The sequence below is a fragment of the Rhodococcus sp. A14 genome, from assembly GCF_011603105.1.
Classification (GTDB): domain Bacteria; phylum Actinomycetota; class Actinomycetes; order Mycobacteriales; family Mycobacteriaceae; genus Rhodococcus_F; species Rhodococcus_F opacus.
Genome location: NZ_JAAOQS010000006.1, coordinates 1 through 56095 on the forward strand (window position 1 = coordinate 1; position 56095 = coordinate 56095).

The following is a 56095-nucleotide window of genomic DNA, read 5'->3' on the forward strand; positions in this document are numbered from 1 at the left end:
GCCCTCGACGTCGCCCCCACCCCGGAGGCGTGCGATCACCACCATTCCCACCACGAGGACTCCGATGACTGATTTCGAACGGCTCCGCGCCACCCTGCCCACCGGTCTGTGGATCGACGGCGCCCAGACCGACCCGATCGACGGTGGCACGTTCCCGGTCTACGACCCGGCCACCGGAACCCTCATCGCCGACGTCGCCGATGCCGGCGGCAAGGACGCGATGCGCGCACTGGACTCCGCCGCGGCGGTCCAGGAGGAATGGGCGGCGACCGCGCCGCGGCAGCGGTCGATCATCCTGCGCTCGGCGTGGGAGAAGGTCATCGAGCGCACCGACGACCTCGCGCTGCTGATGACGATGGAGATGGGCAAGGCCCTGCCGGAAAGCCGCGGCGAGGTGAACTACGGCGCCGAGTTCCTGCGCTGGTTCAGCGAGGAAGCCGTTCGCATCCAGGGCCGCTACACCACGTCCCCGTCGGGCAGCGGACGGATCATGGTCACCAAGGTTCCGGTCGGACCCACCCTGGCCGTCACACCGTGGAACTTCCCGCTCGCGATGGGCACCCGCAAGATCGGCCCCGCGCTCGCCGCCGGCTGCACGATCATCGTCAAGCCCGCCGAGGACACCCCGCTCACCATGCTGCTGCTCGCCGAGATCTTCGCCGAGGCAGGCCTGCCCGCCGGTGTGCTGTCGGTGCTGCCCGCGTCGAACGCCGCCGCCGTCACCGAACCGCTGCTCGCGGATCCGCGGCTGCGGAAGGTGACGTTCACCGGATCCACCCGGGTCGGCAAGATCCTCATCGAGCAGTCCGCCCAGCAGGTGCTGCGCACCTCGATGGAACTCGGCGGCAACGCCCCGTTCGTGGTCTTCGACGACGCCGACATCGACGCCGCGGTCGAGGGCGCGATGGCCGCGAAGATGCGCAACGGCGGCGAGGCCTGCACCGCCGCCAACCGCCTGATCGTCGCGAACTCGGTGCGCGAGGAATTCACCACCAAGCTCACCGACCGGATCGCCGCACTCACCGTCGGACCGGGCAGCGACGACGGCACCAACGTCGGCCCCCTCGTCAACGAGAAGCAGCGCCGCAACGTGGCGTCCCTCGTCGACGACGCCGTCGCCGCGGGCGCCCGGGTCCGCACCGGCGGCAAGTCCGTCGACGGTCCCGGCTACTTCTTCCAACCCACCGTCCTCGACGAGGTGCCCGCGAACGCGCGCATCGTCCGCGAGGAGATCTTCGGACCCGTCGCCGCGATCACCGGCTTCGACACCGAAGCCGAGGGCGTCGCCGCCGCCAACGACACCGAATACGGTCTCGCCGCATACATCTACACCCAGAACGTCGACCGGGCATTCCGCGTCGCCGACAAGCTCGAGAGCGGCATGGTCGGCGTCAACCGCGGCGTCATCTCCGACGTCGCCGCACCGTTCGGTGGAGTCAAGCAGTCCGGACTCGGCAGCGAAGGCGGCACCGAAGGCATCGAGGAGTACCTCGAGACCAAATACATCGGCTTCGCGTCTGGTCAATAGTCGCCCGACCGAGGATCGTCGACCGGTCATCCAGGCCTGGCTATAGTCGTCGAGCGCGGAGATCTATAGAGCGGAGAGCAATTTCGCTGAGCCGACTTCATACTGAGATACGACTCGGGCCGAGACAGTGTCAGATCCCCTTTTTGAGCGCCACGGCGCAGGATCGTCAGGATGGCGGCCACGGCCATCGACAGGTCGATGTGCCGGTACCAGGTCGGGTACCCGCGGATCTGGTAGTGGTCGAGGCAGGTCTCGTTCTTGGTGGTCTGGGAGCACTCCCCTATCGCCCAGCGGCTGCCGGCCACCCGCACCGGCTCGGCAGGTTCGGTGTCGGCGGGACCGGGCAGATGTAGTAGGCAACGACATTGGGCGCGATCAGATGTCCCGCCTGATGGCGATCACCGGCATCACCGGAGCCGTCCGCGGCAAACACCACACGATCACCACCCAGCCCGACGATCGGGCGCCGCGGCACCCCGATCTGATCGAGCGGAACTGGGACGCACCGCAGCGCCCGGACCAGTGGTGGGTCGCCGACTTCACCTACGGTTGGACGTTGGCCGGGTTCGTCTACACCACGTTCTGGGTCGACGTCTTGTCGGGACCGTGATCCCGAACGAAGGCGGCAGAGGCCGCCAGGCGCATCCGCTGATCAGCACGAACACGACCGCGGTGAACACCGCTCGGTCGTCGACCGGTGCGCTGCCGCCGCCCTGTGGTCGGGTGGCGAACGGCGGAATCAACGGTTCGGCTGTCTCCCCCAACGCATCCGGCAAGACGTGCCGATCAACGTTCGCTACTCGCGCCGGCGCAATCCGTCGAGGACGATGCTGAGCAGGTGCCGGGCTCGAGTGTCCCATTCGGTCTCGTCGAGCCGGGACAGGTAGCCGATGAGGAGGATGACGTCACGGGCGTCGACATCGGCGCGGATCGTTCCGTCGGCTTTGCCGGCGGCAAGGAGCATTGTCACCGCATCACCGATCGGACCGAGGCTGTGCGCGGAGAGGTCCCGCCATACCGCCGTCTCGACTGCGGCGAACACTCCACGCTTGATTCGTGCATAGTCCGCCACCCGGTTGAACCAGCAAGCCAGCGCCTTGAGCGGCTCATGCTCGGCGAGGAACGCCGGCGCGGCCGCAACGAGCTGTTCGACATCGTTGCGATAGACCTCGGCCAGCAGGTCATCTCGAGTCGGAAAGTGGCGGTACAGGGTGCCCTGGCCGACCCCTGCCTGCTTGGCGATCGCGTTGAGCCTCAGCTCGTCTGAGTTCGCGATGACCGTTCGTGCGGTCTCGATAATCCGAGCGCGATTCTCGGCAGCGTCGGAGCGGCGGCGGGGTGCGTTCATCTGTCCTCTGCATGACGACTTGAGTAAGCGGACACGTGTCCGCTAACCTGAAACGTAAGCGGACACATGTCCACTTTAAGTGAAGGGATTCCACATGTCAGCCATCAACGGCAAGGTTGTCGCCATCACCGGCGCGAGCAGTGGCATCGGTGAGGCAACCGCCCGCCTGCTCGCCGAGCGCGGCGCGGCGGTCGTCCTCGGTGCGCGTCGGACCGAGCGTCTCGACGAGCTCGCCCAGGGCATCCGTGAACGTGGTGGACGTACTGCCACCTGCACTACTGATGTCACCCGCCCCGAGGACCTCGAGCGGCTCGTCGGCCGCGCCGTAGAGGAGTTCGGCAGACTCGATGTACTGGTGAACAATGCCGGAATTAGCAAGATCGGGAACATGGCAGACCTTGACGTCGACGGCTGGTCGGCGATGATCGACGTCAACCTCCGTGGGGTGCTCCACGGCATCGCCGCGGCACTTCCGATATTCCGTCGACAGGGCGAGGGGCATCTCGTGACCACCGTGTCGACGTCCGGCCTGAAGATCGTCCCCACCCAGGCGGTCTACGCCGGAACCAAGAACGCCGTCCGCACCCTGTTGGAAGGACTGCGGCAAGAATCGACCGACGGCGTACTGCGGACAACGTCGGTGTCGCCCGGCGTGGTCCGGACCGATCTCGCCGATTCCATCGACGATGCCCAGGTCCGCGCGCAGATCCAGCGGAACATGAACGAATTCGCCATCCCGCCGGAAGCCGTCGCCCGCGCCATCGCGTTTGCCATCGAACAACCCCACGACGTCGAAATCGGCGATATCACCATCCGCCCAACCGTCCAAGGCTAGGTGCCGTTGCCCGATCTCAAGGCATTCGCCCATAGGCGATCGCCTTGCGGCCACCCGGTGATGTTGCGCCTGTCTCTTCGTGCAACGAGTCAGGCGGTCCCATCGCACGTCCCGCCTGGCAATCGAGCTGAGATGGTGCTCGTGCCATTCAGGGACGGACCGCCGGGATCATTTGCGGACGCGGAATCGGAGCATGGTGACGGGGCCCGACTGCGTGTTGCTGAACGGTTCCAGGTCGATCCTGCCGAGGCCTGGGGTCGAGAAGCGGATACCGTCGCCGAGAAGCACCGGCAGGACATACACCAGGATCTCGTCGACGAGCCCTCGCTGCAGGCACTGGCTGGCCACGTCGGCACCGAGGATCTCCAGGTTTTTGCCGCCCGCAGCGTTGAGCGCCGTGGCGACGGCTTCCGCGATGTCGCAGGTGAGGAACGTGACCCCTGGGTCCGGCTCGTCCGGCGGCTCGTGGGTGAGGACGAACTCGGGCCCCCCGTCGTAGGTGGTGTCCTCGTCGGCCATCTGCTTGGCGACCTCGTAGGTGCCCCGGCCAATGAGCATGGCGCCCGTGGCCGCCATGACCTCCGGGAACGCGGCCGCGCTCATGAGGTCGAGGATCCAGTCCATCGCGTGGTCGGGACCGGCGATGAAGCCGTCGAGCGACATCGCCCTGTTCACGACCACTTTGCCGGTGCCGGTGCTCGTGTCGCTCACGCGCTTCCTCGCAGGACTCCGGCGGGCTGGCGGGACAGACAGCGAGTCGTCTCCGCCCCAGCGGCGTCGGGAAGCGACACGTGAACGCCAGCGCCGCGCCAGACGACGTAGTAGCCGGGACTACCCCCGAGCTTGGTGTGGTGGTGCGCCGTGACGCATCTCCAAAGGGTGTCGAGGCCGATGTCGAACACCTCGCTGTACCACGCACTCAGCGATGTCGAAGTTGCCCGACGCATTCGGCTACTCTATCCGAGATTTTGCGTGTGACGCCCGGCTCCGGGCGCCACAGGGATGCTCGGCAGAGTGGGTGGACCCCGCCTCGTGAGGGACCCAGAGTACCTGCGGATGGGCTCACTTCGACGGGAATAGCACAGCGCCCACTCGTCCCGCACGCCGAACCTGCACCGGGACGGGATCGGCGCCCAGCGCGCACTCGCAAGGGTCAGCGCTCGTCCCGAGAGCGGATGGGTAACCAGGACTGTTTGGTGGGCGCTGCCCCCCGCGCAGGCGCTCGGTTGCTGTTGCAGCACAAGCGCCCCGCGGAATTCGGTCAGTCGATGAGGGCGGTCGCCTCGACTTCGACGAGCACATCCGGCTCGAACAGGTAGTCCACGCCGATGAGCGATGTCGGCGGCAGCGGCAGCGTGAGCCCGATCTCCTCGGCGACCTGCTCGACACCGGCCATGAACTCACCGATCTTCTCGGGCTTCCAGTCCGTGACGTAAAAGGTCAGCCGGAGGACGTCGTCGAAGGTCGCGCCCACCCCGGTCAGCCCTGTCGCGGTGTTGCGGAGCGCTTGGGCGACCTGCCCCGCGAGATCACCTTGGGCAACCGGGGTTCCATCGGCGAGCCGTGCGATCTGATGCGATGAAAGGGGCGGGGCCTCCCGCTCCTCGTGGTTCCCGGCGAATGCTGGGGGTGTCATATCCACACGTGTCGGAGGAGGCCCCTATGAGTGAGTATGACGGAAAACAGTTTGTCGGGATCGATCTGCACCGGCAACGCTCGGTGATCGTCCGCCAAACCGATTCCGGTGAGCAACTCGCGGTGACGCGAATCGTCAACGACCCCGCCTCACTGGCCCTGCAGCTCGAGAAGGCCGGAGAGCATCCGGAGGTGGTACTGGAAGCAACCTATGGCTGGTACTGGGCGGTCGACACCCTGCAGGGAGCCGGTGCCACGGTGCATCTTGCACATCCTCTGGGTGTCAAGGGTTTCCGGTACAGGCGGGTGAAGAACGACGTTCGTGACGCCAGGGATCTGGCGGATCTGTTGCGGATGAACCGGTTGCCCGAGGCATGGATCGCCCCGCCGCCGACGCGGGAACTGCGGGAACTGGTTCGCTACAGAGCCAAGCTCGTCGCGATGCGGTCGAGCCTCAAGGCCCAGGTGCACTCGGTGCTCGCCAAAGCCGGGGTGTTGATCCCGGTATCGGACCTGTTCGGCGTCGAGGGACGTGAGCGTCTGACGCGGGTCCCGCTCGGCGTCGCGTACGCGCAGCGGGTGATTTCGCTGCTCGAGCTGATCGACGTCCTCGACGCGCACGAGAGACGATTCTTCGACCAGATTGCCACCGAGTTGCGTGACCATCCTGGTTATCGGGCGATTCAGCAGCTGCCCGGGGTCGGTCCCACCTTCGGTGCCGTGTTCGTCGCGGAGATCGGGGACGTGCACCGCTTCGCCGACCCCAGTCACCTGTGTTCGTGGGCCGGCCTGACGCCCAAGCACCGCGAGTCCGACACCGTCGTCCACCGCGGGCACATCACGAAACAGGGTTCCAAGCTGGTGCGCTGGGCGGCGGTGGAGGCCATCCAGCGGCAACCGGCCGGCGCGAAGATCTCGGTCGACCGCAAACGCATCGAGGCCCGCCGCGGCAGGAACATTGCCAAGGTCGCCGCGGCCCGCAAACTGCTCACCCTCGTCTACTACGGGCTGCGCGACGGAGAGATCCGCGCGTTGACCCGCCACAAGGCGGCGGCGTGAGCACCCCGGACGCAACACGCGCGCGGCCGTTGTCAGGTCTGACCCCCGTGTCATCGGCGTGGTCGCGGATCTGATTGACCCCGCGTATTGCCAGCGCACCGCTCCATGCCCGCACCCCCGGGCGAAGGGATGACCGACAGCCGAGGAAACCCGGCCTGCCCCAACCACCCGCATTACATTGGAGACCGTTTACTCCCACAACCGAATTCATCGCTTCCGGGGCCGATGACCAGTCTGCGCCGGGCCGGGCCACGGTCAAGACCGTTCGTCCTCACTGCGCTGCGGGCGCTCCGTCCTGACCGACGGGGCCCTCACCCAGCGCTGCCCGCTTGGAGGCCGAAAACGAGCAAAACAGCAGGTCGAGCAGGGGTTGACAGGACCCCGCACTTTCAGGGATGACCTGCGACGTGGACGTGTCGGGTTCCGGAACCGACAGCGACGTGGTGATACGGAGTGGGCTGCGTCATTCCATCGGGGGTGAAGTACTGAACGGTCATGAAGGTTCTCCTCGAATATCGACCTGATAGGTATACCTTTAATACCTGGTATACAGAAGTCACTTCAATGAGACTAGGTAGCATGCGAGATACTCCCCAGGCCGTTCGCGACGAACTCACGATCACCCCGCCTCATCGAGAGCTGCTTGATCAGATTCTCGACAAGTGGTCATTGGCGGTGCTCAACGAACTGTGCGAGCGCCCAAGCCGCTTCAACGATCTGCGCCGCGCGATCCCTTCAGTGACACAGAAATCTTTGACCGCCACCCTGCGTCGACTCGAACGCAACGGCATCATCGAGCGCGAACTTCTCAGCTCTCGCCCGGTCGCCGTCGAGTACCGGGTCACCCCGCTCGGCAAGACCCTTCGCCATCCGGTCGATGTCCTCCTCGGCTGGGCCGAAACCCACATGCCCGAGATCGAAAACGCACGCACACGCTTCGATGCCGAGTCGGAACTCGCCTGATGCACCGCACGGCATTCGGACGCAGGGGCCGGCCCCACAAGTGATCCCTGACAGCACCGGGCGCTCTGCTTGTCGATCATCATGCGCATCCTCTCAGGGATCGGTTTGCGGTACTGGCGCCTCTATCCCCTGCTCAGCATCGCCGCCGCAGTGAGCGTGGGGCTGCCGGCCTTCCTGCTGGCGCGGCGACTCCAACTCGCTGCGAGCCGATCCAGCTCGTTCCCGGCGCCGCGCGGCGGTGCCAGACTTTGCGCAGATGACTGACATCGACACGCTGCCGTCCGACCTTTCCAGGTTCATCGGCTGTGCCCGTGAACTCCGAGAGATCGCCGTCCTCGTGGCCCCGGGGAGGCTCGTCACGTTGCTCGGTCCGGGTTGGGTGCGGCAAGACACGTCTCGCAGCGCCCGCGGTGATCGAACGCTGGCGCGCGGGCCGGAAGATAGATCCTGACATGCCACGCGGTTTCGCCGATCTCAAACACGAGGTCTTCGCTCGCCACTCCAACCCGTGGAGTGCCTGGACTCGCTGGCTGAGCACCCCTCTTGTGCTCGTTCCTCTGTCGACACGGCAGTGGAGCCATGCCGCGATCGTCGGTGCCTGGATGGCCGCCAACCCCGTGATCTTCCCGAACCGGCGGACGAGCACGCTTGGTCCACCCGGGCGGTGCTCGGCGAAGAACTCTGGATCACCGAGCGGCCACGCGACACCGCGATGGCGGTAAACGCGGCGGCCACGCTGGCCGGCATCACCGCACTGATCGCCGCCCGGCGACGCCGCGCCGCACCGGCAGCCGGTGCCACCGCGGTCATGATGGCGCTGCTGCTGGTCTACTGGCGGCTGATGGCCGGCTACTACAGCCGACACCGGGGCGCCAACACCGGCTGAGCCCCGAATACGAGTCGGCTTCCGGTCGTCGTATCCGACGTGGACGATCCGGACGAGGGCAGGTGCTGATGTAGTGCGGGCCGACGAATCCGCCGCCCGCTGGCACCTCTACACCCGAGGTTGCCGCCGCGACGGCATCATCTCCCGTGCCGACGGCACCACCGCGTACGGGCCGATCTGGGACTGGACCACCACCGACGTCTGGGCGCACATCGCCCGCCACCGGCTCCCGGTGAATCCCGTCTACGCCAAACTCCGTGAGCTGGGCGTCCCCGCGCAGCAACACCGCCTCTCCCACCTCATCGACGGTGGCCACCTCGACCGCGGCCGTCTCACCTGGCTACGCCGCGGGTGGCCCGCCCCCTTCGAGCAACTCGTCGATGTACTCCCCCGCATCCGACAACTGAGCTAGGAAATGTCGCCGTGCGATGTCGAGAACCCGCGCGCGGCGCCGTCCCCGGAGTGAAACGGCCAGAATGGGCCGTACCGCACCAAGGAGAACATGATGGCCAAGTACCTACTGCTCAAGCACTACCGCGGCGCGCCCGCATCGCTCAACGACGTGCCCATGGACCAGTGGACCCCGGAGGAAATCTCCGCCCACGTGCAGTACATGAACGACTTCGCCGCCAGGCTGGAGGGCACCGGCGAGTTCGTCGACAGTCAGGCACTTTCCGCGGAGGGCATGTTCGTCCGGTACGACGGCGAGGGCCGGCCGCCGGTCACCGACGGCCCGTTCGCGGAGACCAAGGACGTGATCGCCGGCTGGATGGTGATCGACGTCGAGACCCACGAGCGGGCGCTCGAGCTGGCCGGCGAGTTGTCCGCGGCCCCGGGTGCGGGTGGCAAGCCGATCCACGAATGGCTCGAAGTGCGCCCCTTCCTGACCGCCGCACCGAACACTACGGAATGTGGTTTTCACCAGGGGTGATGACATGTCCCCCGGATCGTCTGATCGCCGGTGCCGGGGGCCGCTCGAACAAGGGCGTGCTGTCTAGTGCGTGGGCAAGATTGGGCTAGAGTTTGGTTACTGCGGATGCACAGGATGAGCCGGAGGTGTTTACCCCTTCTCAGGGTTGGTGCCTTCGGTTTTCTGTTTCGCGAGCCGCTCGTCGGTCATTCGCTTCTTCAGCTCCCGGCGGGCGCGTTGCTTCGGGGTCTCCTCCTCGGCTTCACTCACGGATTGCTCATCAGCGGGGCGGTAATGGGCTCCTTGCAGCAGAATCGCGGGATTCGCGACCAGCTCCGGCCGGCCCTTGTCGTCGGTGAACAGTCCCATCACATCCCTCATTCCTCGGTGACATCTCGCAGCTGCACGATCATCCGCCGGCCGATGCTCCCGTCCGGGCGACGGTATCGCCCCTCACCGGCAGAGACCACCTCAAAGCGCATCCCCCGCGGCAGCAGGTGCGTGGTGTCATCGACGGTGTCTGACCGGCCCAAGTACATCCCGCGGTCGGTCTCGATCTCGAACACCACCTCTCGCTCCCCGAGCGCCTCGTCGAGTTGATGAACCGTGTGCGCGGCCATCGTGTGCCGGTCGAAATCCAACCGCGCACCCGGCTGCAGGGTCACGGGCAGATTGACCGCTTCCTGCGGCACCGTGTGCGGGAGCGTGACCGCGCAGTAGAGGATGTGGCCTCGGTCGCCCCACCGTTCCGCGGTCTGAATCGCCCGGTCCACCCGCTGGACCTGGGACCGCATCTTCTCCTCCAGTTGCTGCGCGTCACCGCGTGCCTTAGACAACGCCTCGCCGACCGTCTTCCACCGGTCCAGGTCGTCGATCAGGGTCTTCACCGCGGTGTAACCGACGGCCGGCAACCGCGACTGCGCCTTGTGCTTGTTCACCGAGCGCACCTTGCGCTGGCGTGAACTCGGCGGGTGGCGAATCGAATCCGGGATCGGCAGCTCGCGGCGTTTGCGTTCGGAGACCTCGGGCACTGTCGCTCGCGGGAAGGCCCGCTCCAGGTCTTTCCGAGCACGGGTGAATTCGGCGTCCTCGACCATCCGGTCGAGCTCCCGCGCCGAGTCACGCTCCTGTGCGCGGTCTTTGTACGTGTCGGCGGAACGATAGCCTGCGGGCTTCGACGCGGGAGTGGTGCTGGTGCCGGCCTCCGGGTCCAGGCGGGTCGGTGGCGCGTCCGGGCTCACGTTGTACGCCACCAGATCCCCTCCCGCTGCGTCGAACACACCCGCAGATATGACGAAGCGTGGCAGGCATTAGTGTCCCAATTGACGGCCTGCCACGCTCGGACCCAACCCGCAAGTCGGGTCTACCGAGGGTAGAAGCATTCCGGTGACCAAACCAGTAACTCGCTCCCACGCGTGTTGCCGGCCTCTCGACCGAACGCAACTCAGACTACCGAAACCTACTGGCCCAGTTCGACCCACATCGGTCAGGACTCGGAAGACCGGAGACCTCGACCTCAGTGATTTCGGCCATCCTAGTTTCCGTACCATCGCGGCACGGGCCAAGGCGGTGCCGTGTGCAGGTCGACCCACCGCGTACGAGGAGCCGCATCGGTAAGGAGTTCTTTCAAGGCTGATTGGGGACTGAGGCGTGCGACTGTCTCGTCATCGAGTTCCTGCCGCTCGGGCCATGGGGGAACCTCGATCTTGACCGCGATCTCGTCTCCGGGCCGCTCGAACGTCGTCTTGGTGGCGGCTGCGACGACCTCGGTATTGATGCTGTCCGTTTCGGTGTGGTCGAGCCGGTACGGGCCACGATGGTGCAGTCCAGGCTTCAACATCACCAACACCTGATATGGATTCAGCGGGTAGAGGGCGACCGCACTGTTCCCAGCCACACCCGCGCGGTCCCTGGTGTTCGGAGGCCCCGCGAGGAAAATGACCGGGGCATCGCAAGTGACGAGAGGCGCGTCCGTGCGGTACACGGCCCATTCTCGGAGATGAAGTCCGAGCGCCGTGACGTTCTGGACGTCCTTGATCATCAGGTCGAGGGCCTCGTGCTTCGGGTCGTCCTGCCGCTTGGACATCGATTCCTCGATCGCTTCCGGGCCGAGACCTGATTGCTTCAGGAACTCCCACTTGGCCGCATCCGGGCCGTTGACGAGGACCAGGGTGCGCTCACGGTTACTGACCGTCCGCGTGATCTGCATGCCGAGGAATACGGCGAGGTCCTTCTTCAGGGCATCGTCCGAAACCACTCCAGCGCCCCACTTCTCAAGCGAATCCAGCCGGTGCGCGCAGGTGTCCTCAATGCGGGACAGATGCTTCTCGATCCACTTGAGCGGGGTGTCCATGGTGCTGTCGGTTGCCGGGAGGCTGTAGAAGTTCTTCTCGTGTGCCACATCTTTCGGTGGCTGGGGAGGATGCACGTCGCCGGTGTCGACCTGGACGGGTTGTACCAACTTGTTGACGGCCCATCGGCGCAAGTACATCTGCGGTACGTAGTGGTGTTTTTTCGCCGTCTCGTTTTCGGCCTGACGCTTCGATTCGGCCACGAACTCGTCGGACAGCCATTCGTGCTCGAAACGCATGGTCATGATGGCGTCCATCAACCCGGGGTACATGCGGCCGAGCCTATGCGGGTGTTCTGACAATTCCATTCTTCCTTCGCCGCATACGCCGGAAGGCTGGCCGGGGCTCGAGGCCGACAAGCCTGCGAAGGTTGTCGACAGCGGGTGAGAGACTGCTTCGCGTGCATGCGTTCATCGACGAATCCAAACGGGGCGAGTACGCCCTGTGCGCCGTGACCGTCGCCCCCGGCGACCTCACGAGCATCCGCAAGCAGATGAACGCGCTCCGGCCGCCCGGGCATTCGCGGATCCACATGACCGGTGTCGGAAAGAAGCTGGCCCCGAAGATCGTCTCCGAAGTGGCCCGGCTCGAAGCGACCAGCCGGATCTACCTGATGACCTCGAAGAAGGTGAATGAGCGGCAGGCCCGCGATGTCACCCCGGCCGCTGCCGTCCGCGACCTGGCACAAATGTCGGTGACCAACGTGGTCATCGAGTCCTGCGATCAGGACCGCGAAGACAACCGCATCATCCGCGACGAACTCGGTGGCAATCCCCCGTTCGTGTACACCCACGACCGTACTGGTGGAGATCCGTTATTCGTTGTGCGCGATATTCCCGGAGCTCTCCGTCCGGTTCTCGGCGCGTAGCGCGGTGTAGCCGGCCCAGTCTTGTGAAGCCAGAGCAGCCCAGTTGACAGCGGTGCCCGGTTTGATGCCGAGGAGGTCAGCGAGGATAGGTGCGGGAACTTCTGCTGCGAGCTGGAGGAGTGCGGCGTTTCGCGCCGGACGGACGGTGACCCCGGCCTGTGCGAGTTGGTTGCGGAGCACGTCTGCGCTGCGATGTCGGCCGGGGTGTCCACCTGGAAACAACCAGCGGTTGGGTTTGCTTGCGTAAGAGGCTCTTCCACGACGGTGTAGTAATGCGCGGGTGAGTTCGTCGAGCGGTGTGGGAAGAAGGATGGGATCGTCGCCGAATCGGACGGTGACCTCGGGGCCTATAGTGGCGATCTGGTCGGGTGTCATGCGGCAGATTCGTGTGACGGGTTGTCCGAAGAGTAGGACAAACAGGCCCGCGACACGGGTATCGAGGGGCAGGGTCTCGTCGTGGAGAAGTTCCTCGACGATCGTCCAGCGATGATCGTCGGCGAGCGTGACATCGGGCTCGCTGCGCTGCTGACGGGGTGCGCGGCGGTCGGCGATGAGGCGTCGGTCGTGTGCCCAGGTGAGGAATCCGTCGAGGAACCGGACGCGGCCGGGGTGTCCGACGAGGTACTCGTCCAGGTGGGATTGCCGTGCCGTCGTCAGCGTTGTGCCGTGCTCGGTGAGCCAGCCGAGGAAGTGGCCAGCGGTGCGGATCAGTGCCCGACGTTGCGGGCGCCGGCGGCGGTGAGTCGTCCACGGTCGGCCTTTGCTCGGGTGCGACGGAGCACGTGCCATTCGGCGTAGGGGTGCACCACTCGGGCATCGGCAACGGGCAGGTCGGCGAGGATGGTGCGCAGCCAGGGGGTGAGGCGTTCGAGCTCGACGTGCTGCGGCGGCAGGACGCCCAGGGCGGCGAGGAAGTCCCTGAGGTAGTCCAGTGCGCGCGTGCGTGGCAAGGCGTCCAGAGCGTCGTGGCTGATTTCGATATCGCCGATGGCCATGCGCCGCAACAGGTCGGCCCCGTGGCTTTGCTGGAGCCAGAACAGGGTCGATTTGGGCCGGTCGACAGCAAGGAGGGCAGAAAGGACGGGCTCGAGGGCACGATTGACGGTGCCGTCGACGGTGTTGAGCAGAGCAGTGGCTCGTTCGGTGAGCACGCAGACCGCGCATCTTCGTCCGTATTGGTGGTCCTCGCGTCCGCAGTCGGCGCACGCGAACGGAGAACGTTCACCAGCGCATGTCGCGCAGATTCGGCGTTCGTCGTCGGAGAGGTAGGCGAGGATCTTGATCTGCGCGCATGCGGGGCAGGTGCCAGGATTGCGGCGCAGCTGTTCGTAGCAGAGCCGGCATATGGGTGCTCCGAGCAGGATCGTTCGTGGATTGCGGTCGTGCCCGCATTGGCCGCATCGCTCGAGTTTGCGTGGCGCGCAGGTAGTGCAGAGCGATCCGGACTCGATTCGGACGACAGCGTAGGTGTTACGTCCGCAGCGCGAACATGTCTTGTGTGAGATCGGGTCGTGCCGGTAGCAGCGTAGGCAGAGCTGCTCGGTGCTGGTCCGCCGCGTGATGACCCGCATGTTTCCGCACCGGGAGCACGGTTTGGGGTCGGCCTCCCGTCCGCAATGCGCGCAGGCCTTCCGGCCATCGGCGAGACGTCGGCACAGGATCTTCTCACCGCCGCAGACCGCGCAGCGCGGCCTGACGATTCTCACCGCGCCAGCGGCGGCCAACCGTTCGAGTAACCGTTGAACGATGGGAGGGATGAGCGGATCACCCGAGGTCAACAGATTCGGAAAACGGTCGAAGTGCTGCAGGAGGATTGTTCGTTTCTCGGGTCGCGGGACCAGGACTTCCAGGATGCCGCGGACGGTCATTTCGGCCAGTTCCGGCTCGACCGTCGCGATCTCGGCGACCAGCGCGTCAAGCGTCTGCGCGGCAGTGAGCGTGCTGCACCGCACCATCAGACCGACGGCCCCGGACGATCCTGACCGGGTCGACGGACACGGGCGCGGACGGGCCGGAGCTCGCCGATGCCCGACGGCCCGGCCTCCTCGGTACCGGTCTTGCTCTCGTGCCGTGGTTGCGCGATTGGTTCGATCAGGTCGCTGGGGCCGACATTGAGGATGTCGCACAGTGCGGCCAGGATCTCCATGTTCAGTCGCTGCGGTGTCTTGGTGACCAGCCGGAAGACTTGCTCGCGTGACAAATGGATGTCGCGCTCAGCGAGATCACGCCCTGCTTGTTGCATCTGCTACGACAATGCGCGGTTGCCCACCAACCCGCTGCTGTGGATCCCCGACGTGCACGCGTGGGCCTGGGGGCGAAGTGGCAGCATGCGAGCGAAGATCGCGCACCACGTCACCGTGGTGAGGCTCTGAAGAGACGAAGAAGGCCCCTCCGGATCGGAGAGGCCCCTCGTGTGAGGTGGGCGCGCAAGGCTGGAAACCGCTTGGTGGGGCTGCCTACAGGGGTACTTACGCCCCGGAGACCTCCTACACGAACCACTTCCCTCGGCTACTGCCTCGGGCACTCACAATATGTCGGTCAATGTTGCGTCGACGCAACCGCAGCACGGTTGACCTGGGCGTACGCCGCGGAGATGGTTTGTGGTCTCTAGCTTCGGCCGGGCGCTGGTTGTGCCTCGCCGGAGACAATCCCCGCCCGGATCCCGATCGCGCTGGCTTCGCCCCGGTTGGCGACGTCGAGTTTCTTGAGCACGCTCGCGACGTGGAATTTGATGGTGCTTTGGCTGATTCCGAGTTCTTCGGCGATGGCGCGGTTGCGTTTTCCCATTGCGAGGTGGGCGAGGACTTCGAGTTCGCGGGGGTTCAGGGTGGACAGCAGGTGCTCGTCCGGTCGGACGGCCGGTGGATCGAGGGGGATGGTCAGGGTGACCCGGCTTCCCCATCCGGCGATGGATTCGATGTCGATCCGGCCACGAAGGGTCTGCAGCCGGCCGGCCAGCTGGCGTGTGAGGGCTGTTCGGTCGATCTCGCCGGGTCCCTGGTCGCGGACCTCGATGAGGACGTTGTCGCCGTCGCAGTCCCACGCGATCCGCAGCCGGGGCAGCACCGGTTGGGCGGTGAAGGCCAGGACGATGGCGCGGACCATCGCCCGCGCCGCGTGCGCCACCTCACCTGGGAGGGGGCGGCCGTCGGCCGGCGGGTCGACGTAGTCGACGTCGACGTCGCGGTGACGTAGCAGGGGGCGTAGTTCGCCTTGCAGTCTGGCGAATGCGGTGGTGACCGCCTCCTCGGAGTGGGCGCGGTCGGCGGCACCCGCGGACCGCAGGGCGATCAGTGCGGCCGATGCCGTCTCGCTCGCGGTGATGCGGGATCGCCGGTCGTCGAGGTCGTTCGAGCGGAGGGTTCCGAGGATCGACGACAGGGTCGCCTCGTGCACCTCCGTCAGTTCGGCGATGGTGCGGGCGCGTTCACTCGACGCCGCCCGTGACTCGGCGAGATAGTCGGGGCTGGCCTGTGCCACCTGGTGCTGGATGGAGGTCGCGACGATCCCGAACAGTGCCGCAACCTCGTCGGCGCCAGGGACTGGGACGGATGAGCCGGTGTGGGATGGTCGCGGTACCAGGACGAGCAAGGTGTCGCCGGAGTCGCGGACCGCCCAGACTCGGCGGCGTCCACCTCCCAGCGAACGGATTCCGGCAAAGAGACCACCGGGTTCGATGGATTGTTTGATCTCGTCGAGTTCGTCGATGGTCACCCGGTCGACGATCTCGCGGTTTCCGGCGACTTTGCGGGGACGTCCGGTGCATTCACGGGTGAAGATCACCAGGGCGTCGTGCGGCCACCATCGGCCAAGGAACCGGGAGAAGCGGGCCGCGATGTCAGGCAGCGGTCCCGAAATCACCGTCCGCATCTCCACCCAGGGGTCAACCTGCAACCGAACCGAGTCCTCCACGCTTACCACCCGTCCACAGTATGGCCGGTAGCCGCGAGAAGGCACTGGCCAACCGGCCAGCCCGAACCGGCCGGCCGGCCGGGTGCCCGATCGCCTCGGGGTCGGCAGCCTTGTTCTCACACCCAGAACGGCTATACCGAGGAGGACCATGACCGTCACCGTCGAGCAGACACGCACACGGTTCAGTGACGGGCGCCGCATTGTGCTCGACGAGAACGTGCGCCTGCTCAATTCCGTTGCCGCAGAACAGTGGGACCGCGCCGGTTCGCTCATCACGTCCGCGCGCGCGGTGTTCGTGATCGGCAACGGGCGCAGCGGCCTGGCCGTCCAGATGGCCGCGATGCGGCTGATGCACCTTGGCCTGCGCGTCCACGTGGCCGGGGAGGTCACCGCCCCCGCCGTCGGCGGCGGCGATGTGCTGATCGCTGTCTCCGGGTCGGGCACCACCGCCTCGGTGGTCGGCGCCGCCGATACCGCGAAGACGGTGGGTGCCTCGGTGCTGGCCGTCACCACCGCTCCGGACTCGCCGCTCGCCCGGCGCGCCGACGAGGTCCTGCTCCTGCCCGCGGCCGACAAGCAGGACCACAGCGCCGCCATCACCGCCCAGTACGCGGGCAGCCTGTTCGAGCAGTCCGTGCTCCTCGCCTTCGACGCCCTGTTCCAGGCGCTGTGGCACAACGTCGATCAGACCGCCGAGCGGCTGTGGGAACGCCACGCCAACATCGGCTGAGCGACCCCTACCCCAAATCCCCAACAGAAGATAACCAGGAGAAACACATGACGAAGCTGCAGGTTGCAGTCGATCTGCTCACCACCGCCGACGCGCTGGCCCTGACCCACAAGGTCGCCCCGTACGTCGACATCATCGAACTCGGCACCCCGCTGATCAAGAGCGCCGGCCTCAGCGCCATCAGCGCGATCAAGGCGGCGCACCCGGACAAGGAGGTCTTCGCCGACCTCAAGACCGCCGACGCCGGCTTCCTCGAGGCCGACCTGGCCTTCTCCGCCGGCGCAGACCTGGTCACCGTCCTCGGCGCCGCCGGTGATGCCACCGTCAAGGGTGCCGTCGAGGCAGGCCGCAAGCACGGCAAGAAGGTCGTCGCCGATCTGATCGGCGTCGAGAACCGTGTCGAGCGGGCCCGCGAGATCGCCAAGCTCGGTGTCGCGTTCGTCGAGATCCACGCCGGCCTCGACGAGCAGGCCCAGCCCGGCTACTCGATCCAGACCCTCCTCGACGACGGCAAGATCGCCGGTGTCCCGTTCTCCGTCGCCGGTGGCGTGAAGGTCGACACCATCGCCGCCGTCCGTGACGCCGGTGCCGCCGTCGCCGTCGCCGGAGGAGCGATCTACAGCGCCGAGGACCCCGCCGCGGCGGCGAAGGCCCTCAAGGACGCCCTTACCAAGTAGTCCTGCGTGCACGAAAGGCCCCGAACATGTTCGTGTTCGGGGCCTTTCGCCGTATGGTGTGGTGCTGTCACTGAGTGAGCGTGGAGCGGTGTTCGAGGACCGTTCCGCAGCCATCGCGTCAACGGAGTTCGCTCTCAACACGCAGAGCAGGTCCCCAGCTGGGTCCGGTGGGGCCGAGGAGCATCCGCAACGAGCACCGGCGGCATCGAGATCGTCGAAGTCCGGTTGAGCTGCCGTCCGCGTGGGTGGGACTTGAACCCCTCCGTCGGTCCCACCTCGCGCATCTACCTGCCCGGAGGGGTCAGAGCTGGCGCCACGACCGGCCGGTCCGGCTGAGGATCCGTTCCGCGGACTCCGGGCCGGACGCACCAGACGGATAGTCCTCTGGGCGACCCGTGGCGGCCCAGTGTTCGAGGAGCGGATCGATGATCCGCCAGGACCATTCGACCTCCTCACGGCGGGGAAAGAGGGTGGCGTCCCCGCGGAGCACGTCACTGATCAGCCGCTCGTAGGCCTCCGGTGCCGGGTCGAACACCGACCGGAAGTCCATCCCGAGGCTGACCGGCTGAATGTGCATGCCGCCGCCCGGACGTTTGGCGCCGATGTGCAACTCGATGCCGTCGTCCGGCTGGACCCGGAACACGAGCACGTTCGAGACCGCCGCGGCCCGGGCCGCGGGTGAGCCGTGGGCGGGGGGTGTGAAGGTCACCGCGATCTCGGTGGTGCGCCGTGCCAGGCGTTTGCCGGTGCGGATGAAGAACGGCACGCCGGCCCACCGGCGGGTCGCGATGCCCACTGTCAGGGCCGCGAAGGTCTCGGTCGTCGAGTCGGCGGGGAAGCCTGCCTCGTCAGCCAACCCTGGTACGGGAACGCCGTTCTCCACTCCGGCACCGTATTGGCCGCGGGCCGTTGTCTCCGCCAGCGGTCCGAGGAGTTCGGTGGCGGAGAGGATCTTGATCTTCTCTGCGGCGATGCTGTCGGCGTCGAACGCGACGGGTTCTTCCATCGCGATCAGCGCCAACAGTTGCAGCAGGTGGTTCTGGATGACGTCGCGGGCGGCGCCGACGCCATCGTAGTACCCGGCGCGCCCGGTCACGCCGACGTTCTCGGCCATGGTGATCTGCACGTGGTCGATGTGCCGGTTGTTCCACAGTGGCTCGAACATTCCGTTCGCGAAGCGCAGCGCGAGGATGTTCTGCACCGTCTCCTTGCCCAGGTAGTGGTCGATGCGGTAGATCGAGGATGGTGGAAACACTCGTTCCAGTGCGACACCGAGGGTCTGCGAGCTGGCGAGGTCGTGCCCGAAAGGTTTTTCCACCACCACCCGGCGCCATCCGTGGGCATCCCGGTTCAGGCCGGTGATCGCGAGCTGATCGCAGACCGTGGCGAACGTCGACGGCGGGATGGACAGGTAGAAGACGTAGTTGCCGGGCTTGCCGCGGCGGGCATCGAGCTCGGCCAGCCGGGCGGCGAGCCGGGCGAACGCGGCGGTGTCGTCGAACGACCCCTGCACGAGGTGGATCCGCTCGGCCAGCTCGTTCCACACCGCAGGGTCGAAGGGTGTGCGCGCGTGCGCGATCACCGCCTCGCGCAGCCGGGTTTCGGCGTCGGTGCTGTCGCGGGCGAATCCGATCAGATCGAAGTCCGGTGGTAGCTGGCCACCGTGCGCGAGGTCGTAGATGGCCGGAATCAGTTTCTTGCGCGAGAGATCCCCGGTGATCCCGAAGATCACCATCGACGCCGGTTCGGTGACCTGACCGATATCGCCGATCAACGCCTCACCCAACCGGCCGTCCGAGCCCGCTGCCAGCGGGTCCCACTCCTGCACTTCAGACACGGTCACTTCTGTTGCACTCCGTCTTTCGCTCCACCACACGCGCATTCGGACAATGCGTCGACTACCAGTGTCGAAGGCGCGGCGAGGTAATGCACTTGGCCGAGCGGCCAGTGTCAGCTGCCCGTCCGGTCAGGTGAGGCGGCCCCGAAACCCCCGTAGACATAGACCTCGGCAAGGCACTCGAAAATTGAAAGTGGAACGGTGACGATGAAACTGGGACTGGTCGGTCTGGGCAAAATGGGGCTGAACATGCGTGAGCGGTTGCGTGAACGCGGACTCGAGGCGATCGGATACGACCCGAACGCCGCCGACAGCGATGTGGACAGCCTCGAAGCGTTGGTCGAATCGCTTCCGGCGCCGCGTGCGGTGTGGGTGATGGTGCCCGCCGGAGCCCCGACCCGCCAGGTGATCGGGCAGCTTTCGCGGCTGCTCGCGCCCGGTGACCTCGTCGTCGACGGCGGCAACTCCCGGTTCACCGACGACAAGCTCAACGCGGACATCCTCGCCGAACACGGCATCCGCTACCTCGACTGCGGCGTCTCCGGCGGAGTGTGGGGACGCAAGAACGGATACGCACTGATGGTTGGTGGTGACGCCGCCGACATCGACCGGCTGATGCCGGTCTTCGACGCGCTGCGACCGGACGGGGACCGGGAGGACTCCTTCGTCCACGCCGGCCCGGTCGGCGCCGGCCACTACGCGAAGATGGTGCACAACGGCATCGAATACGGACTGATGCAGGCCTACGCCGAGGGCTACGAGTTGCTCGCCGCCGAGGACTCGATCGTGGACGTGCCCGCAGTCCTGCGTGCCTGGTCGACGGGCACCGTGGTGCGGTCCTGGCTGCTCGACCTCCTGGTGCAAGCCCTGTCCGACGATCCGGACCTGGCCGCGATCTCCGGATACACCGAGGATTCCGGTGAAGGCCGCTGGACCGTCGAAGAAGCCATCGCCCACGCGGTCCCCGCACCGGTGATCTCCGCCGCACTGTTCGCGCGGTTCGCCTCCCGCCAGGACGACTCCCCGGCGATGAAGGCGGTGTCGGCGCTGCGTAACCAGTTCGGTGGGCACGCCGTCCGGCGCGCCGAACCCGCCGGGATCGCCTGAACCGTGACGACCTCGACGCAATCCAGTATCACCCGCTCCCCCGAATGGCAGAAGCTACAGGCCCATCACGCCGACGTGGCCGACCTGCACCTGCGGGAACTCTTCGACACCGACCCCGATCGCGGTCGCGACCTCACCGTTACCGCCGGTGACCTGTTCATCGACTACAGCCTGCACCGGATCGACCGGAGCACCCTCGGGTTGCTGACCGACCTCGCCCGCGCAGTGGGCCTGGAAGAACACCGCGACCGCATGCTGCGCGGAGAACGCGTCAACACCACCGAGGACCGGGCGGTACTGCACACCGCGCTGCGCCTGCCCCGGCCCTCGGAACTACGGGCGGATGGCCGCGACGTGGTCGCCGACGTGCACCAAGTGCTCGACCGAATGGGCGCGTTCACTGACCGCATCCGCAGCGGACAGTGGCGCGGGGTCACCGGTGAGCGCATCACCACGGTGGTCAACATCGGCATCGGCGGCTCCGATCTGGGGCCGCGCATGGTGTGCGGCGCGCTGCGCCACTACTCCGAGGCCGGCATTACGGTCCGGTTCGTCTCGAATGTCGACCCCACCGACCTGGTTGCCACCCTCACCGATCTCGACCCGGCGACCACGTTGTTCGTCGTGTCGTCGAAAACGTTCACCACCATCGAAACCCTCACCAACGCCACCGCCACCCGGCGGTGGCTGACCACCGCGCTCGGTGAGGATGCGGTCGCCCGTCACTTCGTCGCAGTGTCCACCAATGCCGCGAAAGTAGCCGAGTTCGGGATCGACCCCGACAACATGTTCGAGTTCTGGGACTGGGTCGGCGGCCGCTACTCCGTCGGGTCCGCGATCGGGCTGTCGGTGATGGCCGCGATCGGCAGGGACGCATTCGGTCAGTTCCTTGCCGGGATGCACACCGTGGACCGGCATTTCGCCGAGGCGCCCTTGGAGGCGAACGCCCCGGTGCTGCTCGGGCTCCTCGGCTTTTGGTACTCGAACTTCTTCGGCGCCGAAACCCGTGCGGTGCTGCCGTATTCGAACGACCTCGACCGGTTTCCGGCCTATCTGCAGCAGCTGACCATGGAATCCAACGGTAAAGCGGTGCAGCTGAACGGGGCTCCGGTTGCTACCGCGACCGGTTCCATCTGGTGGGGCGAGCCTGGCACCAACGGGCAACATGCGTTCTACCAGTTGCTTCACCAAGGCACCCGGCTCATACCGGTCGATTTTCTCGGCTTCGCCGATCCCACCGAGGACCGGCCCACGATCGACGGCCGGGGCAGCATGCACGACAACCTCGTCAGCAACCTTCTCGCGCAGCGGCGGGTCCTCGCGTTCGGCCGCACCACCGACGAGATCACCGCTGATGGTGTCCCCGACTCTTTGATTCCGCACAAGGTGATGCCCGGGAACCGTCCGTCCACGACGATCCTGGCGCGCAAGCTCACCCCCTCGATCCTCGGGCAACTGATCGCACTGTACGAACACCAGACCTTCGTCGAAGGCGCACTGTGCGGCATCAACTCGTTCGACCAGTGGGGTGTCGAACTCGGCAAGACTCAGGCGGTGGAACTGCAGACCATCGTGAGTGCGAAGGAAAAGTCGCCGGACTTCGCCGATCTGGACAGCTCGACGGAGTCGCTTGCCCGGTGGTTCAGCACGGCGCGTGGCGACCGACGGTGAATGCGGTTGCGGTCCGGGGGTGGTTGTTGTGGTCCGGTGGATACACTGACCCCTCTCGGGTAGCCATACGCGACGTAACCCGGCCTCGACGTGGCGCTGCGCGACAGTTTCGGCGAAACACCGGTTGTTCGGTCTACTTCTTTCGGTTTTCCCGAACAGCTTCAGCCTATGTGTCGGTGGAATGCGGACATCCCGGCATCTCTCCTGCGCTTCTCCGTCTCTGTCATAGCCTCCCGGGCACGTGACGAGGACGGTCCGCCCATTGCTTCGGCCACCACCTCGGCGCTCCGCCGCGCCCTCTCCGGGGGCGCATGACCCGAGAGGCACACGATGAGTCGCGCAACCGCCGCGGTTGTCGGCTTCCGTCGGACCCGCGAGCAGCGGCCGACATCAGGTATCGCAGGCTGGTCGCTGCGATGGAAGATGGCGATCGTGTTGACCGTTCCTCTCCTGGTTGCGGCGGGACTCGGTGCTCTCCGCGTACAGGAAGGACTCGAGGCGGCCGCGGACTTCACGACGGTCGGCGACCGGGTCCAGATGCTTCCCCTGCTCGTCGAATTGGACGGGGACGCGGCCGTTGTGATGGGAACACTCGCGCAACGCGCGATCACAGTGTCGATGATCGACAACCTCGACGCATCCATCGGGGAAGTGGAACGAGCGAATACGTCGGCCCGGCTCGACGACAACACGGCTTCGCACCTTGCGACCGCCCTCGCCGGTGCGCGAGCGTTGAGTGCACAGGCCAAGCAGGGACCCACGTCGACGGCGGCACTCACCGAACAACTCGCGTCCATCCGCTCCGGTCTGTCGAGCGCGGTGACCGCGATTACCGTGCCGATCGCCGACCCCGAATTGGTCGTCGAGACCGGGCGTCTCGAGGATCTGTGGGCAGCCCAGAAGCAGATCTCCGCCGAGGGCCTGTCGGTCGTCGCATCGACAGCAATTCTCACCGGCGAATCCGATGCCACTCTCGAATCCGAGAGCGTCAATCTTCTGGCCGACCTCCGCACCGAGTCCGCGCTGCTCGACCAGGTCGCGCAACGCTATCCTCCCGGTGACCCGACCATCGAGACTCTCCGAAAAGGCGTGAGCGACCGAATCGCATTGTTACAGAACGCTACTCGCCGTGAGAGCGCCGAGCAGGCACTGACCGGTCTCAAGTATTCGCTGTTCGCCAGCGTCGATGACTACTCCAGCGCAGTCGCCTCGGCGTCCGCAGGTTTGCGGGAGGTGGTCGGGGCCAAGTCGGACGCGTTGCGGGCCAGCGCGTGGCGAGACATGGCGGTGGTCACGACGTTATTGCTCGCCGCGATTCTGCTCGCCGTTATGGTGGCACGATCCCTGCTCGAGCCACTACGCAGACTTCGCCGCGGTGCCCTGCAGGTTGCGCACACAGACCTGCCGGAGGCGGTCGGACGAGTCAAGGCCGGTGCCGCCGCGTCCACGTTGGCAGTCGATCCCATCGACGTGCACACCCAGGAAGAGATCGGCCAGCTTGCTCGCGCCATCGATGACATTCACAGCCAGGCCCTGTTGCTCGCCGGCGAGCAGGCGCAACTGCGGCTGCAGATGAACAACGTCTTCGAAACGCTTGCACGGCGCAGCAGGTCACTGATCGATCTGCAGCTCGAGATGATCGAGCAACTCGAGTTCGAAGAGCGCGACCCCAAGCGCCTCGACAACCTGTTCCGGCTCGACCACCTCGCCACCCGGATGCGCCGCAACGGCGACAACCTGCTGATCCTGGCGGGCAGCGACAACCGGCGTAGCCGCCCGGCACCCATCCCGCTGGGCGATGCCGTGCGGGCGTCGATTTCCGAGGTGGAGGACTACCAGCGCGTTCAGGTCGGCCCGGTACCACCGGTGACGTTGACCGGCACGGCGGGAAGGGATCTCGTGCATATCCTGGCCGAATTGTTCGACAATTCGCTGCACTTCTCGCCGCCGGACACTGCGGTGATGACGACCTGCGCGCGCACCATCGACGGCGGTGTCGTGATCGAGATCGTGGACCGCGGAATCGGCATGTCCGCGACCGACCTGCACGAGGTCAACGACCGCGTCGCCGCGGCGGCCGAGGTCACCCCGGACACTGCACGTCGCATGGGACTCTTCGTCGTCAGCGAACTCAGCAAGAGGCACAACATCACCATCACCTTTCGCCGCACACTCGACCGGTCACGCAACGCGGGAATCACCGTGTCGGTCCACATCTCCGGTGATGTGCTCACCTCGGCACCGACCGCCGAGGTCCAGGACAGCTACGGCGGACGTCCCCCGGGTTCCGGTCAGCAGCCCGCACACACGTCACCGGAGACCCGCGCCCTCCCTGCGACGGTCGAACCAGTCCCCGTCCAGCGACAGCGAGCACGCCAAGAACCGGTACCTCTCGGAGTCGAGGGTGTCGGCGCACCAGCGGGTCCCGTAACAGGTACTCTTCCCCAACGCCGACCCGGGGCGATCGGGATCACTACCGCCGCCCGACCCCCATCCGTGGCAACCCCGGAGAACAGTAAGACTTCCGAAGGGCCCGCGCCGCGACATCGTCTGGACTCCACTCGGACGGCATCCTTCTTCCAGCCTCGGGTGGTTGCCGAGGAGACCCGCGACGACGGGACCGCGCAGACCCCGATCTTCGCCAGTATCGCTCCCCCATGGTTGACCGCCCCCACCAAGACCGACAGCGATGTTCCGCAACAGTGGATCACGCGAGCGGATACCGGGTGGTCTGCTGCCCGCCGGGCCGCGCAGCAGACCCCTGAGCGGGTCACCCGCCACGGGCTGCCACAACGTGTCCCTGGCCAACGCCTGGTCCCCGGCGGTATCGACGAGCCGGACGCCACGTCCAGGCGAGTCCGCACACCCGAAACCATCCGCGCCAGGCTCACGCAACACCAAAGCGGTGTCCGCGCAGGCAGGACGGGCAACTCGCCCCGTCCCGGTCCGCGGGACCGATGACAACAGGAGGAACCTTCGTGACAAGTCCTGGCACGCTGGGCTGGTTGGTATCGAACTTCGCCCGCGACGTCCCCCGCGTGACGCACGCCGTGCTGGTCTCGGCCGACGGTCTGCTGATGGCCGCAAGCGAGCACCTGCCACTCGACCGAGCCGAACAGCTCGCGGCGGTCACGTCAGGGTTGGCCAGTCTCTCGGCCGGCGTGTCGACCCTGTTCGAGGGCGGTGGTGTCTTGCAGTCGGTCGTCGAGATGCAGCACGGGTATCTGTTGTTGATGAGTGTCGGGGACGGCTCGCAGCTGGCGGCCCTGACCACAGCGGAGTGCGACATCGGACAGGTCGGTTACGAGATGGCGGTCCTGGTCGAACGCGTCGGGTCCGAGGTCGAGGCCAGGCCCCGTTCGGCAGCGCGGTCATGATCCCAGCGGCACTACCGCCGGCCGGTACTCGTGGGCCGAATCCCTTACCTGCGCGTGTCACCTCGGCCAAGATCGTCATCGCCGGCGGATTCGGTGTCGGGAAGACCACGCTGGTCGGATCGGTGTCCGAGATCGTTCCCTTGCGGACCGAGGCGATGGTCACCGACACGAGTACCGGGATCGACAGCGTCACGGCAACCCCGCAGAAGGTCACCACCACCGTCGCGATGGATTTCGGGCGCCTCACGCTGGCAGAGGATTTGATCCTCTATCTGTTCGGAACGCCGGGCCAGCACCGGTTCTGGTTCATGTGGGACGATCTGGTGCGCGGAGCGATCGGAGCGATCGTTCTGATCGACACCCGTCGACTCGACGACAGTTTCGCCACTGTCGACTATTTCGAATCGCGTGGACTTCCCTTTCTGGTGGCGGTCAACGAGTTCGACGAGGCCCCGCGATACCCCCTGGACGACATCCGGGCCGCGTTGGCGGTCACGGCCGACGTGCCGATCATCTACGTTGACGCACGAAGCCGCGCTTCGGTCCGGAACGCCCTTCTCTCGATTTCGGCATATGCCCTGCAGGCGTTGACCAATCCCGTGTCCTTCTGACCACTCGTTCGGTCAGGTCGGCTGTTTCCCCAGGTCGGCGAGATACTCATCCAACTCGGGTGACACGACGGTGCCCGCGCTGTCCTGGAGATGTGTCCGGAGACGTCGTGCCAACCGGCTCACCGCCGGTCCGGCATCGAGCAGAGGCCGGATCAGCCCGAGTCGAGCGCACTGCTCGGCGAGCGGCAGCAGTTCCGCCCGCGCGGTGTCCTCTCGTCCCGCGGCGGCCAAGGTTTCCACTTGCAACAGGGCGGCGTTGAGGAATGCCCGCGGGCGGGCTCGTCGGTCGATCGACTCGACGAGGGCGTGCGCCCTGTCGTATACGGGCCCGAGGTCCTGCACGTGGGGGTGTGAGGCCAGTGTCTCCCGGATCGCCGAGTCCTGCTCCATTTCCGAGGTGAGGACGGCGATGCCGTTGTCCCGGTTGTGGTGGTGGCGACTCTCGCGGTCGAGGTCCGGGGTACGGGACGAAGACTGTCCGATCCCGGCTCGGACTCGTTCGTTGTCGATCCGCGCGGCCAGTCGGGGAAGGCGCAGTTGTTGTGCCAGTCGGGCGCCCTCGTCGAGACGCGACTTTGCCGCGTCGTTTTGTCCGAGCAGGTACTTCAGTCGTGCACCCGTGCCATAGGTGGCCAGCATGAAGTCGACGGTGCCGCCCTCGGCGCCCAAGGTGTGACTGCGGTCGAGGAGACGGTCCGCCTCCGCGAGGTGTCCCTGTTCGTACAGCAGGTCACCGAGTAGGGCTGCGGTGAGCCGGGTGCCGTAGCCGAGACCCTCTTCGGCTGCCAGATCCATGGCGTGCCTGAAGCTGGCCTCCGCGGCCGGTAGATCGAGTTGTTCTCGGGCGGCGACGCCGGCCATGCAGTATCCGTAGATGACGCTGAACGGACCGTTGGAGCGCCGATGGTAGGGAAGCGCCCATTTCTGCCATCGTCGAGCTTCGTCGAAGTCGAATCGGTAGATCGCGTGGAAGGATGCGACGTCGGCGGCTCCGCACAACACCCAGGGTCGCAGTGTGCTCGCGCGTGCAATGCATCCCTCGACTGCCTCGTCGAGTCCGTCGATCTCGTCGTCGAAGACGGTGACGGTGGCTCGGATGAAGGCGGCCTCGACGCACATATCCGCTACCGCGCTGTCGTCGCCTCCGCTGGTCAGTGCGGCCTCCGCGACGGAGAGAAATTGCTCGGCGTCGCGGGGGTGGTGCAGCAGCGCGTGCGCCCAGGCGAGTGCGATCTGCAGTCGGGGGTGATCGGTGGTCTTCTTCGTCGGCAGTTTCGCGGCGAGACCGAGTAGTGTTCCCATTTGCGACCGCTCGAGCAGGTCCATCGCCGCGTTCTCGACGAGTCCGATGGCGTCGTGCTCGTCACCTGCGAGGAGGTAGTGGTCGACTGCCTGGCTGAGAAGATCCCGGCCCGCGAACCATCCGCCTGCTTTCCGGTGGAGTTCGACCACACGATCGGGGTCGTCGCGCGCGAGGCGGCGTTGGAGAAACTCGGCGAACAGGTGGTGATAACGGAACCACTCCCCCTCGTCGTCGAGTCGGCGCAGGAACAGATCACGTGCCTCGACGTCCTCGAGGGCGGCTTGCCCGTCCTGGTCGCCGGTGAGTGCCCGCGCCAGTCCGCCGCAGGTCTTCTCGGTGATCGAGGTGGTGAGCACGAAGTCGAGTGTGTGTCGATCGAGACTGCCGAGGACATTCTCGGCGAGGTACTCGCCGATGGCCCGGTTCCCCCCGGACAGGTGGTCGATCAGCTCGCGGGGGTGCGGGTGATCGCGCAGTGCCAGCGAGACCAGTTGCAGAGCCGCCGCCCACCCATCCGTCGACTGTTCGAGTTCGACGATATCGGGTTCGCCCAGATCGAGACCGGTCCGGTCGACAAGCAGCTGCGTCGACTCTCGGACATCGAACCGCAGTGCTGCGGAATCAATTTCGACGAGCTCGTTGTGCACACTCATCCTGCTGAGCGGAAGGCCGAGCCGGGTGCGGCTGGTGACGATCAGGTGCAGGTGGTGGCAACCGTGTTCGAGTAAGAACGCCAGTGCCGACCGCGTGTCGTCGTTGCTCACGCGGTGCCAGTCATCGATGACGAGGGCCACGTGTTGGTCGGCCGAGTGCAGCTTGTCGATCAACGAGGTCAGCACGTACCGCTCGCGGCCGGCGCCGTGGACTTCGAGTTCGCGTACCAGTTCCCGACCGAAGGCCGGTTGTGCGACGGCGATGGACTCGATCAGGTGGGTGAGGAACCAGATGAGCGTGTTGTCGTCATTGTCGATCGTCAGCCAGGCGGTCGCCACACCGTCACTCCGCAATGCCTCCAGGCGTTGGGCGGCCAGTGTGCTCTTGCCGAATCCCGCGGGTGCATGAATCAGCACCAGGCGCCGGCGACCGCTGCCGCGCAGTCGCTCGAGCAGGTGCGTACGCGCCACCGCTGCCCCCGGTGTAACCGGCGGGCGGTACTTGGTGGAAGCGCTCGGTGGTGGGGGGAGATCTCGACGCGTCCCGTTACTGCGGCGGTATCGAAGATAGTCCGACACACCGACCTTGATCTCGTCCGTGGGTCGGAAGGGACGGTCGTCGTCACCGACGAGTGGAAGCGGAATGTCCGCCATGGCGAGGCCGATGTGTTCGCCCGCCTCTCGCAGCGCCCCGCCCAGGTCCGCAGCGGTCCTGGGGCGTTCAGCCGGGTCCCGGGCCATGGCCGACTCGATCACCTCGCACACGGCCTCGGGAACTCCCTGCTCGCGCAGATCGGGCAACGGCTCGGTGCCGATGCGCAGGAGTTGGGCGAAGACCTGTTCCCCGCGGCGTCGGGCATAGGCCGGCCGGCCGGCGAGTGCGGTGAACAGTGTCGCACCGAGTCCGTAGACGTCGGTCACGGTGGACGCGTCGGCGCCGCTGAGCAGTTCCGGAGCGGTGTAGGCGGGGGATCCGGCGACCAGGCCCTGCGTGGTCTCCTCACCTCCGGTGATGCGGGCGATGCCGAAGTCGGTCAATTGCGGTTCAGCGTATTCGGTCAGCAGGATGTTGGCCGGTTTGACGTCGCGATGCAGCACTCCCCCGCGGTGCGCGGTTTCGAGGGCGCCGGCGAGTTTGACGCCGACGGCCAGTGTCTCGGCGGTCGTCAAGGCACCGTGGTGGGTGATCCAGGAGTCCAGGGAGTCGCGGCGGTGGAACGGCATCACGATGTAGGGGCGTCCGGTGTAGGTGATGCCGGCTTGCAGGACGTGGACGATGTTCGGGTGCCCGGACAGTCTCCCCATGGCCTGCTGCTCGCGCAGAAAACGTGCGCGATCCATGTGGTCCGGATCGGGGCTGAGCACCTTGACGGCAACCAACCGGTCGAGCGCTGGTTGGCGGCATCGGTACACGATGCCGAACCCGCCGCGGCCGGCGATGCTGGCGTCCTCGAAGCCTTCGGCCGCCAGCTCCGCGACGATGTCCGCATCGACCTGGCGTTGGGTGTTGTCGGTGGGGTCGTCCGGCATGGCTGGCCCTCAGCGCGCCGTGACCGGTTCGTCGATGCGCCGCGCCCCGGCTGACCAGCTCCTGCCCATGGGGTCTCCTCGCGATGCGACTACCCCATTCTAGATACCGCCGACCTCGCTGGCGCCGAAAAACGCCTGGTGATGCCGAGAGATAGCGATGCGGCAGTATGCGCACCCGAGGACAACCGCGGCGGTTCCGGTGACGCCGTAGGCACAGTCCGGAGAACGAAGACCGTCGTGCGACAACGACGCGGACACATCCGACCTGCACAGAAGGCTGAGCTGGAGCAGTGTGGTTCCGCTGAGCACCAGGTATGGCCCCATAATCCGTCGCGGGGGGATTCGGGCGGACACTACTACGAAGGTGAGCAGGCTGAACACCACCAGACCGAGGCTGATCAGTCGGCCGGTCGTGACCGTGCCGAGCAGTCCCGCCGCTGCCGCGGCGGATGCAAATGCCGTGCAGATCACCTGGGCCGGCGACCAGGTTGGCGGAATCAGTCGATCCGGAACGTCGTGTGCTTCCACTGTCTGGTCCCTCCCGGCGCGATAGAGGTCGTAGGTCTGGTCACGCTACGAAGGTGGTCCGGTGATCGGCACGCCCGAGTGGCTTTGCCGGCTTTTTCGGTGTGATTGGGCGCAGTTGTCCTGGATAGCCGAATCCAGGCCCGAGATGTCGGAGCAACGACACAGAGTGTGTGGCATGCAACACTCTTCGGTAGTTCTGATGAGCGGCTGCGGTTCGCAGCGGCGAGCGCCCTCGGAGTACCGCCGCGTGGCGGTGCTCGGTGGTTATGGGGGACGGGACTTCGTCGAAAGCCTCGCCGATCGGTGCGGGGGCGGGTTGACGGTCGACGTTGTGGTGTCGAACCTCGCCGAGTCCGACCTGCGGTGCCACGGCGTGCCGCGCGCGGATGTTCGCACCCTCGTCGTTCCGGATGTGAGGTCGATCAGTCGGGGTGATCTGATCGCCCGATATGACGCCGTGGTGTATGGGTTCGAGTCGTTCCGTGAGCGTGTGTTGCCGATTTCCGGCGCCGAGTTGCCCGGCAGTGTGTGGGCCGGTGATATCGCCAATGATGCTGCGCAGCTGATGGTGTGGGAGCAGGCGGTGGTGGTCGGCTCGGGTGAGCGGGCGTGCGCCGCAGTCCGAGGTCTCGCCCGGGCAGCGGAGCGCGGCGCTGCCCGCGACATCCTCGTACTCGGCGGTGCCTCGCGTAACCACCGGACCGTGGTCGACGACGTGCCTACTCGTTTGGACGGAGTCTCGATCACCGTACGCAGCCACGACCAGTTGCTGGGTATCCGAGGACGCGACCGCGTGGAGGAGGTACTTGCCGGCGCCCTCGACGGGGCCACACGACGTCGTCCGGCTCAGCTGGTGGTCAATGCGACCGGCGAGCTTCCAGCGGTGCTGGCGGGGCTGCGAGTGAACTCCTCCGGACTCATCGCGAACGAAGCGGGTTGTGTCTCGGTGACCTGGCACGAATTCGTTCTCGGACCGTTGCAGCATCCGGGGGTGTCAGGCGGCGCAGACGCGGTGACCCCGAGGATGCTGGCACGCACGGTCGCCGAGCGACTCGGCGACTGCCGCGGCCCCTGGTCCGCGGTCGACCCGTTCGAGTGGCTCGAGTTCCGGCATGGTGCAGGGAAGATCGCTGCACCCACGCGACGGCATTCCGCACTCGCGAGCTGAACTGGCCAGAATGCGACGCCAGCAAGTCCGATTTACGCAAAACCCTCGGCATGTGCCGGTCACCGGCACATTCGGTTGGACCTGCGTGTGAGCTGCCACACATACTCGGGATGCGACGGCACCCCATGCGGTCGTGACAGTGAAAGGAAATGTTGTGGCGCCTCTCCAAACGGTTCAGAAGATCGGTCCCGTGCTGGATTTGTTCACCGTGTCCCGTCCTGAATGGGGTGCGTCCGAAGTCGCCGAGGCCATCAACGTGCCACGCTCGAGCGCACACGCACTGCTGTCTTCTCTGGTCGAGACCGGTCTGTTGCAGTGCCGTAACCGCGGCCGCTACCGCATCGGCTGGCGGGTGGTGGAGCTGAGTCAGACACTCAAGGGCACCGTCGACGTCCGCTCCTGCGCCTCCCCGATTCTGCAGGATCTGGCGCACAAGTACGGCGAGACCACCCACCTGGCTGTCATGGAGCGGTATCGGGTGCTCTACGTCGACAAGGTGCTCGGCAACCATGTCATCAACGTCGCCGGCGCCCGGGTCGGTGCCCACCTCGAACCGCACTGCAGCGCAGTCGGCAAAGTTCTTCTCGCTCAGTGCGACCCCGGTGAAGTCGAACGCAACATCACCAACAAGCCACTGCGGCGACTGACCCCGTCAACGATCATCAACCCGGCCTCCCTGGCACAGGAGTTGCGGTCGGTGCTGCGGTCCGGGTGCGCCTTCGACGCCGGCGAGGCGGTCCAGGAAGTTCACTGTGTCGCGGCCCCTGTCCGGGACGAGATGGGACTGGTGGTCGCGGCGGTGAGCATGAGCGTGCCGGCCAGCCGGTTCGTGCCGGCTCAGGCCGAGTTCAAGAGTGCGGTTATCGCTGCCGGCGCCGAGATCTCCCGGGCGATCGCGAACTCCACGGACCCCGTGGTGCGCACCGAGCGCGACGATCCGACGGTCGCGGCGGCGAGCTGACCTATCTCAGCCCGACCGCATCGACAGGTACCGCGACAAACTCAGGGCGGCGGTCCGCACGGCGGCGGCCGAATGGTCGAGGTTGATGCGAGTGTGCCACCCGGACACCGAGATTCCGGCTACGACCTGGCCTCTGAGCCCGAAGACCGGGCTGGCCACACACGCGACCCCGGCCCGCGATTCCTCCAGGTCGTAGGCCACTCCGCGCTCGCGGATTCGGGCCAGTTCGGCGGTGAACAGCCCTGGGGTGATGATGGTCCGTTCGCTGAGCCGGGGCAGGCCCGTGTCAAGGATGTGCTCGACGACGGTCTGGTCGGAGAAGGCGAGGATGGCCTTGCCGATTCCGGTGCCGTGTGCGGGCCACCGGCCACCCATCCGGGTCGGCAGGGGTGGGGAGTTCGGGCTGTGCAGCACCTCGAGGTACACCACGCAGTCATCGTCGAGCACCGCGAAGTGGACGGAGTGGCCCGTCGCCTCCTGCAGGTCGGCCATGAACGGGCGGGCCGCCTCGCGGAGGTCGCGTTGGCGGGGAACGTGCTGACCGAGTTCGAACAGTTTGAGCCCGAGCCGGTAGCGGGTGCCCTCGCGCTCGAGCAGTTTCACCGCATGCAGCGCCTTGAGCATTCGCTGCACGCTGGACTTGGGCAGGCCGCAGCGGCGGGCGATCTCCGAGACACCGAGGGCGGTGTCGGCGGCGCCGAGGGTGTCGAGCACCGCGACCGCACGGACGATGGAACCGGCGTCGCCGGCGGGGATCCTCCCGGAGGTTCTGTGCCGTTCATCGGCACAATCGTCTTGCATAACGGCCCATAGTGCCCGAGGGTGGGAGTTCAGTGCAACAGGTCACATCCCCCGCGAGCTGCGACAAGCGACGCGGGGCGCTTCCGAGGAAAGCCCGAGGTCTTCATGTCTTCCGACCAGGTACAAGGCGCCGCGCAGCGGCTGCTGGAGGCGTACCGCAGCGGTACGCCGATCGATCCGCTGACACCCGAGTTCGCGCCGGCGGAATTGTCTACCGCCTATCGCATTGCGCAGGCACAGGTCGAGCAGTGGGAGAAGGACGGGGACACCGTCAAGGGGCACAAGGTCGGGCTCGCGTCCGCCGCGATCCAACGGCAGATGGGGGTGGATCAGCCTGACTTCGGCCACCTGACGGCGAGCATGTTCCACCTCGAGCACCAGCCTATTCCGGCCGCGACCTACATCCAGCCGCGGATCGAGCCGGAGACCGCGTTCGTCCTCGGCCGGCCGCTGACCGGGCCGGGAGTCACTATCGCGGACGCTGTCCGGGCCGTGGAGTTCGTCCTTCCCGCCCTCGAGATCGTCGACTCCCGGATCCGGGACTGGAAGATCGGCATCTTCGACACCATCGCCGACAACGCCTCCTCCGGTGGGGTCGTCCTCGGGAGTCGTCCGGTGCTGCTGCGGGACGTCGATCTGCGCCTGACCGGCTGCACACTGCACATCAATGGCGAGCTGGTGGCGACCGGCGCCGGTGGCGCGGTGCTCGGCTCCCCGCTGAATTCGCTGGTGTGGCTGGCCAACACAGTCGGCCCGCTCGGGGTGACCCTCGAACCCGGCCACGTGGTGCTGCCGGGGTCGATGACCAAGGCCTTCCCCATTTCGCCGGGCGATTCCATCGTGGCCAACATGAGCGGACTCGGCAGCGTGTCCGCCATCCTCGGAGAGCGAGCAGAACAGTGACCAGCAACCAGCAGACCAGCGAACAGCGCTGGAGCGCCGGCCGCATCGCCGACATCCTTCTCGACGCCGAGGCCACCACCACCTCACGGACCTCGCTGTCCGCCGAGTGGCCCGGCCTCACATTGCCCGTGGCCTACCAGGCGCAGGACATCGCCCTCGCCGCCCGCAAGGCCCGCGGCGAGCTCGTCACCGGGATCAAGCTGGGGCTGACCTCCCGGGCGAAACAGCGGCAGATGGGGGTCGACGCTCCCTCCGTGGCCTGGCTGACCGATGTCATGGCGTTACCCGCCGGTGACCCGGTCCCCCGCAACCGCCTGATCCACCCGCGCGCGGAGCCGGAAATCGCGTTCGTGATGGGCCGTCGGCTGGCCGGACCCGGAGTCACCGCAGCCCAGGCGTTGACGGCGGTCGATCATGTATTCGGGGCGACCGAGATCATCGACAGCCGCTACGCCGGGTTCAAGTTCACCCTCGAAGACGCTGTCGCAGACAATAACTCGTCCGGCGTGTACGTCACCGGACCGGTGCTGCGGCGACCTGAGGATCTCGACCTCGCCCTCGAGGCGTGCTTGCTCGAGATCGACGGACAGATCGTCGACACCGCGACCGGCGCCGCCGTGCAGGGTCACCCGGCCGAAGCACTCGCGTTCGCGGCCAACACGCTGGCCGAGCGGGGGCACGCCATCGAAGCCGGATGGGTCGTGCTGACAGGCGGAATGACGGACGCCGTCGCGGTCGAACCGGGCGCTCGCGTCGCCGCCCACTTCACCTCGCTCGGTTCGATCACCATTTCGGGAGGATAACCGCATGCCGTTCATCGACGTGACCATCGGACTGGGCCGTTCCCCGGAGCAGATCCGGTCACTGATCCACGAATTGACAGAGGCCGCGCACCGGGCGATCGAGGCGCCGAAGGAGAACATTCGGGTCGTGGTCCGCGAAGTCCCGGAGACGCACTGGGCCGCCGGTGATGTGACCATCGCCGAACGGCGCGCGGCACCCTGATCGGAGTGGCTGGACAATGCTGATCGCCGGACGGGCGTCGATCAGCATTGCCGACACTGCGTTGTCCGCGGCGGCCGGGAACCGTAGACCAGTAGAGACACCACCGTCTTTCCTCTGGGAGCCCCCGTGACCACAATTCATGCCGTCGACGCTGACACCGACCTCGACATCTTCGATCCTCCGCGCATCGCCGACCGGCTTTACCACGACCTGCTCTCCCCACCCGAAGTCCAGCAGGTTCGGCGGCGGGTACGACGGATCGCCGCGGACACCATCGCCCCGATCGCGAGCCGCATTGCCCGCGGCGACGAACGGATCGACGGCTTCCCCCGCGACGCCTTCGACTCGCTCGCCTCGGCCGGAGTGTTCCGGATCCCCTTCGACGGCGACGTCGGCGGCGACGACCTCACCCACCGCGCCACTGCGACCGCCGTCGCGGTCGAGGAACTCGCGTACTACTCCAACAGCGTCGCCGCGATCTTCGACGTGCACTGCATCCTCGCCGGCAACGCCGTCAATCAGGGCACCGCCGCGCAGCGGCAACGTTGGCTCGCCCCAGTGGTCGCCGGTGAGATCGTCGGATCGTTCGCCACCAGTGAGCCCGGTGCCTCGAGCGACCTGTCCCCGGCCGCCGTCACCACCGAGGCCACCCCGACGGCCACCGGCTGGGTGCTGCACGGCCGCAAGCGGTGGATCACCAACTCCGCCGTCGCCTCGTTCGTGGTGGTACTCGCCCGCACCGGCAATCGGCTCAGCACCTTCATCGTGCCCACCGATACTCCGGGCGTCACCATCGGCACCCCGGACCGCAAGCTCGGCAACAAGGGACAAATCACCGCGGACGTCATCCTCGACCAGGTGCACCTCGACGCCGAGGCGCTGCTCGGCGAGGAGGGCGGCGGACTCAAGATCGCGTTGCAGACCCTCACCTACGGCCGGATCGGTATCGCCGCGGCCGGGGTCGGAATGGCCCAGGCGGCGTTCGACCACACCGCTCAGCACCTCGCTCGGCGACACGCATTCGGCGGACCACTAGCGAGCAAACAGCACTGGCAGTTCCTGATGGCGGACCGGGCAACGGCCATCGAAGCCGCCCGCGACCTGTACCTCAAGGCGGCGCTGCGGCTCGACTCCGGGATTGCCTTTCCCGAACCGGAGGCCGCGATGGCCAAACTGCGCGGGACCGAGATCTCCGTCGACATGGCCCGCGACGCCGTGCAGGCCTTCGGCGGGCTCGGATTCACCCAGTCCCTCGGCGCGGACGACACCGACGGACCGGTAGAGGCGTTCTACCGTGACAGCAAGATCGGCGAGATCTACGAGGGCGCGAACGAGGTCCAGAAGTGGGTGCTCGCCCGGCAGATCTTCGGACGCGAGATCACCGGCTGACCACGACCCGACGGTGCCGACCCCGGTCGGCATCGTCGAGGTCGCATCCGAACATACCTGGGCGACTCCGACAATCGGTGCCGAGTGAACCCGACGCCCCTCCACCGGGAACGAGGGTGCTGGTGTAGTCGCCACGGCGTCGGCCGGGTGAGGTCACATCTCGGTGTAGTCGGTACCCGGTCGCGGGCTTCCTCACCTCACGGTGTGCGAGCGAGCCTTCAACTGCGGAGGTGGGCGTTCAGAAACGCCGCGGTGATGCCGAGGTGGTCCGCCTGGTCGAACTCAGGGCCCTCGTGACCGGCACCGCCAAGGACGAGAAGGGTCGAGCGTGCGCCGGTACTGACGAGCGCATCATGCAGCGCGTGACTCTGTGCGGACAGCGTGATCCGGTCGCGGTCTCCGTGCGCGATCAGGAAGGGCGGCGCAAGCGCCGTCACCCGGCTGAGCGGGCTGGCGTTCCAGGAGGCATCCGACGGTGACGAGACCTCGGCTTCCCCCAGCAGGGCGCTCTCGAATGGGGGTGGCAGAAGGTGACTTTCGATCCAACTTCGTCCGGCGTTGGCGGCGAGATCGGACGGGCCGAACCAGTGGACGACAGCGTCGACGCGGCTGGACTGATCCAGATCGTCGCCGACAACTCCTTCAAGTTCCACATCTCCGTGGGTCAGACCGACCATCGTGGCCAGATAGGCACCCGCTGACGCTCCCCACGCCCCGATTCGCTCGGTGGACAGCCCCAGCTCCGTTCCGTGCGCACGTAACCACCGCACGACCGCCTTGACGTCGTGAATGGGATTCGGGTACGAGCCGTGGGGCGCAAGCCGATAGTTCGCGGAGACGACGGCGATACCGTACGAAGCCAGCCGGGACAGACGCTCGTCGGCACCGTCCTTTTTGTCACCGAGCTGCCACCCTCCGCCGTGCAGGTAGATCACTGCCGGCGGATTGTCGATCTCGGGCCGGTACACATCGACGGCGATCTCGAAACCGTCCACTTCGGCGACTCGCAGATTGGATCGCACTCGCACATCGTTCATGAAGGCCCTTCCAGGGTCAGGTCGGCAACTCGCACACCGAGTCCCTCACAACGCGATCGGATACTCGATGTCTGCCTGCTGGGTCTCTATTTCACGCCCGCCGCCGCTCGCTCTCGCCAGGTCTCTCGTTTAACCGACTCGACCGCCGCTCGAGAAGGGGTGCTGTTCGGTTATTCCGACCATGCACGCCCGCACCCGGGTTTCAGTGGTTACCTCGAGGAGGACTTCGGTGAAGTACGCGCGCAGAACGCCACGCGCGGTATGCCACCGCGTTGACAACGCACCAAGTTCTGTCCCTATAGGCAGATATGAGCGAGAGGCACACAATGAGTCGCAAGAGCGCCGCGATTATCGGCTCCGGCAACATCGGTACAGACTTGATGTACAAGCTGCTGCGGTCGCAGACGATCGAACCCCGATACATGATCGGTATCGACCCGGACAGCGAAGGATTGGCCCGGGCCCGACAGGAAGGCCTCGAAGCCTCCGCCGGCGGACTCGACTGGCTGCTCGCTCAGCCGGAACTGCCGGACTTCGTCTTCGAAGCGACCTCGGCGAAGATCCACGCCGCCGCGGCGCCCCGCTACGCCGAGGCCGGGATCACCGCGATCGACCTCACCCCGGCCTCCGTCGGCCCGTATGTGGTCCCCGCGGTCAACCTCGACGCGCACCTGAGCGCCCCCAACGTGAACATGGTCAGCTGCGCCGGCCAGGCCACCATCCCCATCCTCTACGCCATCAACGAGGTCGCCGACGCCTCCTACGGCGAGATCGTCGCCGCCATCGCCTCCCACAGCGCCGGTCCCGGCACCCGCCAGAACCTCAGCGAATTCAGCGAAAAGACCGGGAAGGCCCTCGCCCAGGTGGCCGGCGCCGACCATGCCAAGGCGATCTCGGTGATCAACCCGGCCGAGCCGCCGATGAACATGCGCGACACCGTCTACGCCAAGGTCCGCAACCCCGACCCGGCCGCCATCGAGCGTGCCGTCATCGACATGGTCGCCAAGGTCCAGCAGTACGTCCCCGGCTACTCGCTACGTCTGGTCGACGTCGACGGCGACCTGGTCACCGTCATGCTCGAGGTCGTCGGCGCCGGCGACTACCTGCCCACCTACGCCGGCAACCTCGACATCATCACCGCCGCCGCCGTCCAGGTCGCCGACGTCATGGCCCAGCAGAACCTCGTCCAGGGAGCAGCACAGTGAGTAAGAAAGTCACGATCGTCGACACCACCCTGCGCGACGGCATGTCCTCCGTCTCGCACCAGTTCACCCCGCAGAACGTGACCGACATCGCCCGCGGGCTCGACAAGGCCGGAGTGTCGACCATCGAGGTCGCGCACGGGATCGGTCTCGGCGCCTCGTCCATCCAGTACGGGTTCGCCGCCGCCACCGACCCGGACTACGTCCGCGCCGCCGTCGACGCCGTCGAGAACGCCGACATCGCCGCCCTGTACGTCCCCGGCATCGCGACCCTCGCCGAACTGCAGAAAGCCATCGACGCCGGCATCAAGACCGTCCGCATCGCGGTGCACTGCACCGAGGCCGACTGCGGGCAGCAACCCGTCGAGTGGGCCAAAGAACAGGGCCTGAACGTGATGACGTTCCTGATGATGAGCCACAAACTCGAAGCCGAGCCGCTGGCCGAGCAGGCCGCCAAACTCGACTCCTACGGCGCCGACGTCGTCTACGTCGTCGACTCCGCCGGCGCTATGGTGCCCCGGCACGCCGGAGACCGGGTCGCCGCCCTGCGGCAGGCGATCACCGCGGACATCGGGTTCCACGCCCACAACAACCTCGGCGTCGGCATCGCGAATGCGCTCACCGCCGCCGAAAACGGGGCTACCTTCATCGACGGGTCCCTGCGCGGGCTCGGCGCGAGTGCCGGCAACGCGCAGACCGAGGTCCTCGCCGCCGCCTTCGAACGGGCGGGCTGGGACACCGGGGTCGACCTGTTCCCGCTGATCGACACCGCCGAACACGTCGTCGCACCGCTGATGAAAGAACCGCAGATCGTCGACGAGACCGCCCTGATCCTCGGCTACGCCGGTGTGTACTCCACGTTCTTCCACCCCACCAAGCGGGCCGCCAAGAAGTTCGGAGTCCCCGCCCGCGACATCCTCATGGAACTCGGACGTCGCGGGGTCATCGGCGGTCAGGAAGACATGATCATCGACGTCGCCTCCGAACTCGCCGGCCGCACCTACGAGACCCCGGCACTGGCTCGTTTATGACATGGCCCATGGCAAACACCGGTCGTAGGCTCGTAGGTCACAGGAGCCGGAATATGACACCGCACATCGCTGCGCCGACGGCAGGTCGAGAAATCAACGCCGTCCCGACCTGATCCCACAGGAGAAGACATGACTGCAGTACCCGGAATAAGCGACGTCAAACACCTCATCGGTGGTGACTGGCGTCCCGCCTCGGACGGTGCGACGTTCGAAACCCGCGACCCGCACGACGACTCGCTTCTCGGCAACGTTGCCCGAGGAACTGCCGCCGACGGCGCCGACGCCATCACCGCGGCGCGCAAGGCGTTCGACGAAGGTCCCTGGCCGCGGATGTCGCCGAAAGAACGGGCGAAGATCCTGCACGCCGTCGCCGACAAGGTCGACGAACATCGTGAGGAACTGTCCCTGCTCGAAACGCGGGACGGCGGCAAGGGAATCAACCAGGCACAGCACGCCGAGATCCCCCGAGTCGCGCACAACCTTCGGTTCTTCGCCGACTACGTGGCGATGGCCGCCAACGAGGCGTACCCGGACGGCGACCTACTGTCCTACACCCTGTATCCACCGGCCGGTGTCGTCTCCGCGATCAGCCCCTGGAATGCACCCTTGATGCTCGCGACGTGGAAGATTGCACCCGCGTTGGCGTTCGGCAACACCACGGTCCTCAAACCCGCACCCCAGACACCACTGACCGCCAACCGGTTCGCGCAACTCGCCCTCGAAGCCGGCCTGCCCGAGGGCGTGCTCAATGTGGTGCACGGATTCGGCGGCGAGGCCGTCGCAGGCCCGCTCACCTCGGATCCACGTGTCGATCGGATCACCTTCACCGGTTCGAGCGCCACCGGGGTGAGGATTCTGCAAGCAGCCGCACCCAACCACACCCCCGTGTCCGCGGAAATGGGCGGCAAGTCCGCGAACATCGTCTTCGCCGACGCCGACCTCGACGTGGCTGTGCCGATGTCGATCCGGGCGATCTTCGGCGGCAACGGGCAGGTGTGCCTGTCCGGGTCGCGTCTGCTGGTACAGAATTCGATCATGGGCGAGTTCCTCGACCGGTTCACCGAGGAGGCGAAGAAACTCACTGTCGGAGACCCGAAAGACCCGGCCAACTTCCTCGGCCCGCTGATCGAGCAGAAGCACCTCGAGAAGGTGCACGGCTACGTCGAACTGGCGCAGGAGGAGGGCGGCAAGGTCGTCACCGGTGGGTCGCGGCTCACCGACGATGCGCGGGCGAAAGGATTCTACTACCCGCCGACGGTGATCACCGGGCTCACCAACGACTCGCGCACCGCGCGCGAGGAAATCTTCGGTCCCGTCGAGACCGTGCTCGGATTCGACACCGAAGACGAGGCACTGCGCATCGCCAACGACTCGCCGTACGGTCTGGCAGGAATTCTGTTCACCGACAACCTCAACCGCGCGCACCGCATGGCGGCACGGTGGAAGGCCGGCACGGTGTGGATCAACACGTTCTTCGAACGTGACCTTCGGTTGCCGTTCGGTGGTGAAGGCAGCAGCGGTCTCGGCCGTGAGGGCGGCCAGTACTCCCGCGAATTCTTCACCGAGCCACGGGCCGTCACCATCCGCCTGCGAAGCTGATCACCTGTCGACCACGTGCGGCCGGAGCGGAATCCCACCGCTCCGGCCGCACGTCTTTCCCCGAGGAGAGCCCTGCCGTGACTACACCCGATCTGTGCGTCGTCGTCGGCGCGACCGGTGCGATGGGCACCGATATCACCCTGCGCTTGGCCCGCCGCGGGCTGCGCGTCCTCGCGGTCGCCCGCAGCGGCGACGACCTCGAGAAACTTACCGCAGCCGACGAGCGCATCATTCCCTGCATTGCTGACATCGCCGACGACAGCGCGATCGAATCGATCTCCGCGCAGGTAGATTCGCCTGTGCGTATGGCGCTGTTCGCCGCCGGCCTGCCGGTGCGAGGATCCGCCGACACCATCCAACCCGGCGACCTGGCCATGGCGACGAACATCAAGGTGGGCGGTCTCGTCCGTCTGTTGCACGCGGTCCGCGGCCATCTCGTGGACGGTTCCCGCTTCGTCACCATCGCCGGCTCCCTGGGTCTCGAACCCGGTCCGCTCGATGCCGTGCCCGGTACGGCGAACGCGGCCGTCCTCAACCTGATGCGCCAACTCAGTGCACTGTACGGGCCCAGAGGCGTCACCACACATACGATCGCGCCCGGACCGGTGGACACGCCACGGCTCCGTGCCTTCATCGACACCGAGGCCACGGAAACCGGACGGGATCCGGAACAGATCTGGGAGCGGTACCGCGCCAAGACCACCCTCGGACGGTTGCCCACCCTGGAAGAGATCGGCTGGGTCGTCGAAACGCTGCTCGCTCCCGAGGCCGCGGTCCTGCACGGCTCGGTGATCAATGTCGACGCCGGAACCCGCCACGGAATCGCCTGACCACCACCCACTGAAAGGACCCGCAACCCATGCCTGTCGCACACTTTCATCTCGCCGACGGCGCCTACCCCGCCGAGCAGCACCGAGAACTGCTCACCGCGGCGAGTCGGTGCTATTCCGAGGCCCTCGACTCCCCGATTGAACGGGTCCGCGTCTTCATCGTCCGCTACCGTCCCGACGATGTCGCGGTCGCGGGGACCACCGTTGCAGAGGGTGCCCCTGCAGCGCCGTACTTCACGGCGATCGTGCTCGCCGGCCGCCCCGCCCGTCAGCGACAGGAACTTGCCGTGCGGTTCACCGATCTGATCGTCGATGTTCTCGGCGCCCAGCGCTCGCTCGTGCGGGGGCAGGTCATCGAGGTGGACCCGGCGAACTGGACGATCGCGGGTAACCCTGCCGCTACGATCCGCGCCGGGGAGATCGCTAGGCGCGCCGGCGGGGCGCAGACTCCGAACTAGCCGATCTCCCACCCTGCCCGAGCGGCGAGACGGTCATCGGCGCCGAACACGAGGTGATCGATTTCGCGGGTCGCCTCCACCGCCTGCACCGCCTGCGAATGGAGCGCCTGGGTACGGCAGTGCTGTACCCAGGCGCTCCGCATGGCTCAGGAGACTGACCGTTGCGGGCCGAATTACCAGGTCGGTCGGATCTTCCGGCCCTCTGCATGGCCCCATCTCGGGTGGCTAGCGGACTGGCGTCTCCTCGTGTGAGACGGGCGCCAGGGCGGCCGGACGTGGACCGCGGCGGAGGAAGCCGGCTGCGAGCGCCAGCACTCCCAGCACCAGCAGGACGAGGGGTGCGATCACGCTGATCAGATTGAGCTGAGTACTTGTTTTCTCCGCTGCCGCCGCGGCATCCGCGATCGACTGGTCGGTGAGCGCGGTGTCGATCGACATGACCGGCGTGAGGGGAAGCAACCGGCCGTTGACGTCGATGTTGGCGATGATCTGCTGGCTGAGGTTCGCGTCGATCGGCGTGCCCAGGGTTTGGTCCGCGGCGAGGTTGATCCGGGTGACCGCGGTGTAGCTGAACGGGACGGGATCGGGAAGCTGCTCGAGTGCGCCACCGAGGCTTTGCTGCACGTCCGGCGGCAGCAGTGGCGTAAGAGAGCTGACCAGCGCCTTGGGCAGTGCTGGCGGTAGCGTGCCCGCTATGGCGGGATCGCTCAGCGCCCCCTTTGCCTCGACGGTGTAGTTGAGAACGTCACGCCCGGACACTGTGCCCGAGTCGACGTACGTCATGGGGACTGTCGTCTTCGTGGCTGAATCGTAGTAGCGGTAACTCGCCGACGGGTCGGGGTGCAGTGGCAGGGCGATGGTCATTCCGCTGTGTGGTTCCACACCGTCTTGCGGTTGCCCGGTCGCCGCGTCCATCGTCTTTCGATCGACGGCGTAGGCGTGGTTGGACGGGACCGCCTGGCCGGCCACCTCGAGGGTGACGTCGTCGTGTGCCACTGCGGTGTCACCATCGGTGCTGGATACGTAGATGTGACGGTTGATGGTCACGGGAACACCCGAGGCAATGACGTTGGGGATGTCCCCGGCTTGTAGCGCTTGAGCATTGAGCAATGTGCCGGTGCCTTCGTACACCGGGTTGACGTCGAGGTCACCGGGCAGCTTCGAGAGTGAGGGCACCAGCACGAACCGTAGAAGGGCTGCTAGGGCGATGAACGCTACTCCTAGTGCCACAATAATTTTCGAAGATCGTCTGACAAGCATCGACCGTTCCTTCGTGTACTCGTTCGGTAGATGAGGGGCGTATTCAAGAAGGCGTTGGACGGACGCGGCAAACACGTGCGACCCCATTCGATCGTGTTGCAGCTGCGGACCGCGTTCTGTCGGTACGCCGGGATACCTCACCCGTGATGGTCACCGCGGAACACTGCCGAGGATCATCCGATGTCGTCCAGGGTCGTTCGCATATTCCGATCAAATCGGCACAGCGCGACAGCCATTGCTGTGATGCCGGACACAACAACCCGATGTTTGTGATCGAGCGAACAGCGGTCAGGCGTACATGCCCGATCGTTTCCACGGTGCGAACAACCGGGGCCCTTACCGATGCTGTTGTTCCGATATCCCGACTCAGGCACTTCCCGCCCGGTTCGCACCGCACACTGAGCGACCGGTAGCTAGGTAATCCTGAGTTCGCCAGTGAGGGGAGGCCGTTCGTGGACAGGTTCGATACAGCGATCATCGAGTTCGCGTGCCAGTGGTTGCCGTACGGCACCCCACCATCCGACGAGCTCATCACCCGGTTCGGAATGACGACTGGGAGGTACGAACAACAGCTCGCGCGGATCCTCGACGACTATCCATTCCAGTTGCCTGTCGAAGACAGACGACGACTCTGGCTGCAGTTGGCCGAAACCCGACAATACCCATAGCGGCAGGGGCCCCGATCCCCCGACGAATCCCTCATCCAATCCATTTGAAAGAACAGGTTTTCCATGAATTCTGTTGAACCGATCGTCGTTGTCGACGGCGCGAGGACCCCGATCGGCAGCTTCGGTGGCGCGTTCAAGGACGTGCCCGCCCACGAACTCGGTGCCACCGCCGTCAAGGCCGCGCTGGAGCGTGCCGGCGTGCCGGGCGGCGATATCGACGAGGTGGTGATGGGCTGCATCGGTCAGGTCGGACCGGACGCCTACAACGCCCGCCGCGTCGCCCTGGCCGCCGGACTTCCCGAGAAGACCCCCGCATATACCGTCAACCGGCTGTGCGGGTCCGGTCTGCAGGCGGTGTGGTCGGCGGCGCAGCAGATGCGCTGGGGTGGGGTGGACTTCGCCCTCGCCGGCGGCGACGAGAGCATGTCGCGGATGCCGTTCTACGACTTCTCCGCCCGCTCCGGCTACAAGCTCGGCGACCGCACGCTCGTCGACGGCACGGTCGCGATTCTGACCGACCCGTTCGGTGGGGTGCACATGGGCCGCACCGCGGAGGCCGTCGCCCGCAAGTACGACGTGAGCCGCCGGCAGCAGGACGAGTTCGCCGTCGAATCCCAGCGCCGCGCCGCCTCGGAGGCCGCGAAGGCCGCGTTCGCCGAGGAAATCACCCCGGTCGAGATCGGGGGCCGCCGCCCGAAGACGATCGACGTCGACGAGCACCCCAAGCCCGACACCACCCTCGAGACCCTGGCGAAGCTGCGGCCGGCGTTCGAGGAGGGCGGCTCGGTGACCGCGGGCAACGCGTCCGGGATCAACGACGGCGCGGCGGCCCTGGTGCTGGCGACGCAGTCCGCCGCGCAGGAGAAGGGTCTGACCGGGCTGGTCACGCTGGAGGCCGTCGCGACCGCGGCGATGGACCCGGGCCTGATGGGGTACGCCCCCGTTTTGGCGCTGGCGAACCTGTTCGAGCAGACCGGCACCACCCCCGGCGACATCGACGTGATCGAGCTGAACGAGGCGTTCGCGTCGCAGGCGGTCGCGGTGATCCGGGACGCGAAGCTGAATCCGGAGAAGACCAACCCGTACGGCGGCGCGATCGCGCTGGGTCACCCGGTCGGCGCGACCGGAGCCATCCTGAGCCTGCGCCTCGCGAAGGACCTCGTGCGCCGCGACCTCGAACTCGGCATCGTCACCATGTGCATCGGCGGCGGCCAGGCCCTCGCCGCACTCTTCCGGCGCATCTAGAACCAGTGCGGGAGGGCATACGCCCCCGAACTCCTGAGCGCGAGGATACGGGCCACGGACTTCAATCCGCGATGGGCGATGGGCGGAGAAACCTCGGCGAGGCGCGCGAGCGCCTCAGCCCTTCCTCGCCCGCGTAGCGAACTCGGTGGACAACCGGAACCAGGCTCGGCTGTACGCGCGGACTGCTGTTGCGAGTGGGGTGATCTGTGCTACCGGGCCCGGGAGGCCAGAAAACGCAATCTAGCGCCGCGGACATCCGCGCTACGCAGAGTTGCCCAATCTCCGAACTATGACGGGGTGATTTTCGTCGCTTGTTCGGCAATTCTGGATTGTGTAGCGGACAGCGGGTGATTCGGATCATGCTCGTGACATCGGACACAAGCTGATACCTAATCGGCAAGCACCCGAAGCGCCAGACAACGCCACTCCGCACTGGTCCCGGTCGCCGGTGGGGCACCCCACCTCACGGCGCGGGCGGTCAGCGGACACTGCCGATCTCAGGCAGGCAACAAAGGAGACGACCTATGAGTGACCCTCGGTTCGAGATTTCCCATCTCGCCCGTGCCGAACTGCTGAGCCCCAAGCCGCAGGAGACGGTGGACTTCTTCACCAAGTTCCTCGGGATGTACATCACCCACACCGAGGGGCAGTCGGTCTACCTGCGCGCCTATGAAGACCCCTATCAGTGGAGCCTGAAGGTCACCGAATCCACCCAGGCCGGACTCGGCCACGCCGCGCTGCGCACCAGCTCCCCGGAAGCGCTCGAACGCCGGGCAGCCTCGCTCAAGGACGCCAACGTCGACGGAGCGTGGCGCGAGAGCGACTTCGGGTACGGCAAGACCTTCACCTACCAGTCCCCGGACGGGCACAACCTGGAATTGCTGTGGGAGGTCGAGAAGTACCAGGCCCCGCCGGAGCTGCAGTCCAAGATCCTTACCCGCCCGTCGAAGAGACCGCTGCAGGGCATCCCCGTCAAGCGCATCGACCACCTGAACTTGCTCGCCAGCGACGTCAGCGCGGTGAAGAACTCCTTCGAGCGCCACCTCGGGTTCCGGACCACCGAACGCGTCGTCGACGGTGACACCGAAATCGGTGCGTGGATGAGTTCGAACATCCTCGGCCATGAGGTGGCATGTTTGCGGGACGCGCAGGGTGAACGGGGCAAGATGCACCACCTCGCGTTCTATTACGGCACCGGCCAGCACAACATCGATGCGGTGGAGATGTTCCGCGACTACGACATTCGGATCGAAGCCGGCCCCGACAAGCATGGCATCACCCAGGCGCAGTTCCTCTACGTCTTCGAACCCGGCGGCAACCGCATCGAGCTGTTCGGTGAGGTCGGGTACCTGCATCTCGATCCCGACGGTGAGACCAAGACCTGGCAGATGTCCGACATCGGCACCGGGCTGGCGATCGGCGGGACGAAGCTTCCGTGGGAGACCTACTTCACCTACGGCACCCCGAGCCCGCTCTCGCTCGATCAGCACATCGAGAAGTATGCGCACTTCGGCCCCGGCGGCCCCGGCCCCGACGCGGCGGCAGCTGAGCAGGCGGTCCCGGACGAGATCGACCAGTCCCGCGCTGTCGCCGGCGCTCCGGCGTCCTGATACGCACGTGGGTGTGACCGGAGTTCTGGTCACACCCACGTGATCCACCTCGGTGTGCCGATAAGCGGCACAACTTCTTTGGAGTCGCGAGGGCTGGATCACACACTGTTCGGCGGGGTTGTGCAGGTCGGGATCGTCGATCGACGCCACCGCACCTCACACCTGAACCCATCCACTTTCGCTCGGTCGTCGGTTCACACGAGTGAATCAGCGCGAGTCCCCACTGCACGCGGGCCCGAAGCAGAAGGAGCACCATGACTTCCACCCAGAGTTTTATCGACGAGATCACGATCGAAGAGCTCGAGACCGACCCCTATCCGTTCTACGAGCGTCTGAGGAAAGAGGCCCCTGTAGCCTTCGTCCCGGCGCTGGGCATGTACATCGTGTCGACGAAGGAACTGTGCGCCGACATCGCCAAGGACGCCGAGAACTGGCCGGCCGTCATCTCTGCGGCCGGAGGCCGCACCTTCGGACCCGGCGCACTGCTCAACACGAACGGCGACGAACACCGCAAGCTGCGGGACATGGTCGAACCGCACCTGCAGCCCTCAGCGGTCGACAAGTACATCGATAATCTGGTGCGCCCCTTCGCACGTCAGCGACTCGCCGAGATCGAGAACGACGGAAGCGCCGACATCGTGGCTGCGTACTGTGAGCCGGTCAGTGTTCGTGCTCTCGGCGATCTCCTCGGACTCGATGACGTCAGCACCGACAAGCTTCGCGAATGGTTCCACAAGCTGAGCGTGTCCTTCACCAACGCCGCGGTCGACGAGAACGGCGAATTCGCCAACCCGGACGGGTTCATCCCCGGCGACGAGGCCAAGGCCGAGATCATCGCCCACGTCGATCCGAAGATCGACAAGTGGATCAAGGAACCCGATCACACCGCGATCTCCCACTGGCTGCACGACGGTATGCCCGAAGGGCAGACCCGCAGCCGCGATGTCATCTACCCCAACCTGTACGTCTTCCTCCTCGGAGCGATGCAGGAGCCGGGGCACGCGATGGCGACCACGCTGGCAGGACTGTTCACCAAGCCCGAACAGCTCGAACGTGTCGTCGACGACCCGGCGTTGATCCCCCGGGCGGTCTCGGAAGGCATGCGCTGGGTGGCGCCGATCTGGTCTGCCGTGGTCAAGCGCGCCGCGCACGAGGTCGAGGTCGGTGGCGTGACACTGCCGGAGGGGTCGATCGTGATGCTCTCCTATGGCTCGGCCAACCAGGACGAGAACGCCTACAACGCCCCGACTGAATTCGATATCGATCGGGCCCTGCTTCCGAACATGACATTCGGTGGCGGAAAGCACGCCTGCGCGGGTACCTATTTCGCTAACTCGGTTATCCGGATCGGCCTGGAGGAACTGCTCGAGTCCATTCCGAACCTGGAACGCGACGAGGCTCACGAGGTCGATTTCTGGGGTTGGGGTTTCCGTGGACCGAAGCAGTTGTTCGTTAAATGGGAAGTGTAACGGAATCATATTTCCCGAGGTCCGAAGTGTCCGGTCCGGAGATTAATGGATCGGGCACTTCGGGAGCATTTTTATTGGATTGGAGCACTGTCGGAAATGGCTAATAACTACACGGTCCGTATCCAGGGTAAGAATTCGGACATCACCGTTGCCGAAGACCAATCCATCCTCGATGCGGCGCTGCGGGCGAACGAATGGCTTCCGCACTCGTGCACCCAGGGCACCTGCGGCACCTGCAAGCTCAAGGTGCTGTGCGGGGAGGTACGCCACAACGAATCCCCCGAGTACACCCTGACCAAGGACGAGCGCGCCGAAGGTTTGGCTCTCGGCTGTATGGCGACCCCCTGCTCCGATCTGACGGTCGAACCGATCGGCGGAGCCGGGGACGACGGAATCCCGCACTTCCCACTGCGTGATTACGAGGGGACGGTGTCGGTACTCGAGGACATCGCTGCGAATACCCGGCGGCTGGTGGTCGAGGTGGATACGCCGATGCTGTTCAATGCCGGTCAGTACGTCGAGTTGATCGTCCCCGGGCACAACGTCGGCCGGCAGTACTCGCTGGCCAATCCGCCGACGGAGACGCGGAACCTGGAATTCCACGTCAAACTCACGACCGGGGGTCTGGCCACGGATGGGTGGATTTTCGGGCCGATGCAGGTCGGTGACCGCATCTCTCTGCGTGGGCCGTTGGGCCAGTTCAACCTGGTCAAACAGCAGGACGAGGCCGCGATCTTGATCGGCGGTGGGACCGGATTGGCGCCGTTGAAGTCGATCGTCCAGCATGCGCTGGCCGAGCGCCTGGTTCCGGAGTTGTATCTCTACCACGGCGGACGCCGCCAGGAGGATCTGTACGACGTCGACTTCTTCCGTGGCCTCGCACAGGAGCATGAGCACTTTCACTACCGCCCCGCGCTGAGCGAGGAACAGTGGGACGGGGCCATGGGCATGGTGACCGATGTGGTGCTTGACGACTTCTCGTCGTGCAAGGGCATGAGCGCCTACCTGTGCGGACCGCCGGCAATGGTCGAGGCTGCGGTCAAGGCCCTCAAGCGACGTCGGATGGCGCCCCGGCTGATCTTCCGTGAAGAGTTCACGATCGCCGCACCGAACCTGGCCGCCGTGGGGCAGTAGCCACGACGCGCCCTACCCCTCCGGATCAAGACGTTGGCGCTGACGGATCCGGACGGCACCGATCCCGCGGAAGTGAATGGACACGATCACTTCCGCGGGATCGTCGTCTCTGCTACCGGAACGGCACCGTGCGCAGGTCCTCCGACGGACTCACTCCGAAGGTCTCCTTATACTCTCCGGCGAACCGGCCGACGTGCAGGAACCCCCACCGCTGTGCGATCTCGGTGACACCTTCGTTCGCCGGGTCCGCCTTGAGCAGGTCTTTGCGCGCCTTCTGCATGCGGATGATCTTCAGCTGCCGCATCGGCGTCGTACCCAACGAGTTCTGGAACCCGACCTGCAGGGACCGCACACTCACCCCGACGTTCTTGGCGACCTGCGCCACCGTTAGGGGCTGCTGCGCGTGCGCCTCGAGGTAGTCGACGGCGAGCCGGACAATTCCTGGCAGGGCGGGCTTGGGTTCGTACAGCCTTGCCCTGTAGTCGTGTTCGGCCGCGACGAGAAGCCCGCTCATCAAGCACTCGGCCATCGGCGTCGAGACGATGGGATGCAGCGCCAACGCCTCGGGACTGTCGAGTTGATGAGACAGACCTTCGACCAGTGAGAGCCATTGACGGCCGACGACGGTGTCCAGATCGAGGTCCATGCCGAAGACGATCGGGTCGACGATCTCCGTCCCCAACCGTGCCGCGAGTTGATCCTCGAGTGCCCGGCGATCGATCTTCAGGGCCAGCACCGGGGTCGGATAGGGCGAGGCCCACCCACGCAGCAGGGTCCGTTGGTCGCACCGGTAGACCGCGGCGCGGTGGGGGGTCGCCACGGTCCGGGCACGACCCGACCCGGTGACCAACTCCCCCCGCATCGGGATGTTCACCTGATAGGAGTCGCGCAACTCGTTGGTGAAGATTTCCACCTCGGTCGAATAATCCAGCCGGCCGAGCGTGACGGGACCGAACGAGGCTGCAGTCATTCGCATCTGAAAAATATGCTCGTCCCCGAGGACGCGAACCTCATGGGGATAGTAGAGATCGCTGCCGATGGCCCGCGCCTCGTCGATATCGTCGGAAAGAAACGTCTTTGTGCCGTTTCCGCGATCCGGGTCTTCGCTCATCTACTTTGTCGGTCTCTCTGGTCTGACTAAATCGAGAACGATTCAGTTATTGCGCCAATTGGCTATATTGTTGCGCTCACAGGATAGCGCGTCATGTGACCTGAATCATACGCTCATGAGGAATCACTCAACAGCTCCTATATCCAAATTTGGAGGAGACGAATGACCGTCGATCACGCGCCGGAAGGCGTGAAAAGCCCGACCGGATGCCCCGTTTCAGGTATGGCGGCAGGCTTCGATCCGTTCCAGGGCGCCTACCAGGTCGATCCATCCTCGTCGCTGCGGGACGCCCGCAAAGAAGAGCCGGTGTTCTACAGTCCACTGCTCGACTACTGGGTGGTCACGCGCTATGAGGACATCAAGCAGATCTTCAAGACACCGTCGGTGTTCTCCCCGTCGATCACTCTCGACCAGATCACCCCGATCAGTGACGAGGCGCTGCAGATCCTCGGCAGCTATCAGTTCGCTCCCGGCCCGACCATCGTGAACGAGGACGAGCCGATCCACACCGAACGTCGCCGACTGCTGCTGCAGCCGTTCGAAGCCGAAAACGTCGCCACCCTCGAACCGAAGATCCGCGAGGTCGTCAACACCTACCTGGACCGGGTCATCAAGGATGGCCGGGCCGACCTGATCGGCGATCTGCTCTACGAAGTTCCCTGCATCGTCGCGCTCATCTTCCTCGGCGTGCCCGACGAGGACATCGAGACCTGCCGCCACTTCGGGATGCAGCAGACCCTGTTCACCTGGGGACACCCCACCGGAGACGAACAAACTCGAGTCGCTACCGGGATGGGGAAGTTCTGGGAATTCGCCGGCGGCCTGGTCGACAAACTCAAGGCCGACCCGAATGCGAAGGGGTGGATCCCCCATGCGATCGAGATGCAGCGGCAGCACCCCGACCTCTTCGACGACAACTACCTGCAGAACATCATGATGAGTGGTGTGGTGGCCGCGCACGAAACCACCACCAACGCCACCGGTAACGCGTTCCGCACCCTGCTCGAGAACCGCAGCTCCTGGGAAGAAATCTGCGCCGACCCCACGCTGATCCCCAAGGCTATCGAGGAATGCCTCCGCTACAGCGGATCCGTCGTTGCCTGGCGCCGCAAGGCCGTGGTGGACACCACTGTCGGCGGAGTCGATATCCCGGCCGGCGGTCGACTGCTGATCGTCATGGCGTCGGCGAACCGCGACGACTCGATGTTCCCCGAGCCCGACGACTTCGACATCCATCGAGGAAACGCACGGCGCCACTTGACGTTCGGCATCGGCAGCCACACCTGCCTGGGCGCGACGCTGGCTCGGTTGGAGATGAAGGTCTTCCTCGAAGAGGTCTCGCGACGCCTGCCGCACATGTCACTCGTTGCTGGACAGGAGTTCTCCTATCTTCCCAACACCTCGTTCCGGGGGCCCGAGCACGTGTTGGTCGAGTGGGATCCCCAGCAGAATCCTGTGCCCGTCGACCGGCCCTGACCGACCCCAACGAAACGAGACTCCATGTACCGCGTCACCATCGTCTACAACCAGCCCGCCGACCCGGCCGCCTTCGACGAGCACTACAGCTCCAAGCATTTGCCTCTGGTGCAGCAGATCCCGAGCGTCAAGCGGTTCGCCGCAGGCAAGTGTGAATCTCTCGACGGCAATCCCCCCTCGGCGTATGCGCTCGCGCAGCTGTACTTCGAGAGCAAAGAAGAGGCCGGGCAGGCATTCGCCTCCCCTGAGGGACAGAATGCCGCCGCCGACGTCGCGAACTTCGCCTCCGGCGGAGTGACGATGCTGTTCAGCGACGAAGAGACTGTTCTGCCGTGAGTCGGCGGTGGGGTGCCGGCTCGACTGCCGGCACCCCACCTGAGTTCGTCATTACTGCACTATCCGTGAAAGAGAGATAGACGTGCCTACCGTCACCTACGTTCACCCTGATGGAACCAAGCATGAGGTCGAGGTTGCTACCGGCAAAAGGGTCATGCACGGCGCCATCGGCGCCGGAATCGACGGCATCGTCGCCGAATGCGGCGGCCAGGCCATGTGCGCGACGTGTCACGTCTACGTGGAGAGCCCCTGGGCGGACAAGTTTCCCTCGATCTCCGAGGAAGAAGACGAGATGCTCGACGACACCGTCAGCCCCCGCACCGATGCCAGTCGCCTGTCCTGCCAGCTCGTGGTCGGCGACGACGTCGACGGCCTGATCGTCCGGCTTCCGGAGGAGCAGGTATGAGTGTCGACCGCATCGTCATCATCGGTTCCGGGCAGGCCGGATTCGAGGCAGCCGTCAGTCTGCGCAGTCACGGATTTGCCGGATCGATCACCCTGGTCGGTGACGAGCCGGGTGTGCCCTATCAGAGGCCACCGTTGTCGAAGGCGTACCTGCACTGTGACCCTGATCGGGAATCCCTTGCGCTGCGTCCGGCCCAGTACTTCGAGGACCACCGGATCACGCTCGCGTGCGGTAAGCCCGTCGTCCGCGTCGATCGGGATGCGCAACTGGTGGAGCTGATCGATGCCACCGTCATCGAGTACGACCATCTGATCCTGGCGACCGGTGCCCGCAACCGGCTCCTGCCGGTCCCCGGTGCCGACCTTCCCGGTGTGCACTACCTGCGTACCGCCGGCGAAGCAGAGTCCCTCACCTCGAGCATGGCCTCGTGCTCGTCGCTGGTCGTGATCGGGGCCGGCTTCATCGGTCTCGAGGTTGCCGCAGCGGCCCGTAAGAAGGGCCTCGACGTGACCGTCGTCGAGGCGATGGATCGGCCGATGGCCCGCGCACTGTCGCCGGTGATGTCGGACTACTTCTCCGCGGCGCACACCGAACACGGTGTGCACATGCGGCTGTCGACCGGCGCGAAGACGGTCGTCGAAGCCGACGGCCGAGCAGCGGGGGTCACCACTACGTCCGGCGACGTCATACCCGCCGACGCAGTCGTCGTGGGTATCGGTGTCGTACCCAACATCGAGCTCGCCGTCCTGGCGGGCCTGCCCGTCAACAACGGCATCGTCGTCGACGAGTACCTTCGCACACCCGACGAGAACATCTCTGCGATCGGTGACTGCGCCGCCTACCCGATTCCGGGAACAGCCCGTTTGGTGCGACTCGAATCCGTACAGAATGCGGTCGATCAGGCCCGCTGCCTCGCCGCTCAGCTCACCGGAACCAGCATCAACTACCGGAGTGTGCCGTGGTTCTGGTCCGAGCAGTACGAATCGAAACTGCAGATGGCTGGGCTGACCGCGGGCGCGGACACCCACGTGGTTCGCGGTTCCGTCGACAGCGGGGCGTTTTCCATCTTCTGCTTCCTCGGCACCCGGTTGCTCGGAGTCGAGTCGGTCAACAAGCCCCGCGACCACATGACGGCACGAAAGATCCTTTCCAGCGGTATGCCGCTCACCCTGGAACAGGCAGCCGACACGGACTTCGATCTCAAACTGGCGATCGCCCGACACAAGGACACGCACAAGGACGAGGTTGCTTCGGCCGAAGTCGGCGAGCGTCAGGTGGTGGCCTCATGAGCGGAAGGTTTCGGATACAGCGGGTCGTCACCGAGGGAACATTCGCCCTCGACGGCGGAGAGTGGAACGTCGACAACAACATCTGGCTGATCGGTGACGACACCGACGTCGTGATCGTCGACGCCGCCCACGCCGCGCAGCCGATCATCGATGCGGTCGGGGACCGGCACGTGAACGCCGTGATCTGCACGCACGGTCACAACGACCACGTCACCGTCGCCCCCGAACTGGCCGAGCGCGTGCACGCCCCGGTGCTGCTGCACCCCGGCGACGACGTGCTGTGGAAGATGAGCCACCCCGACGCCAAGTACTGGCATCTCGAGGACGAACAGCGATCGCCATCGCGGGCACCGAGATCCAGGTGATCCACTCGCCCGGTCACTCGCCCGGGTCGGTGTGCCTGTACCTGCCCGAGGCCGGGGCACTGTTCTCCGGCGACACCCTGTTCTCGGGTGGCCCCGGCGCCACGGGCCGGTCGTACTCGGATTTCCCGACCATCATCGGGTCGATCCGCGACCGGCTGTTCACTCTTCCCGAAGAAACACTCGTCCATACCGGTCACGGTGACGGAACCACGATCGGCACCGAGGCCCCACACCTCGCCGAATGGATCGCGCGAGGACAGTAAGCAAACCGGAGTTCCCATGGTGTGCCGCATCACGACGCACTCTGTCATCCACCTCTCAAGCAGGAGACGTTATGAATTCGGAAGAGGCAGCCATGCTCGAACTGGCCCGAATTTGGGCACCCTACGGGGGTGCTCGACCGGGCGACATCCTCGTCGAGTTCGGCATCAGCCCAGCAACATTCTACGCGAGGATCACCCGAATCCTGCGCACCATCGCGCTACGGAACATGCCGCTCGCCGAGCGACATCTGATCCAGGAGAACGCGGCACGCTACTCCGTTAGTCCTGTCTCCGTGTAGGAGCGGGAAGATGGAGACACGTCACCACCCGTCGCGGTTGGACCGCCGCAACAATCCCGGGTTCGCACGCGGCGCGCGCGAAGGGCCTTCAGCGGACGCGGAAGAGGCACCACCGGTGAAGCACCAGTCAAATTCGGAACGCGGCAGCGGTGACGGACAGGACCTCGGTCCGAGTCTCCTTTACGCGATCAAACAGTTGGAGTTGGCCATACGGTCACGGATGGACACGATCCTGCGCCCGGCCGGCATCACGGCGCTCCAATACACCGCCCTGACGGTCTTACGTCGCTGCGATGGACTCTCTTCCGCCGAGCTGGCCCGCAATTCCTTTGTCACAGCGCAAACTATGGGCGAGATGATCATCGCGCTCGAGAGTCGAGGTCTGGTCAGTCGGCGGGTCGACCCCAGCAACCGCCGGCAAATGCTGACGAGTGTCACGGCGACCGGAGTGGGGCTGCTCG

At 66.0% G+C, this 56095-nt stretch carries 55 protein-coding genes and 6 pseudogenes (1 of these 61 cut by a window edge); 40 read left to right on the plus strand and 21 right to left on the minus strand.

The window, feature by feature from the left end:
• Nucleotides 1-64: 64 nt before the first annotated feature.
• The gene (locus tag G9373_RS05020) at nucleotides 65-1528 is read left to right on the plus strand and encodes an NAD-dependent succinate-semialdehyde dehydrogenase (RefSeq protein WP_167114158.1); all 1464 of its coding nucleotides are present in this window, start codon (nucleotides 65-67) and stop codon (nucleotides 1526-1528) included.
• 26 nt (nucleotides 1529-1554) lie between these two features.
• Here the strand turns inward: G9373_RS05020 and G9373_RS05025 are convergent.
• A pseudogene (locus G9373_RS05025) lies at nucleotides 1555-1898 on the minus strand (IS701 family transposase); the annotation flags it as partial.
• On the opposite strand from G9373_RS05025, the pseudogene G9373_RS05030 reads away from it, so the two are divergent.
• Nucleotides 1884-2129, plus strand: a pseudogene (locus G9373_RS05030) (IS3 family transposase); the annotation flags it as partial. The pseudogenes G9373_RS05025 and G9373_RS05030 sit on opposite strands and share 15 nt — an antisense overlap.
• On the opposite strand, the pseudogene G9373_RS05035 reads toward G9373_RS05030, so the two are convergent.
• Together G9373_RS05035 and G9373_RS05040 are read right to left on the minus strand one after the other, a co-directional pair.
• Nucleotides 2125-2304 (minus strand): annotated as a pseudogene (locus G9373_RS05035) (transposase); the annotation flags it as partial. The pseudogenes G9373_RS05030 and G9373_RS05035 overlap by 5 nt on opposite strands.
• Before the next feature lie 20 nt (nucleotides 2305-2324).
• Entirely contained in the window at nucleotides 2325-2876 is a 552-nt protein-coding gene (locus G9373_RS05040; RefSeq protein WP_167114161.1) for a TetR/AcrR family transcriptional regulator, read from the minus strand.
• A 94-nt stretch (nucleotides 2877-2970) separates the two neighbouring features.
• Between G9373_RS05040 and G9373_RS05045 the strand changes: the two genes are divergently transcribed.
• Nucleotides 2971-3711, plus strand: a complete 741-nt coding sequence (locus G9373_RS05045; RefSeq protein WP_167114164.1) for an SDR family oxidoreductase — start codon at nucleotides 2971-2973, stop codon at nucleotides 3709-3711.
• Nucleotides 3712-3879: 168 nt separating this feature from the next.
• Here G9373_RS05045 and G9373_RS05050 read toward each other — a convergent pair whose 3' ends face one another.
• Entirely contained in the window at nucleotides 3880-4422 is a 543-nt protein-coding gene (locus G9373_RS05050) for a dihydrofolate reductase family protein (RefSeq protein WP_167114167.1), read from the minus strand.
• Between the two features lie 550 nt (nucleotides 4423-4972).
• On the minus strand, nucleotides 4973-5347 hold the full coding sequence (locus G9373_RS05055) for a Rid family hydrolase (protein ID WP_167114170.1): 375 nt from the start codon (nucleotides 5345-5347) through the stop codon (nucleotides 4973-4975).
• A gap of 26 nt (nucleotides 5348-5373) precedes the next feature.
• Here G9373_RS05055 and G9373_RS05060 point away from each other — a divergent pair, with 26 nt between their 5' ends.
• A complete protein-coding gene (locus G9373_RS05060) occupies nucleotides 5374-6405 on the plus strand; it encodes an IS110 family transposase (protein WP_167114173.1) in 1032 nt (343 codons plus the stop codon).
• A 398-nt stretch (nucleotides 6406-6803) separates the two neighbouring features.
• Here the strand turns inward: G9373_RS05060 and G9373_RS05065 are convergent.
• Nucleotides 6804-6902: pseudogene (locus tag G9373_RS05065) on the minus strand (RidA family protein); the annotation flags it as partial.
• 82 nt (nucleotides 6903-6984) lie between these two features.
• Here G9373_RS05065 and G9373_RS05070 point away from each other — a divergent pair.
• The 5 genes and pseudogenes from G9373_RS05070 to G9373_RS05090 all read left to right on the plus strand — a co-directional run bounded on the left by G9373_RS05070 (nucleotide 6985) and on the right by G9373_RS05090 (nucleotide 9185).
• On the plus strand, nucleotides 6985-7368 hold the full coding sequence (locus tag G9373_RS05070) for a helix-turn-helix domain-containing protein (protein ID WP_167114356.1): 384 nt from the start codon (nucleotides 6985-6987) through the stop codon (nucleotides 7366-7368).
• Nucleotides 7369-7624: 256 nt separating this feature from the next.
• A complete protein-coding gene (locus tag G9373_RS05075) occupies nucleotides 7625-7819 on the plus strand; it encodes a hypothetical protein (protein WP_167114176.1) in 195 nt (64 codons plus the stop codon).
• Nucleotides 7820-8032: 213 nt separating this feature from the next.
• Nucleotides 8033-8254, plus strand: coding sequence for a hypothetical protein (locus G9373_RS48105; RefSeq protein WP_338051659.1), 222 nt, complete (start codon nucleotides 8033-8035; stop codon nucleotides 8252-8254).
• Nucleotides 8255-8327: 73 nt separating this feature from the next.
• Nucleotides 8328-8666, plus strand: a pseudogene (locus G9373_RS05085) (phosphoadenosine phosphosulfate reductase family protein); the annotation flags it as partial.
• 93 nt (nucleotides 8667-8759) lie between these two features.
• On the plus strand, nucleotides 8760-9185 hold the full coding sequence (locus G9373_RS05090; RefSeq protein ID WP_206031595.1) for a YciI family protein: 426 nt from the start codon (nucleotides 8760-8762) through the stop codon (nucleotides 9183-9185).
• 129 nt (nucleotides 9186-9314) lie between these two features.
• Here G9373_RS05090 and G9373_RS05095 read toward each other — a convergent pair whose 3' ends face one another.
• From G9373_RS05095 to G9373_RS05105, 3 genes are all read right to left on the minus strand, one after another.
• Nucleotides 9315-9533, minus strand: a complete 219-nt coding sequence (locus G9373_RS05095) for a hypothetical protein (protein ID WP_167114182.1) — start codon at nucleotides 9531-9533, stop codon at nucleotides 9315-9317.
• 8 nt (nucleotides 9534-9541) lie between these two features.
• On the minus strand, nucleotides 9542-10417 hold the full coding sequence (locus G9373_RS05100; RefSeq protein WP_167114185.1) for a hypothetical protein: 876 nt from the start codon (nucleotides 10415-10417) through the stop codon (nucleotides 9542-9544).
• 281 nt (nucleotides 10418-10698) lie between these two features.
• On the minus strand, nucleotides 10699-11787 hold the full coding sequence (locus tag G9373_RS05105; protein ID WP_167114188.1) for a DUF4238 domain-containing protein: 1089 nt from the start codon (nucleotides 11785-11787) through the stop codon (nucleotides 10699-10701).
• Nucleotides 11788-11915: 128 nt separating this feature from the next.
• On the opposite strand from G9373_RS05105, the gene G9373_RS05110 reads away from it, so the two are divergent.
• Nucleotides 11916-12383: a hypothetical protein gene (locus G9373_RS05110; RefSeq protein WP_167114155.1), complete on the plus strand. Its 468-nt coding sequence runs from the start codon at nucleotides 11916-11918 to the stop codon at nucleotides 12381-12383.
• Here G9373_RS05110 and G9373_RS05115 read toward each other — a convergent pair.
• The 4 genes from G9373_RS05115 to G9373_RS05130 form a co-directional block, all read right to left on the minus strand.
• A complete protein-coding gene (locus G9373_RS05115; RefSeq protein ID WP_167114191.1) occupies nucleotides 12330-13172 on the minus strand; it encodes a hypothetical protein in 843 nt (280 codons plus the stop codon). The two genes, G9373_RS05110 and G9373_RS05115, sit on opposite strands and share 54 nt — an antisense overlap.
• Nucleotides 13091-13534 (minus strand): hypothetical protein, encoded by a 444-nt coding sequence (locus tag G9373_RS05120; RefSeq protein WP_167114194.1) that lies wholly within the window; start codon nucleotides 13532-13534, stop codon nucleotides 13091-13093. The genes G9373_RS05115 and G9373_RS05120 overlap by 82 nt, the downstream gene beginning before the upstream one ends.
• A gap of 803 nt (nucleotides 13535-14337) precedes the next feature.
• Nucleotides 14338-14625: a helix-turn-helix transcriptional regulator gene (locus G9373_RS05125; protein WP_167114197.1), complete on the minus strand. Its 288-nt coding sequence runs from the start codon at nucleotides 14623-14625 to the stop codon at nucleotides 14338-14340.
• Between the two features lie 365 nt (nucleotides 14626-14990).
• Nucleotides 14991-16295, minus strand: a complete 1305-nt coding sequence (locus G9373_RS05130; protein ID WP_346842803.1) for a LuxR C-terminal-related transcriptional regulator — start codon at nucleotides 16293-16295, stop codon at nucleotides 14991-14993.
• Between the two features lie 148 nt (nucleotides 16296-16443).
• Between G9373_RS05130 and hxlB the strand changes: the two genes are divergently transcribed.
• Nucleotides 16444-17025 (plus strand): 6-phospho-3-hexuloisomerase, encoded by a 582-nt coding sequence (gene hxlB / locus G9373_RS05135; protein WP_095869901.1) that lies wholly within the window; start codon nucleotides 16444-16446, stop codon nucleotides 17023-17025.
• 47 nt (nucleotides 17026-17072) lie between these two features.
• Nucleotides 17073-17702, plus strand: coding sequence for a 3-hexulose-6-phosphate synthase (gene hxlA / locus G9373_RS05140; protein WP_167114200.1), 630 nt, complete (start codon nucleotides 17073-17075; stop codon nucleotides 17700-17702).
• A 301-nt stretch (nucleotides 17703-18003) separates the two neighbouring features.
• Here hxlA and zwf read toward each other — a convergent pair whose 3' ends face one another.
• Nucleotides 18004-19584, minus strand: a complete 1581-nt coding sequence (zwf, locus tag G9373_RS05145) for a glucose-6-phosphate dehydrogenase (protein ID WP_095869899.1) — start codon at nucleotides 19582-19584, stop codon at nucleotides 18004-18006.
• A gap of 162 nt (nucleotides 19585-19746) precedes the next feature.
• On the opposite strand from zwf, the gene gnd reads away from it, so the two are divergent.
• The 5 genes from gnd (at nucleotide 19747) to G9373_RS05170 (ending at nucleotide 26305) form a co-directional block, all read left to right on the plus strand.
• Nucleotides 19747-20646 (plus strand): phosphogluconate dehydrogenase (NAD(+)-dependent, decarboxylating), encoded by a 900-nt coding sequence (gene gnd / locus G9373_RS05150; protein ID WP_167114362.1) that lies wholly within the window; start codon nucleotides 19747-19749, stop codon nucleotides 20644-20646.
• 27 nt (nucleotides 20647-20673) lie between these two features.
• Nucleotides 20674-22317 carry a glucose-6-phosphate isomerase gene (gene pgi, locus G9373_RS05155; protein ID WP_167114364.1) on the plus strand — a complete coding sequence of 548 codons (1644 nt, stop codon included), beginning with the start codon at nucleotides 20674-20676 and terminating at the stop codon, nucleotides 22315-22317.
• A 330-nt stretch (nucleotides 22318-22647) separates the two neighbouring features.
• Nucleotides 22648-25278 carry an ATP-binding protein gene (locus tag G9373_RS05160; RefSeq protein WP_167114203.1) on the plus strand — a complete coding sequence of 877 codons (2631 nt, stop codon included), beginning with the start codon at nucleotides 22648-22650 and terminating at the stop codon, nucleotides 25276-25278.
• Nucleotides 25275-25694, plus strand: a complete 420-nt coding sequence (locus G9373_RS05165) for a roadblock/LC7 domain-containing protein (protein ID WP_095869895.1) — start codon at nucleotides 25275-25277, stop codon at nucleotides 25692-25694. Before G9373_RS05160 ends, G9373_RS05165 begins: the two co-directional genes overlap by 4 nt.
• Nucleotides 25691-26305 (plus strand): ATP/GTP-binding protein, encoded by a 615-nt coding sequence (locus G9373_RS05170; RefSeq protein ID WP_167114206.1) that lies wholly within the window; start codon nucleotides 25691-25693, stop codon nucleotides 26303-26305. Before G9373_RS05165 ends, G9373_RS05170 begins: the two co-directional genes overlap by 4 nt.
• A 12-nt stretch (nucleotides 26306-26317) precedes the next feature.
• On the opposite strand, the gene G9373_RS05175 is transcribed toward G9373_RS05170, so the two are convergent.
• Complete coding sequence (locus G9373_RS05175; protein WP_167114209.1) at nucleotides 26318-29791, minus strand: serine/threonine-protein kinase; 3474 nt, start codon at nucleotides 29789-29791, stop codon at nucleotides 26318-26320.
• 99 nt (nucleotides 29792-29890) lie between these two features.
• Nucleotides 29891-30319 carry a hypothetical protein gene (locus G9373_RS05180; RefSeq protein ID WP_167114212.1) on the minus strand — a complete coding sequence of 143 codons (429 nt, stop codon included), beginning with the start codon at nucleotides 30317-30319 and terminating at the stop codon, nucleotides 29891-29893.
• A 175-nt stretch (nucleotides 30320-30494) separates the two neighbouring features.
• Here G9373_RS05180 and G9373_RS05185 point away from each other — a divergent pair, with 175 nt between their 5' ends.
• Both G9373_RS05185 and G9373_RS05190 read left to right on the plus strand, forming a co-directional pair.
• Nucleotides 30495-31487 carry a hypothetical protein gene (locus tag G9373_RS05185; RefSeq protein ID WP_167114215.1) on the plus strand — a complete coding sequence of 331 codons (993 nt, stop codon included), beginning with the start codon at nucleotides 30495-30497 and terminating at the stop codon, nucleotides 31485-31487.
• Between the two features lie 154 nt (nucleotides 31488-31641).
• Nucleotides 31642-32448: an IclR family transcriptional regulator gene (locus G9373_RS05190; RefSeq protein ID WP_095869890.1), complete on the plus strand. Its 807-nt coding sequence runs from the start codon at nucleotides 31642-31644 to the stop codon at nucleotides 32446-32448.
• Nucleotides 32449-32454: 6 nt separating this feature from the next.
• On the opposite strand, the gene G9373_RS05195 is transcribed toward G9373_RS05190, so the two are convergent.
• Nucleotides 32455-33249, minus strand: a complete 795-nt coding sequence (locus G9373_RS05195) for an IclR family transcriptional regulator (RefSeq protein WP_095869889.1) — start codon at nucleotides 33247-33249, stop codon at nucleotides 32455-32457.
• A gap of 105 nt (nucleotides 33250-33354) precedes the next feature.
• Between G9373_RS05195 and G9373_RS05200 the strand changes: the two genes are divergently transcribed.
• The 4 genes from G9373_RS05200 to G9373_RS05215 all read left to right on the plus strand — a co-directional run bounded on the left by G9373_RS05200 (nucleotide 33355) and on the right by G9373_RS05215 (nucleotide 36546).
• Nucleotides 33355-34152, plus strand: a complete 798-nt coding sequence (locus G9373_RS05200) for a fumarylacetoacetate hydrolase family protein (RefSeq protein ID WP_167114218.1) — start codon at nucleotides 33355-33357, stop codon at nucleotides 34150-34152.
• Nucleotides 34149-34955, plus strand: a complete 807-nt coding sequence (locus G9373_RS05205) for a fumarylacetoacetate hydrolase family protein (protein ID WP_167114221.1) — start codon at nucleotides 34149-34151, stop codon at nucleotides 34953-34955. The genes G9373_RS05200 and G9373_RS05205 overlap by 4 nt, the downstream gene beginning before the upstream one ends.
• 4 nt (nucleotides 34956-34959) lie before the next feature.
• Complete coding sequence (locus G9373_RS05210; RefSeq protein WP_095869886.1) at nucleotides 34960-35157, plus strand: tautomerase family protein; 198 nt, start codon at nucleotides 34960-34962, stop codon at nucleotides 35155-35157.
• A 126-nt stretch (nucleotides 35158-35283) separates the two neighbouring features.
• On the plus strand, nucleotides 35284-36546 hold the full coding sequence (locus G9373_RS05215) for an acyl-CoA dehydrogenase family protein (RefSeq protein ID WP_167114224.1): 1263 nt from the start codon (nucleotides 35284-35286) through the stop codon (nucleotides 36544-36546).
• A 218-nt stretch (nucleotides 36547-36764) separates the two neighbouring features.
• On the opposite strand, the gene G9373_RS05220 is transcribed toward G9373_RS05215, so the two are convergent.
• Complete coding sequence (locus tag G9373_RS05220; RefSeq protein ID WP_241031733.1) at nucleotides 36765-37568, minus strand: alpha/beta hydrolase; 804 nt, start codon at nucleotides 37566-37568, stop codon at nucleotides 36765-36767.
• A 341-nt stretch (nucleotides 37569-37909) separates the two neighbouring features.
• On the opposite strand from G9373_RS05220, the gene G9373_RS05225 reads away from it, so the two are divergent.
• The 5 genes from G9373_RS05225 (at nucleotide 37910) to G9373_RS05245 (ending at nucleotide 42703) form a co-directional block, all read left to right on the plus strand.
• Nucleotides 37910-38788: an acetaldehyde dehydrogenase (acetylating) gene (locus G9373_RS05225; RefSeq protein WP_095869883.1), complete on the plus strand. Its 879-nt coding sequence runs from the start codon at nucleotides 37910-37912 to the stop codon at nucleotides 38786-38788.
• Nucleotides 38785-39816, plus strand: a complete 1032-nt coding sequence (gene dmpG, locus G9373_RS05230) for a 4-hydroxy-2-oxovalerate aldolase (protein ID WP_167114227.1) — start codon at nucleotides 38785-38787, stop codon at nucleotides 39814-39816. Before G9373_RS05225 ends, dmpG begins: the two co-directional genes overlap by 4 nt.
• Nucleotides 39817-39945: 129 nt before the next feature.
• Nucleotides 39946-41415 (plus strand): aldehyde dehydrogenase, encoded by a 1470-nt coding sequence (locus tag G9373_RS05235; RefSeq protein ID WP_095869881.1) that lies wholly within the window; start codon nucleotides 39946-39948, stop codon nucleotides 41413-41415.
• A gap of 77 nt (nucleotides 41416-41492) precedes the next feature.
• Nucleotides 41493-42245 carry an SDR family oxidoreductase gene (locus G9373_RS05240; RefSeq protein WP_095869880.1) on the plus strand — a complete coding sequence of 251 codons (753 nt, stop codon included), beginning with the start codon at nucleotides 41493-41495 and terminating at the stop codon, nucleotides 42243-42245.
• 29 nt (nucleotides 42246-42274) lie between these two features.
• Nucleotides 42275-42703, plus strand: coding sequence for a tautomerase family protein (locus G9373_RS05245; protein WP_095869879.1), 429 nt, complete (start codon nucleotides 42275-42277; stop codon nucleotides 42701-42703).
• Here G9373_RS05245 and G9373_RS45845 read toward each other — a convergent pair.
• Together G9373_RS45845 and G9373_RS05250 are read right to left on the minus strand one after the other, a co-directional pair.
• On the minus strand, nucleotides 42700-42846 hold the full coding sequence (locus tag G9373_RS45845; RefSeq protein ID WP_179443365.1) for a hypothetical protein: 147 nt from the start codon (nucleotides 42844-42846) through the stop codon (nucleotides 42700-42702). The two genes, G9373_RS05245 and G9373_RS45845, sit on opposite strands and share 4 nt — an antisense overlap.
• Nucleotides 42847-42928: 82 nt before the next feature.
• The gene (locus G9373_RS05250; RefSeq protein WP_240960368.1) at nucleotides 42929-43963 is read right to left on the minus strand and encodes a porin PorA family protein; all 1035 of its coding nucleotides are present in this window, start codon (nucleotides 43961-43963) and stop codon (nucleotides 42929-42931) included.
• A gap of 452 nt (nucleotides 43964-44415) precedes the next feature.
• Between G9373_RS05250 and G9373_RS05255 the strand changes: the two genes are divergently transcribed.
• The 5 genes from G9373_RS05255 (at nucleotide 44416) to G9373_RS05275 (ending at nucleotide 50089) form a co-directional block, all read left to right on the plus strand.
• Nucleotides 44416-44631: a hypothetical protein gene (locus G9373_RS05255; RefSeq protein ID WP_095869877.1), complete on the plus strand. Its 216-nt coding sequence runs from the start codon at nucleotides 44416-44418 to the stop codon at nucleotides 44629-44631.
• Nucleotides 44632-44694: 63 nt separating this feature from the next.
• Complete coding sequence (locus G9373_RS05260; protein WP_167114233.1) at nucleotides 44695-45876, plus strand: thiolase family protein; 1182 nt, start codon at nucleotides 44695-44697, stop codon at nucleotides 45874-45876.
• A gap of 524 nt (nucleotides 45877-46400) precedes the next feature.
• Nucleotides 46401-47486, plus strand: coding sequence for a VOC family protein (locus G9373_RS05265; RefSeq protein WP_095869875.1), 1086 nt, complete (start codon nucleotides 46401-46403; stop codon nucleotides 47484-47486).
• Nucleotides 47487-47740: 254 nt separating this feature from the next.
• Nucleotides 47741-48955 (plus strand): cytochrome P450, encoded by a 1215-nt coding sequence (locus G9373_RS05270; RefSeq protein WP_095869874.1) that lies wholly within the window; start codon nucleotides 47741-47743, stop codon nucleotides 48953-48955.
• A gap of 96 nt (nucleotides 48956-49051) precedes the next feature.
• The gene (locus tag G9373_RS05275; RefSeq protein ID WP_095869873.1) at nucleotides 49052-50089 is read left to right on the plus strand and encodes a 2Fe-2S iron-sulfur cluster-binding protein; all 1038 of its coding nucleotides are present in this window, start codon (nucleotides 49052-49054) and stop codon (nucleotides 50087-50089) included.
• Between the two features lie 112 nt (nucleotides 50090-50201).
• Here the strand turns inward: G9373_RS05275 and G9373_RS05280 are convergent, their stop codons facing one another.
• Nucleotides 50202-51200: an AraC family transcriptional regulator gene (locus G9373_RS05280; RefSeq protein ID WP_206016346.1), complete on the minus strand. Its 999-nt coding sequence runs from the start codon at nucleotides 51198-51200 to the stop codon at nucleotides 50202-50204.
• A 162-nt stretch (nucleotides 51201-51362) separates the two neighbouring features.
• On the opposite strand from G9373_RS05280, the gene G9373_RS05285 reads away from it, so the two are divergent.
• The 7 genes and pseudogenes from G9373_RS05285 to G9373_RS05315 form a co-directional block, all read left to right on the plus strand.
• Nucleotides 51363-52676 (plus strand): cytochrome P450, encoded by a 1314-nt coding sequence (locus G9373_RS05285; protein ID WP_095869872.1) that lies wholly within the window; start codon nucleotides 51363-51365, stop codon nucleotides 52674-52676.
• 24 nt (nucleotides 52677-52700) lie between these two features.
• On the plus strand, nucleotides 52701-53012 hold the full coding sequence (locus G9373_RS05290) for an EthD family reductase (protein ID WP_095869871.1): 312 nt from the start codon (nucleotides 52701-52703) through the stop codon (nucleotides 53010-53012).
• Nucleotides 53013-53094: 82 nt separating this feature from the next.
• Nucleotides 53095-53418: a 2Fe-2S iron-sulfur cluster-binding protein gene (locus tag G9373_RS05295; RefSeq protein ID WP_095869870.1), complete on the plus strand. Its 324-nt coding sequence runs from the start codon at nucleotides 53095-53097 to the stop codon at nucleotides 53416-53418.
• Entirely contained in the window at nucleotides 53415-54707 is a 1293-nt protein-coding gene (locus tag G9373_RS05300) for an FAD-dependent oxidoreductase (protein WP_167114236.1), read from the plus strand. The genes G9373_RS05295 and G9373_RS05300 overlap by 4 nt, the downstream gene beginning before the upstream one ends.
• Nucleotides 54704-55335, plus strand: a pseudogene (locus tag G9373_RS05305) (MBL fold metallo-hydrolase). Before G9373_RS05300 ends, G9373_RS05305 begins: the two are co-directional and overlap by 4 nt.
• A 71-nt stretch (nucleotides 55336-55406) precedes the next feature.
• Nucleotides 55407-55634, plus strand: a complete 228-nt coding sequence (locus G9373_RS05310; protein ID WP_167114239.1) for a DUF3263 domain-containing protein — start codon at nucleotides 55407-55409, stop codon at nucleotides 55632-55634.
• A 10-nt stretch (nucleotides 55635-55644) separates the two neighbouring features.
• Nucleotides 55645-56095, plus strand: partial view of a MarR family transcriptional regulator gene (locus tag G9373_RS05315; protein ID WP_240960369.1) — the 5' portion only. Its footprint extends 131 nt past the window's final position; the window shows 451 of its 582 coding nt (coding positions 1-451); it begins with the start codon at nucleotides 55645-55647; its stop codon lies beyond the right edge, outside the window.

What these genes read in the sequence shown, in the direction of transcription:
- G9373_RS05020 (WP_167114158.1), top strand. Translation starts at nt 65, where the DNA reads ATGACTGATTTCGAACGGCTCCGCGCCACCCTGCCCACCGGTCTGTGG.
- G9373_RS05040 (WP_167114161.1), bottom strand. Translation starts at nt 2,876, where the DNA reads ATGAACGCACCCCGCCGCCGCTCCGACGCTGCCGAGAATCGCGCTCGG.
- G9373_RS05045 (WP_167114164.1), top strand. Translation starts at nt 2,971, where the DNA reads ATGTCAGCCATCAACGGCAAGGTTGTCGCCATCACCGGCGCGAGCAGT.
- G9373_RS05055 (WP_167114170.1), bottom strand. Translation starts at nt 5,347, where the DNA reads ATGACACCCCCAGCATTCGCCGGGAACCACGAGGAGCGGGAGGCCCCG.
- G9373_RS05060 (WP_167114173.1), top strand. Translation starts at nt 5,374, where the DNA reads ATGAGTGAGTATGACGGAAAACAGTTTGTCGGGATCGATCTGCACCGG.
- G9373_RS05070 (WP_167114356.1), top strand. Translation starts at nt 6,985, where the DNA reads ATGCGAGATACTCCCCAGGCCGTTCGCGACGAACTCACGATCACCCCG.
- G9373_RS05075 (WP_167114176.1), top strand. Translation starts at nt 7,625, where the DNA reads ATGACTGACATCGACACGCTGCCGTCCGACCTTTCCAGGTTCATCGGC.
- G9373_RS05090 (WP_206031595.1), top strand. Translation starts at nt 8,760, where the DNA reads ATGGCCAAGTACCTACTGCTCAAGCACTACCGCGGCGCGCCCGCATCG.
- G9373_RS05095 (WP_167114182.1), bottom strand. Translation starts at nt 9,533, where the DNA reads ATGGGACTGTTCACCGACGACAAGGGCCGGCCGGAGCTGGTCGCGAAT.
- G9373_RS05105 (WP_167114188.1), bottom strand. Translation starts at nt 11,787, where the DNA reads ATGTACCCCGGGTTGATGGACGCCATCATGACCATGCGTTTCGAGCAC.
- G9373_RS05115 (WP_167114191.1), bottom strand. Translation starts at nt 13,172, where the DNA reads ATGGCACGTGCTCCGTCGCACCCGAGCAAAGGCCGACCGTGGACGACT.
- G9373_RS05125 (WP_167114197.1), bottom strand. Translation starts at nt 14,625, where the DNA reads ATGCAACAAGCAGGGCGTGATCTCGCTGAGCGCGACATCCATTTGTCA.
- hxlB (WP_095869901.1), top strand. Translation starts at nt 16,444, where the DNA reads ATGACCGTCACCGTCGAGCAGACACGCACACGGTTCAGTGACGGGCGC.
- hxlA (WP_167114200.1), top strand. Translation starts at nt 17,073, where the DNA reads ATGACGAAGCTGCAGGTTGCAGTCGATCTGCTCACCACCGCCGACGCG.
- zwf (WP_095869899.1), bottom strand. Translation starts at nt 19,584, where the DNA reads ATGCGCGTGTGGTGGAGCGAAAGACGGAGTGCAACAGAAGTGACCGTG.
- gnd (WP_167114362.1), top strand. Translation starts at nt 19,747, where the DNA reads ATGAAACTGGGACTGGTCGGTCTGGGCAAAATGGGGCTGAACATGCGT.
- G9373_RS05160 (WP_167114203.1), top strand. Translation starts at nt 22,648, where the DNA reads ATGAGTCGCGCAACCGCCGCGGTTGTCGGCTTCCGTCGGACCCGCGAG.
- G9373_RS05165 (WP_095869895.1), top strand. Translation starts at nt 25,275, where the DNA reads ATGACAACAGGAGGAACCTTCGTGACAAGTCCTGGCACGCTGGGCTGG.
- G9373_RS05170 (WP_167114206.1), top strand. Translation starts at nt 25,691, where the DNA reads ATGATCCCAGCGGCACTACCGCCGGCCGGTACTCGTGGGCCGAATCCC.
- G9373_RS05175 (WP_167114209.1), bottom strand. Translation starts at nt 29,791, where the DNA reads ATGCCGGACGACCCCACCGACAACACCCAACGCCAGGTCGATGCGGAC.
- G9373_RS05185 (WP_167114215.1), top strand. Translation starts at nt 30,495, where the DNA reads ATGCAACACTCTTCGGTAGTTCTGATGAGCGGCTGCGGTTCGCAGCGG.
- G9373_RS05195 (WP_095869889.1), bottom strand. Translation starts at nt 33,249, where the DNA reads ATGCAAGACGATTGTGCCGATGAACGGCACAGAACCTCCGGGAGGATC.
- G9373_RS05200 (WP_167114218.1), top strand. Translation starts at nt 33,355, where the DNA reads ATGTCTTCCGACCAGGTACAAGGCGCCGCGCAGCGGCTGCTGGAGGCG.
- G9373_RS05210 (WP_095869886.1), top strand. Translation starts at nt 34,960, where the DNA reads ATGCCGTTCATCGACGTGACCATCGGACTGGGCCGTTCCCCGGAGCAG.
- G9373_RS05225 (WP_095869883.1), top strand. Translation starts at nt 37,910, where the DNA reads ATGAGTCGCAAGAGCGCCGCGATTATCGGCTCCGGCAACATCGGTACA.
- G9373_RS05235 (WP_095869881.1), top strand. Translation starts at nt 39,946, where the DNA reads ATGACTGCAGTACCCGGAATAAGCGACGTCAAACACCTCATCGGTGGT.
- G9373_RS05245 (WP_095869879.1), top strand. Translation starts at nt 42,275, where the DNA reads ATGCCTGTCGCACACTTTCATCTCGCCGACGGCGCCTACCCCGCCGAG.
- G9373_RS45845 (WP_179443365.1), bottom strand. Translation starts at nt 42,846, where the DNA reads ATGCGGAGCGCCTGGGTACAGCACTGCCGTACCCAGGCGCTCCATTCG.
- G9373_RS05250 (WP_240960368.1), bottom strand. Translation starts at nt 43,963, where the DNA reads ATGCTTGTCAGACGATCTTCGAAAATTATTGTGGCACTAGGAGTAGCG.
- G9373_RS05260 (WP_167114233.1), top strand. Translation starts at nt 44,695, where the DNA reads ATGAATTCTGTTGAACCGATCGTCGTTGTCGACGGCGCGAGGACCCCG.
- G9373_RS05265 (WP_095869875.1), top strand. Translation starts at nt 46,401, where the DNA reads ATGAGTGACCCTCGGTTCGAGATTTCCCATCTCGCCCGTGCCGAACTG.
- G9373_RS05270 (WP_095869874.1), top strand. Translation starts at nt 47,741, where the DNA reads ATGACTTCCACCCAGAGTTTTATCGACGAGATCACGATCGAAGAGCTC.
- G9373_RS05275 (WP_095869873.1), top strand. Translation starts at nt 49,052, where the DNA reads ATGGCTAATAACTACACGGTCCGTATCCAGGGTAAGAATTCGGACATC.
- G9373_RS05280 (WP_206016346.1), bottom strand. Translation starts at nt 51,200, where the DNA reads ATGAGCGAAGACCCGGATCGCGGAAACGGCACAAAGACGTTTCTTTCC.
- G9373_RS05285 (WP_095869872.1), top strand. Translation starts at nt 51,363, where the DNA reads ATGACCGTCGATCACGCGCCGGAAGGCGTGAAAAGCCCGACCGGATGC.
- G9373_RS05290 (WP_095869871.1), top strand. Translation starts at nt 52,701, where the DNA reads ATGTACCGCGTCACCATCGTCTACAACCAGCCCGCCGACCCGGCCGCC.
- G9373_RS05300 (WP_167114236.1), top strand. Translation starts at nt 53,415, where the DNA reads ATGAGTGTCGACCGCATCGTCATCATCGGTTCCGGGCAGGCCGGATTC.
- G9373_RS05310 (WP_167114239.1), top strand. Translation starts at nt 55,407, where the DNA reads ATGAATTCGGAAGAGGCAGCCATGCTCGAACTGGCCCGAATTTGGGCA.